This window comes from Pseudomonas sp. FW300-N2A2, from assembly GCF_017351735.1.
Lineage (GTDB): Bacteria > Pseudomonadota > Gammaproteobacteria > Pseudomonadales > Pseudomonadaceae > Aquipseudomonas > Aquipseudomonas migulae.
In genome coordinates, this window is sequence record NZ_JACNDU010000036.1 from 1 (window position 1) to 48,042 (window position 48,042).

General features: G+C 59.5%; 45 protein-coding genes and 1 pseudogene. 19 read left to right on the plus strand and 27 right to left on the minus strand.

What is annotated here, in order from left to right:
• Positions 1-125 precede the first annotated feature (125 nt).
• Together J4E42_RS26390 and J4E42_RS26395 are read left to right on the plus strand one after the other, a co-directional pair.
• A complete protein-coding gene (locus tag J4E42_RS26390; protein ID WP_207286521.1) occupies positions 126-815 on the plus strand; it encodes an energy-coupling factor ABC transporter permease in 690 nt (229 codons plus the stop codon).
• Between the two features lie 64 nt (positions 816-879).
• The gene (locus J4E42_RS26395; protein ID WP_008033212.1) at positions 880-1,095 is read left to right on the plus strand and encodes a hypothetical protein; all 216 of its coding nucleotides are present in this window, start codon (positions 880-882) and stop codon (positions 1,093-1,095) included.
• Positions 1,096-1,103: 8 nt separating this feature from the next.
• Here the strand turns inward: J4E42_RS26395 and yacG are convergent, their stop codons facing one another.
• Genes yacG through pilB form a run of 5 tightly spaced genes read right to left on the minus strand, consistent with a single transcriptional unit; the run spans position 1,104 to position 5,715 of the window.
• Complete coding sequence (gene yacG, locus J4E42_RS26400) at positions 1,104-1,304, minus strand: DNA gyrase inhibitor YacG (protein ID WP_008033210.1); 201 nt, start codon at positions 1,302-1,304, stop codon at positions 1,104-1,106.
• On the minus strand, positions 1,301-1,924 hold the full coding sequence (gene coaE / locus J4E42_RS26405; protein WP_008033209.1) for a dephospho-CoA kinase: 624 nt from the start codon (positions 1,922-1,924) through the stop codon (positions 1,301-1,303). The genes yacG and coaE overlap by 4 nt, the downstream gene beginning before the upstream one ends.
• The gene (locus J4E42_RS26410; RefSeq protein WP_207286522.1) at positions 1,921-2,793 is read right to left on the minus strand and encodes an A24 family peptidase; all 873 of its coding nucleotides are present in this window, start codon (positions 2,791-2,793) and stop codon (positions 1,921-1,923) included. Before J4E42_RS26410 ends, coaE begins: the two co-directional genes overlap by 4 nt.
• A 1-nt stretch (position 2,794) precedes the next feature.
• Entirely contained in the window at positions 2,795-4,012 is a 1,218-nt protein-coding gene (locus tag J4E42_RS26415; RefSeq protein WP_192227988.1) for a type II secretion system F family protein, read from the minus strand.
• A gap of 2 nt (positions 4,013-4,014) precedes the next feature.
• On the minus strand, positions 4,015-5,715 hold the full coding sequence (gene pilB, locus J4E42_RS26420) for a type IV-A pilus assembly ATPase PilB (RefSeq protein WP_207286523.1): 1,701 nt from the start codon (positions 5,713-5,715) through the stop codon (positions 4,015-4,017).
• A 225-nt stretch (positions 5,716-5,940) separates the two neighbouring features.
• Here pilB and J4E42_RS26425 point away from each other — a divergent pair, with 225 nt between their 5' ends.
• On the plus strand, positions 5,941-6,357 hold the full coding sequence (locus J4E42_RS26425; protein ID WP_008033203.1) for a pilin: 417 nt from the start codon (positions 5,941-5,943) through the stop codon (positions 6,355-6,357).
• Between the two features lie 328 nt (positions 6,358-6,685).
• On the plus strand, positions 6,686-7,039 hold the full coding sequence (locus J4E42_RS26430; RefSeq protein ID WP_008042835.1) for a BON domain-containing protein: 354 nt from the start codon (positions 6,686-6,688) through the stop codon (positions 7,037-7,039).
• Positions 7,040-7,308: 269 nt separating this feature from the next.
• Here J4E42_RS26430 and J4E42_RS26435 read toward each other — a convergent pair whose 3' ends face one another.
• The 16 genes from J4E42_RS26435 to dksA all read right to left on the minus strand — a co-directional run bounded on the left by J4E42_RS26435 (position 7,309) and on the right by dksA (position 28,219).
• Positions 7,309-7,605: a DUF2845 domain-containing protein gene (locus J4E42_RS26435; protein WP_192419982.1), complete on the minus strand. Its 297-nt coding sequence runs from the start codon at positions 7,603-7,605 to the stop codon at positions 7,309-7,311.
• Positions 7,605-10,541, minus strand: coding sequence for a DUF748 domain-containing protein (locus J4E42_RS26440; protein WP_207286524.1), 2,937 nt, complete (start codon positions 10,539-10,541; stop codon positions 7,605-7,607). Before J4E42_RS26440 ends, J4E42_RS26435 begins: the two co-directional genes overlap by 1 nt.
• Positions 10,542-10,646: 105 nt before the next feature.
• Positions 10,647-11,663, minus strand: a complete 1,017-nt coding sequence (locus tag J4E42_RS26445; protein ID WP_008033195.1) for a class I SAM-dependent rRNA methyltransferase — start codon at positions 11,661-11,663, stop codon at positions 10,647-10,649.
• 162 nt (positions 11,664-11,825) lie between these two features.
• Entirely contained in the window at positions 11,826-12,698 is an 873-nt protein-coding gene (locus tag J4E42_RS26450) for an oxygenase MpaB family protein (RefSeq protein WP_008042829.1), read from the minus strand.
• A gap of 155 nt (positions 12,699-12,853) precedes the next feature.
• On the minus strand, positions 12,854-14,791 hold the full coding sequence (gene acs, locus J4E42_RS26455) for an acetate--CoA ligase (RefSeq protein ID WP_008033192.1): 1,938 nt from the start codon (positions 14,789-14,791) through the stop codon (positions 12,854-12,856).
• 172 nt (positions 14,792-14,963) lie between these two features.
• On the minus strand, positions 14,964-16,628 hold the full coding sequence (pgi, locus tag J4E42_RS26460; protein ID WP_008033191.1) for a glucose-6-phosphate isomerase: 1,665 nt from the start codon (positions 16,626-16,628) through the stop codon (positions 14,964-14,966).
• Positions 16,629-16,848: 220 nt separating this feature from the next.
• The gene (gene panD / locus J4E42_RS26465; RefSeq protein ID WP_003228271.1) at positions 16,849-17,229 is read right to left on the minus strand and encodes an aspartate 1-decarboxylase; all 381 of its coding nucleotides are present in this window, start codon (positions 17,227-17,229) and stop codon (positions 16,849-16,851) included.
• A gap of 195 nt (positions 17,230-17,424) precedes the next feature.
• Positions 17,425-18,285 carry a pantoate--beta-alanine ligase gene (gene panC, locus J4E42_RS26470; protein ID WP_207286525.1) on the minus strand — a complete coding sequence of 287 codons (861 nt, stop codon included), beginning with the start codon at positions 18,283-18,285 and terminating at the stop codon, positions 17,425-17,427.
• A complete protein-coding gene (panB, locus tag J4E42_RS26475) occupies positions 18,282-19,082 on the minus strand; it encodes a 3-methyl-2-oxobutanoate hydroxymethyltransferase (RefSeq protein ID WP_008033189.1) in 801 nt (266 codons plus the stop codon). The genes panC and panB overlap by 4 nt, the downstream gene beginning before the upstream one ends.
• 367 nt (positions 19,083-19,449) lie before the next feature.
• Positions 19,450-19,935 (minus strand): 2-amino-4-hydroxy-6-hydroxymethyldihydropteridine diphosphokinase, encoded by a 486-nt coding sequence (gene folK, locus J4E42_RS26480; RefSeq protein WP_207286526.1) that lies wholly within the window; start codon positions 19,933-19,935, stop codon positions 19,450-19,452.
• Between the two features lie 2 nt (positions 19,936-19,937).
• Positions 19,938-21,338 carry a polynucleotide adenylyltransferase PcnB gene (locus J4E42_RS26485; RefSeq protein WP_008033187.1) on the minus strand — a complete coding sequence of 467 codons (1,401 nt, stop codon included), beginning with the start codon at positions 21,336-21,338 and terminating at the stop codon, positions 19,938-19,940.
• Between the two features lie 691 nt (positions 21,339-22,029).
• Positions 22,030-23,466, minus strand: coding sequence for a sigma-54 dependent transcriptional regulator (locus J4E42_RS26490; RefSeq protein ID WP_008036379.1), 1,437 nt, complete (start codon positions 23,464-23,466; stop codon positions 22,030-22,032).
• A gap of 22 nt (positions 23,467-23,488) precedes the next feature.
• The gene (locus J4E42_RS26495) at positions 23,489-26,443 is read right to left on the minus strand and encodes a sensor histidine kinase (RefSeq protein ID WP_008033180.1); all 2,955 of its coding nucleotides are present in this window, start codon (positions 26,441-26,443) and stop codon (positions 23,489-23,491) included.
• Positions 26,427-26,603 (minus strand): hypothetical protein, encoded by a 177-nt coding sequence (locus J4E42_RS26500; protein ID WP_003176118.1) that lies wholly within the window; start codon positions 26,601-26,603, stop codon positions 26,427-26,429. The genes J4E42_RS26495 and J4E42_RS26500 overlap by 17 nt, the downstream gene beginning before the upstream one ends.
• Positions 26,604-26,680: 77 nt before the next feature.
• On the minus strand, positions 26,681-27,574 hold the full coding sequence (gene gluQRS, locus J4E42_RS26505) for a tRNA glutamyl-Q(34) synthetase GluQRS (RefSeq protein WP_219740005.1): 894 nt from the start codon (positions 27,572-27,574) through the stop codon (positions 26,681-26,683).
• Between the two features lie 204 nt (positions 27,575-27,778).
• Positions 27,779-28,219 carry an RNA polymerase-binding protein DksA gene (gene dksA / locus J4E42_RS26510; RefSeq protein WP_007902025.1) on the minus strand — a complete coding sequence of 147 codons (441 nt, stop codon included), beginning with the start codon at positions 28,217-28,219 and terminating at the stop codon, positions 27,779-27,781.
• Positions 28,220-28,555: 336 nt separating this feature from the next.
• Here dksA and J4E42_RS26515 point away from each other — a divergent pair, with 336 nt between their 5' ends.
• Positions 28,556-29,728, plus strand: a complete 1,173-nt coding sequence (locus tag J4E42_RS26515; RefSeq protein ID WP_207286527.1) for a pyridoxal phosphate-dependent aminotransferase — start codon at positions 28,556-28,558, stop codon at positions 29,726-29,728.
• Positions 29,728-30,441, plus strand: coding sequence for a DNA/RNA nuclease SfsA (gene sfsA, locus J4E42_RS26520; protein ID WP_207286528.1), 714 nt, complete (start codon positions 29,728-29,730; stop codon positions 30,439-30,441). Before J4E42_RS26515 ends, sfsA begins: the two co-directional genes overlap by 1 nt.
• Here sfsA and J4E42_RS26525 read toward each other — a convergent pair.
• Positions 30,438-30,755 (minus strand): Rieske (2Fe-2S) protein, encoded by a 318-nt coding sequence (locus tag J4E42_RS26525; RefSeq protein WP_207286529.1) that lies wholly within the window; start codon positions 30,753-30,755, stop codon positions 30,438-30,440. The two genes, sfsA and J4E42_RS26525, sit on opposite strands and share 4 nt — an antisense overlap.
• Before the next feature lie 166 nt (positions 30,756-30,921).
• Here J4E42_RS26525 and J4E42_RS26530 point away from each other — a divergent pair, with 166 nt between their 5' ends.
• Genes J4E42_RS26530 through J4E42_RS26545 form a run of 4 tightly spaced genes read left to right on the plus strand, consistent with a single transcriptional unit; the run spans position 30,922 to position 34,475 of the window.
• On the plus strand, positions 30,922-31,794 hold the full coding sequence (locus J4E42_RS26530) for a hemin ABC transporter substrate-binding protein (RefSeq protein ID WP_207286530.1): 873 nt from the start codon (positions 30,922-30,924) through the stop codon (positions 31,792-31,794).
• Between the two features lie 50 nt (positions 31,795-31,844).
• Entirely contained in the window at positions 31,845-32,828 is a 984-nt protein-coding gene (locus J4E42_RS26535) for an iron ABC transporter permease (RefSeq protein ID WP_177318892.1), read from the plus strand.
• Positions 32,828-33,595: a heme ABC transporter ATP-binding protein gene (locus J4E42_RS26540; RefSeq protein WP_207286531.1), complete on the plus strand. Its 768-nt coding sequence runs from the start codon at positions 32,828-32,830 to the stop codon at positions 33,593-33,595. Before J4E42_RS26535 ends, J4E42_RS26540 begins: the two co-directional genes overlap by 1 nt.
• Positions 33,596-33,617: 22 nt before the next feature.
• Complete coding sequence (locus J4E42_RS26545) at positions 33,618-34,475, plus strand: ChaN family lipoprotein (protein ID WP_207286532.1); 858 nt, start codon at positions 33,618-33,620, stop codon at positions 34,473-34,475.
• A gap of 363 nt (positions 34,476-34,838) precedes the next feature.
• Here the strand turns inward: J4E42_RS26545 and J4E42_RS29575 are convergent.
• The 4 genes and pseudogenes from J4E42_RS29575 to J4E42_RS26560 all read right to left on the minus strand — a co-directional run.
• Positions 34,839-34,958 (minus strand): annotated as a pseudogene (locus J4E42_RS29575) (cAMP-binding protein); the annotation flags it as partial.
• A gap of 13 nt (positions 34,959-34,971) precedes the next feature.
• Entirely contained in the window at positions 34,972-35,244 is a 273-nt protein-coding gene (locus J4E42_RS26550) for a TfoX/Sxy family protein (RefSeq protein ID WP_007971093.1), read from the minus strand.
• 258 nt (positions 35,245-35,502) lie between these two features.
• The gene (locus tag J4E42_RS26555; protein WP_008033166.1) at positions 35,503-35,847 is read right to left on the minus strand and encodes a pentapeptide repeat-containing protein; all 345 of its coding nucleotides are present in this window, start codon (positions 35,845-35,847) and stop codon (positions 35,503-35,505) included.
• 91 nt (positions 35,848-35,938) lie between these two features.
• Positions 35,939-37,495, minus strand: coding sequence for a bifunctional aminoglycoside phosphotransferase/ATP-binding protein (locus tag J4E42_RS26560; RefSeq protein WP_207286533.1), 1,557 nt, complete (start codon positions 37,493-37,495; stop codon positions 35,939-35,941).
• A gap of 117 nt (positions 37,496-37,612) precedes the next feature.
• Between J4E42_RS26560 and mrcB the strand changes: the two genes are divergently transcribed.
• From mrcB to J4E42_RS26575, 3 genes are read left to right on the plus strand one after another with little or no spacing between them, the layout of a single operon-like run.
• The gene (gene mrcB / locus J4E42_RS26565; protein ID WP_192420004.1) at positions 37,613-39,937 is read left to right on the plus strand and encodes a penicillin-binding protein 1B; all 2,325 of its coding nucleotides are present in this window, start codon (positions 37,613-37,615) and stop codon (positions 39,935-39,937) included.
• 16 nt (positions 39,938-39,953) lie between these two features.
• Positions 39,954-40,688 (plus strand): tetratricopeptide repeat protein, encoded by a 735-nt coding sequence (locus tag J4E42_RS26570; RefSeq protein WP_008036407.1) that lies wholly within the window; start codon positions 39,954-39,956, stop codon positions 40,686-40,688.
• The gene (locus J4E42_RS26575) at positions 40,688-41,023 is read left to right on the plus strand and encodes a YqcC family protein (RefSeq protein ID WP_207286534.1); all 336 of its coding nucleotides are present in this window, start codon (positions 40,688-40,690) and stop codon (positions 41,021-41,023) included. Before J4E42_RS26570 ends, J4E42_RS26575 begins: the two co-directional genes overlap by 1 nt.
• Positions 41,024-41,145: 122 nt before the next feature.
• Here J4E42_RS26575 and J4E42_RS26580 read toward each other — a convergent pair whose 3' ends face one another.
• Positions 41,146-41,565, minus strand: a complete 420-nt coding sequence (locus J4E42_RS26580; protein ID WP_192227973.1) for a DUF4124 domain-containing protein — start codon at positions 41,563-41,565, stop codon at positions 41,146-41,148.
• 400 nt (positions 41,566-41,965) lie between these two features.
• On the opposite strand from J4E42_RS26580, the gene J4E42_RS26585 reads away from it, so the two are divergent.
• The 6 genes from J4E42_RS26585 to msrQ all read left to right on the plus strand — a co-directional run bounded on the left by J4E42_RS26585 (position 41,966) and on the right by msrQ (position 47,940).
• A complete protein-coding gene (locus J4E42_RS26585) occupies positions 41,966-43,690 on the plus strand; it encodes an acetolactate synthase 3 large subunit (RefSeq protein ID WP_008033158.1) in 1,725 nt (574 codons plus the stop codon).
• A gap of 2 nt (positions 43,691-43,692) precedes the next feature.
• Positions 43,693-44,184 (plus strand): acetolactate synthase small subunit, encoded by a 492-nt coding sequence (ilvN, locus tag J4E42_RS26590; protein WP_003205610.1) that lies wholly within the window; start codon positions 43,693-43,695, stop codon positions 44,182-44,184.
• Between the two features lie 48 nt (positions 44,185-44,232).
• A complete protein-coding gene (gene ilvC / locus J4E42_RS26595) occupies positions 44,233-45,249 on the plus strand; it encodes a ketol-acid reductoisomerase (protein ID WP_003228216.1) in 1,017 nt (338 codons plus the stop codon).
• Positions 45,250-45,393: 144 nt separating this feature from the next.
• Complete coding sequence (pssA, locus tag J4E42_RS26600) at positions 45,394-46,248, plus strand: CDP-diacylglycerol--serine O-phosphatidyltransferase (protein ID WP_008033154.1); 855 nt, start codon at positions 45,394-45,396, stop codon at positions 46,246-46,248.
• A 58-nt stretch (positions 46,249-46,306) separates the two neighbouring features.
• Positions 46,307-47,320 (plus strand): protein-methionine-sulfoxide reductase catalytic subunit MsrP, encoded by a 1,014-nt coding sequence (msrP, locus tag J4E42_RS26605; RefSeq protein ID WP_192227971.1) that lies wholly within the window; start codon positions 46,307-46,309, stop codon positions 47,318-47,320.
• Positions 47,320-47,940, plus strand: coding sequence for a protein-methionine-sulfoxide reductase heme-binding subunit MsrQ (gene msrQ, locus J4E42_RS26610; protein ID WP_207286535.1), 621 nt, complete (start codon positions 47,320-47,322; stop codon positions 47,938-47,940). The genes msrP and msrQ overlap by 1 nt, the downstream gene beginning before the upstream one ends.
• Positions 47,941-48,042: the final 102 nt, after the last annotated feature.

Genomic DNA, 48,042 nt, shown 5'->3' on the forward strand with positions numbered 1-48,042 from the left:
AATAGCCGCCATCACCGCAAAAACGGATATGCCCACCAACCAACGGCCAACCAAAGACCAACCAAACACCGGTGTAAACTGATACCCCACCCTATTCCGGCAAAGACAAGGGAGCCCACCCAGCCATGATCGGCGCCGAGCTGCTGTCCCCCGAAACCCTCACCGTCGGCTGGCTGATCTACGTCCCGGCCCTGATCTGGGCCATCGCACGTGCCCCGTGGGTCGAGCTGTTCAGCGACAGCCGCCGCCAGTATCTGTTGTTCGGCACCGTGTTCGCGCTATTCATGCTGTGGCTGGTACGCCGGGATTTCGACACCGGCGTGTCCTATCACTTCATCGGCATGACCGCCGTAACCCTGCTCCTGGACTGGCCCTTGGCGATCGTCGGCGGACTGGTCGCACAAGCAGGCCTGGTAATGCTCGGACGCCAGGACCTAGCCGCCGTCGGCGTGAACGGCGCCTTGTTGATTCTGCTGCCCGTGCTGGTCACCGAGTGCTGCGCAATCCTGGTCGAGCGCGCGCAGCCGCGTAATCCCTTCGTGTATATCTTCGTTTCCGGTTTCTTCGCAGCGGCGCTATCGGCCTTGCTGTGCCTGCTGCTGGCCCTGTGGCTGCTGTGGTTCAACGAGCTGTTCGTCATGCCTTACTGGCTGGAAGATTTTGTCGGTTACCTGTGGCTGATCATCTTTCCCGAAGCCTTCATCAACGGCATGGTCGTCAGCGCACTGGTGGTGTTCAGCCCCGAATGGCTGGAGACCTTCAACCGCACACGCTATCTTTCGGCACCCTGGAAGGACGACGATCCGAAATCTTGATCCACATCAAATCCAAAAAACGTCGACGAATCCATGCTCCGAAAAACCTTCAGGAGCATCGAAAATGAGTGTCTACGAATGGGCAAGGCAGGAGTTGCGCCACAGTCTGGATGCAGCGCAGGAAGTCGGGTTTGATCCGGGGTTGAGCCTGCGCGCCCTGCTCAGCGCGGTGGTGCAGCAGAGCAAGGCCGTGCGCAGTGTCGAGGATCTGGCCGATGAGTTGCAGTTTCTCGCCGAGAACCTCGATGACGGTCAGGACTACGGCTTCATGCGGCCCTGAACCGTCACTTAGTGACGCGGGTCGAAATCACCACTGAACAACTCGTCCTCGGCATCGGGTGCCACTGGAATCTTGTGCTCTTCCGATGCCCACGCCCCCAGGTCGATCAGTTTGCAGCGGTCCGAACAGAACGGCCGGAATGTGCTTTCCGGGGTCCATTCCACAGGGGCGCCGCAGGTTGGGCATTCGACGGTTGGGATCTGGCTCATGACTGGCCTCCACGCAATGTAAGGTAAAAGTGATGCAGGCGTTCGACCTCGCTGTGCAGCCAGGCGAGGTCGCGGTCGTTGACCACCACATCGTCGGCATGGCTCACGCGATCCTGGCGACTGGATTGCGCCTTGAGGATCGCCTGGACCTGTTGTTCGCTGGTCTGGTCACGCTGCAGGGTGCGTTCGATCTGTAGTTGTTCGGGCGCATCGATCACCAGCACTCGCTGGGTCATGGCGTACTGCCCGGACTCGATCAGCAACGGCGAAACCAGAATCGCGTAAGGCGATTGTGCCTTGCCCAGGTGATCGGCGATTTCCCTGGCGATCAGCGGATGCAAAAGCGCTTCGAGCCAGAGGCGTTGCTCAGGCACTTCGAAGATCAGTTTGCGCAACGCTGCGCGATCCAGTTGCCCGTCGGCTTGCAACACGCCGGGGCCAAAATGTTCGGCGATCTGTGCCAGCGCCGGGCGACCCGGCTCCACCACCCAGCGCGCCGCATGATCGGCATCGACCACGTGCACGCCCAGGTCGATGAAGTGCTGGGCGGCCGCGCTTTTGCCGCTGCCGATGCCGCCGGTCAGGCCGAGAATCCAGGGTTTATCCACAGGGGTATTCATTTCAAACCGACAAACTGCCAATAGAAGCCGGTTATTTGACCACCCCAGAGCAATGCAATCCAGCCGGCAATCGCCAGATAGGGACCGAAGGGGATCGGGGTCGAGGTTTTCGCATTGCGCAGGCTCAGCAAAATCATGCCGATAATCGCGCCCACCAGGGACGACAACAGAATGGTCAGCGGCAAAATCTGCCAGCCGCCCCAGGCGCCCAGCATGGCCAACAGCTTGAAATCGCCGTGGCCGATGCCTTCCTTGCCGGTGATCAGCTTGAACAGCCAGAACACCGACCACAGCGCCATGTAGCCCGCAATTGCACCCCACAGCGCCTCGTGCAACGGCACGAACAATCCGAAGCTGTTGACGACCAGTCCCAGCCACATCAGCGGTAGCACCAGCACATCCGGCAACAGTTGATGCTCGGCGTCGATCAGGCTCATGGCCAACAGGCCCCAGCTCAGGACCAGTACCATCCCGGCTTGCCAGCCGAAACCGAAGTGCCAGGCAATGAACGCCGACAGCAGGCCGCAGGCCAGTTCGGTCAAGGGGTAGCGTTTGCTGATGGGCGTTGCGCAGCTTGAGCATCGTCCACGTAAAAACACATAACTGAGCAGCGGGATGTTTTCCCAGGCGCGAATCCGGTGCCCACAATGCGGGCACTCGGAGTGGGGCAGCATCAGGTTGTAGGTCGCAGGCGGTGTTTCGCCAGGCAAACCGAGAATGTCCCGGGCCTGCAATTGCCACTCACGCTCGAGCATTTTCGGCAGGCGCCAGATCACCACATTGAGGAAGCTGCCGACCAGCAAGCCGACCAGCAGTGCAATGACGACAAACGCCAACGGGTACACGGTCAGGATTTCGTTCAAAGGCATGTCAGATCGCATTGCCGAGTTGGAAAATGGGCAGGTACATCGCAACCACCAGGCCGCCGACGATAACACCCAGCACCACCATGATGAATGGCTCCATCAGGCTGGTGAGATTGTCGACCATATTGTCGACTTCCGCCTCATAGAAACTGGCGACCTTGTCGAGCATGTCGTCCAGTGCGCCCGACTCTTCGCCAATGGCCGTCATCTGTATCGCCATGTTCGGAAAGACGCCGGCGGTGCGCATGGAGAAATTCAGCTGCATCCCCGTCGAAACGTCCTGCTTGATACGCAGCACCGCCCGCTTGAACACGATGTTGCCGGTCGCGCCCGCCACTGACTCCAGCGCCTCGACCAGCGGCACACCCGCGGCGAAGGTGGTCGACAGTGTACGGGCGTAACGGGCCACGGCGGACTTGTACATCAATGCGCCAATCAACGGCAGTTTCAGCAGCCAGGTGTCTGTCCGGTCCCGAAAGCCTTGCGATGTCTTGAAGGCGTGGCGCACACCGAATATCGCCGCGATCAGCACGCCAAGCATCAGCCACCACCAATCCTGCATGAACTGCGACAGGCCGATGACCATCACCGTGAACGCCGGCAGTTGCGCACCAAAGCCTTTGAACACCGACTCGAACTGCGGCACCACCTTGACCAGCAGAATCCCGGTGACGATGATCGCGACGAACACCACCGCCAGCGGATAAGTCATGGCTTTCTTGATCTTGGCCTTGAGGCTTTCGCTCTTTTCCTTGTAGGTCGCGACCCGCTCCAACAGGGTGTCCAGCGCGCCGGCCTGTTCGCCGGCATCCACCAGATTGCAGTAGAGCTCATCAAAATACTGCGGCTTTTTGCGCAGGGCTGCCGCGAAGCTGTTACCCGCCGCGACTTCCTGTTTCACCTCGTCCACCAGTTTGCGCATGGCCGGGTTTTCGAAGCCTTCGCCGATGATGTCGAACGATTGCAACAGCGGTACGCCGGCTTTCATCATGGTCGCCATCTGCCGGGTGAACAGGGCAATGTCATTCGCCTTGATGCGTTGGCCGAGGCTGAAAAACGAGGCGGATTTCTTGCGCACCTTGCCGGGGTTGATGCCTTGCTTGCGCAGTTGCGCCTTGATCAGCGCCGGGTTCTGAGCGCTGAGTTCGCCGGTTATTTTCGTACCTTTTTTGTCGGTGCCTTCCCAGGCGTACACACTGATTTTCGCTGCTTTGACCGCCATGTTCAGTCCTTGGTGACCCGGTTGATTTCTTCAAGGCTGGTGATGCCTTGCATGGCCTTGATCAGCCCGGAAGTACGCAGGTCGTTGAAGCCGTCCTTGCGCATCTGGATATCGATTTCCAGCGAATTGCCTTCGGCCATGATCAGCCGTTGCAGGCCTGCTGTGTTCTTCACCACTTCATAAATCCCCACGCGCCCCTTGTAGCCGCCGTTGCACTGATCGCAACCGACCGGCTCATAGATCGTGAATGCGCCAATCCGTTCCTCTGGGAAGCCTTCCTTGATCAATGCCTCGCGGGGAATATCGATGGGCTTCTTGCACTGGCTGCACAGTTTGCGCGCCAGGCGCTGGGCGATGATCAGGCTGACGGACGTCGCGATGTTGAACCCCTGAATGCCCATGTTGTGCAGACGGGTCAGGGTTTCAGCGGCGCTGTTGGTGTGCAGGGTCGACAGCACCAGGTGCCCGGTCTGGGCGGCCTTGATGGCAATTTCGGCGGTTTCCAGGTCGCGGATCTCGCCGACCATGATCACGTCCGGGTCCTGCCGCAAGAAGGAGCGTAGCGCCTGGGCAAAACCCAGACCTTGCTTGGCGTTGACGTTGACCTGGTTGATGCCTTCCATGTTGATCTCCACCGGGTCTTCGGCGGTGGAGATGTTGATGTCCACGGTGTTGAGTATGTTCAGGCCGGTGTAGAGCGACACGGTCTTGCCCGACCCCGTGGGGCCCGTCACCAGAATCATCCCTTGCGGCTGCTTCAGCGCGGCCATGTAGAGGTCTTTCTGGTCCGGCTCGTAGCCGAGGGCGTCGATGCCCATTTGCGCGCTGGATGGGTCGAGGATCCGGATCACCACTTTCTCGCCCCACAGGGTCGGCAGGGTGTTGACCCGGAAGTCGATGGACTTGCTCTTCGACAGGCGCATCTTGATCCGCCCGTCCTGGGGTTTGCGCCGCTCGGAGATGTCGAGGCTGGCCATGACTTTCAGGCGGGCGGCGATGCGGTTGGCCAGTTGAATCGGCGGCTTGGCGACTTCACGCAGCATGCCGTCGGTGCGCATCCGCACGCGGTAGGTTTTTTCATAGGGCTCGAAATGCAGGTCGGAAGAGCCGCTCCTGATCGCGTCCAGCAGCATCTTGTGAACGAAGCGCACCACCGGCGCGTCGTCGGCATCCTGTCCGGCGATGGCGTCCTGTTGGTGGTCATCGATCGACTCGATGTCCATGCCATCGAGGTCGATGTCGGCCATGTCTTCCAGTCCACTGGCATGGTTGTCGAAGAACTTCTCGATGGCATCGCTGAGCTTGTCGTCCTCCACCAGGATGGCTTCGGTGTTCAGCCCGGTGCTGAACTGGATGTCGTTGATGGCCTGGTGATTGGTCGGGTCGCTAACCCCCACGAACAACTTGTTGCCACGCCGCCAGAGGGGCAGGGCGTGGTGCTGGCGAACCAGTTTTTCGCTGACCAGGCCCTTGGGTTGGGTTTCCTTGTCCAGGCAGTTGAGGTCGAGCAGTGCCATGCCGAAATGCTCCGAGGCGATCTCGGCGACCTGGCGGCTTTTCACCAGTTTGTTCTGCACCAGATAACTGACCAGGGAGATTTTATGACGTTGGGCTTGCTGATACGCCTGTTGCGCGCTTTGGTCGGTGAGCAGCTCGGCAAGCACCAATTGCTTGGCCAGACCGCTAAGGGCGATGTCATTCATGGGGATACCGGACACAGACAGTTCATGACTTATAGCCTAGTCAACCGATGACGCCAAACCAGCGCTGCTCTGGTGACAAAAAGTGTCAGATAGTGCGGATCCTGAGGGTAGGACAAGGCCTTGCGTCGTTCTCGCGCCCCGCTAACAGGGGGCAACGGGCTTGGCATGGGCTGTGCTGAGACTGGTTCAGATCATGAGATTTCGACTCATGCATGGAGCTTGTCTATGAGTGCTCAGAAAGGTTTTACGCTTATCGAATTGTTGATCGTGGTGGCGATCATCGGGATTCTGGCGACGTTTGCGTTGCCGGCTTATTCGAAGTATCAGGCTCGGGCGAAAGTGACGGCGGGGTTGGCGGAAATTTCAGCATTGAAGGTTTCGTTTGAAGACCTGATGAATGCCGGCACTGCAGAACCCACCACACTGACGGGCGCCGGCACGACAACGCAGAACTGTGCAATTGCTGTCACCGGCACGGTTGCCTCAGGCGCTGGCACCATTGTCTGCACCCTGCAGAAAGCACCGGCCCCTGTGGCAGGTAAAACCATCACGCTGACTCGCAGTGCCACTGCAGGCTGGTCATGCGCGACCGGCGTGACAGCCGATTACGCACCGCCTGGTTGCACAGCCTCTGCAACTTAATGCTGAAAACGGATAGATAGAAGAATGCCCCATCGTCGGATGGGGCATTTTTTTGGGGGGAAAACTCCAAGCTCGCTGCGCTTCTTGGTGAGATTTGGAAAACCTCACAAATTCATGGCCTTAGGCCCACGTTAAAACCTGCAACTTGCATGTAGAGAATGTCGAAGTCATGCAATTTGCATGATTCCGAAAATCAGTCGATTTTTTAAGTTGTTGATTTATAAGAGGTTAATGACTGTTTCAAAGTTGGCACAGCGTTCGCACTATACCCAGTAACCCTGCTGACAAGACACGCAGCAGACTTTATGAAAAAACAGGAGTTACTCGTATGAAGAAGTTCGCTATCGCTGCCGCTACTGCTACCGCGCTGACCCTGACCATGGCCAACGTTGCATTCGCTCAAACCCAGGCTACCCAAGCCCCAATGGTGCTGGCTGCCGGTGAAGTGACCAAGGCTAAAGAAGCCACTTCCGATACCTGGATCACCACCAAAGTCAAAGCTGACCTGGTGACCGAAAAAGGCATTCCTGGTACCGATATCAAGGTTGAAACCAACAAAGGTGTTGTATCCCTGTCGTCCACCGTCGCGGTGACTGACGCTCAGAAAGCCACCGCCGTGGCCATCGCCAAGAAAATCAAAGGCGTCCAGGCGGTCTCCGCTGACGGCCTGAAAGCCGAGTAAGGCAAGACTTCTCGCCTGAACGGGAGAAGACGCGGTAGACGAGCCGAGTCATGCGTCTGCCGCAACTTGAGAGTTCATGCGACGGCTACAAGGAAGTGGCCATTACAGGCCCCTGACATTCGTGTCCGGGGCCTGTTCTATTCCGGGCCACCACAAAACCCATGTGGGAGCGAGCCTGCTCGCGATGAGGCCATAACATTCAACATCTTTGCTGACTGTTACACCGCTATCGCGAGCAGGCTCGCTCCCACATGGGTTATAGGGTGTATTCAGTTACCGCGCTTGCTGGTGATCTGCTTCAAGCGATTGCCTTCAAACCGCAGGTATTGATACATCCCGCCGTTGGGCCCGTAGGTCCATTCCTCGACCTGGAATTCTTCCCGACGGTTGGCGCTGCGCTTGTAGCCCAACAGGTCTCGACTGACCGGCTCTCCACACTTCTGCAGGACCTCGCTGGACCGGTCGCCGACGCTGACCAACTGGCTGCCGCAGCGCAGGGTATCGGCGGCCGAGGCCTGACTGGCAGCCATTGCCAGTGTCAGGCTGATCAGCAATCGCCTGATCATCACTCGGCATCCAGGTGCAACGGCGTTACCACCCGACCGTCACTTTCTGCTTCGCCGAGGCTGGCATCGATGAAGTACACGCGGTCATCGGCCAACTGCCCCTTGTCGACCAGATAGTCCTTGATGCTGCTGGCGCGATCCTGGCCCAGCTGGCGCAAGAGCACGTCGCTGGTGCTCCAGAACTTGATCACGTCTGCGCGCATTTTTGCGGTGCGTTCTTCCTTGCCCAGGTCCTTCCATTCGGCGGGTGGCTGGGTTTTCAGGCGGGTGCGGTAGATGCCTTCCAGCAGCGGGCCTTTCTCGCCGTCCGGTACTTGCAGCAATGAGGCCTGCGCCGGCACCTTGTCGCCGCGACGCTGGAGCATTTTGTAGTAGTTGTACTGGTATTCCCGTTCCAGGCGTTGCTCGGCGATCAGCGGGCCATCGCTGCTGGCGGCAGCGGTGCCTTCGATCTCCAGGCGCAGGGCCGGACGTTCCTTGAGTGCATTGGACAGTTTGACCAGCGAACCCTCGGCGTCCTTGCTCAGATCGCTCGAGCCCGGCGCGAACGACACCGTACCCAGGTCTTCCGAACCACCACTGACCAGCCCGCCAATCATTTTGAACGGTGCGGCGGCGGCTTTGACGATCAGGTTACGCAGGGTCTGCCAGACAATCGGCATGACGCTGAACTGCGGATTGTTGAGGTCGCCGCTCACTGGCAGCTCGATGGAAATCTTGCCGTCGACGTCCTTGAGCAGGGCAATCGCCAGTTTCAGCGGCAGGCTGACAGCGTCGGGGCTGTCGACCTTTTCACCCAGTTGCAATTGCTCGACCACCACTTTGTTTTCAGCCTTGAGCTGGCCTTTGGTAATCAGGTAATGCAGGTCGAGGTTGAGTCGGCCCTTGCGGATACGGTAGCCGGCGAACTTGCCGGAGTAGGGCGTCAGCGTGGTCAGTTCCACCCGTTTGAAACTGGTGGCGATGTCGAGGCTGGCCATCGGGTCGAACGGGTTGACCGAACCTTTGATGGTCACTGGCGCGTAGCGATCGACCTTGCCCTTGATGTCGACGGTCGCCGGTTTCGCCTGACGGCTGTCGATGGTGCCGATCTGGCCGTTGAGCTGTTGCACGGCGGTGGCGAAGTTCGGGGTCAGGCTGAAGTCGGCGAAGTTGGCCGAACCGTCATTGATGGCAATGCCACCGATGTGAATGCCCAGCGGTTTGTCCTTGCTGACGGGTTTGGCCGCAGCGGTTTTTGCGCCGGAATCGGGCGGTTGCGGGATCAGCAGGTCATCGATGTTGGTGGTGCGGTCATCGTTGATCATGAAACGCACGTAGGGCTGGAACAGGTTGACCTTGTCGATGGACAGGCTGTCGCCGTGCTGATAATTCAGGCCTTCGACCACCACCTGTTGCCACTTGAGAAAGTCGCGGGTTTTCAGGGTGTCGAGGGTGTGCAGCTGATCGATCTGCGCCCGTCCTGTGACGCTGAACGCCAACGGCTCGGTGCTTTTCAGGTTGACCGCCAGATCGCTGCCAAGCATGCCGCTGCGCAGTTCAAGGCGAATGAACGGGGTGATGTAGGACTGGGCGACCCGCAGGTCGATGTCCTTGGTCTGCACGTTCAATTTGGCGCTGACGGGAGCGAGATTGACCTCGCCCTCGGCGGTGATCTTGCCTTGTTTGCCCACGCCGGTGTCGAGCTTGAGGGTAAAAGGCGAGCCATTGAGGCTGTCGAAATTCTGCAGGTCCAGGTTCAGCGGGGTCAAATCCAGTGTCACGGCGGGTTGCGTTTTGCGGTCAGCCAGGTGCACCTGGTAATTGCGCAACTGCACATCTTTCAACAGCACTTGCCAAGGTTTGCTCGGCGGCGTCGGTTCTGGCTTTGGCGAGTCGGCGGCCGCTGGCGTGCTGGCCGGCTCGGCTTTGGCCTTGGCGGCGGCCTTGGACGGTTGGCTGGCGAACAGCTTCTGCCAGTCGAGTTGCCCGTCGGCTTCCAGTGCCGCCCAGGTTTCCAGTTTGTTGCTGCGGATCTTGCCGACGACAACTTGCTGCTTGGCCAGGTCGACCGTGGTTTCAGTCACGTCCAGGCGTTCGAGTTTCGCCAGTGGCCGCCCGTCCGGAGCCTTGATGGCGAAGGGCGCCACGCTCACTGCGACGTTGTTCAGCAGCAGCTCGGTTTCCTTGGACAGGTTGAGTTTGTAGTCGGTGCTCAGGTTCAACACGCCGTTTTCCAGCACCAGCGGCAGCGCGTCACGCACATAGGGCCAAAAGGTTTTCATCTGTCCGTCGGTGATTTTCAGCTTACCTTCGGAGGCGATCGGGATGAGGCTGAAGTTACCGGTCCAGTCGATCTGCCCACCGTTCGGGCCGATGGCCACAAGGGTCATGTCGGCATTGTCATCGGGCAGGGTGCTGAGGTTGTTCAGCTCGAAATCGAGTTTGTCGTAGAGGAACTCGATGGCTTCGCTGGGACGGTCATCCTTGAAATGCACGGCACCACCGGCCAGTTTGATCCGCTCTACGCGCAACGGAAACGGTTTGGCGTCCGGGTCGGCCGGCGTCGGCTCGCTCGCCGGCAGTTTGAACAGACCAAGCAAATTAAGTTTGCCGTCCTTGCCGAAAAGGATTTCGGTCTTCGGCTTGTCCAGTTCGATATCGGACAGGTGCAGCGCCTTGGTCCAGAGGCTGTCGATCTGCAGGTTGGCGTAAAGCCGTTCGAAACCGACCTGTTCCTTGCCCGGTTCGCCGATGATCAGGCCCCACAGGGTGACTTCCAGGCTGAACGGGTTGAGTTCGATTCGCTGAATAGTGGCGGGCGTCGTCGCGTAGTTGGCCAGTTGCTGGTTGGCCACCCGCAATGCGATGCCCGGTAAAATCAGAAACCCCAGCAGGCTGTAGAGGGCCAGAGCAGTCAACAAGGCGCCGATAGCGCGGATCAATCCTTTGGGCATGTGCGGCTTCATCTGTCTGAATCGGAGTGCCTTGGAGTATGGCACGCCAATCCGGTTCCGAAGTAATCGCTCAGCCCAGGATTTTTCAGATTTATCTCACGTGATTCAGAGCTGCAGGATCAGTGTTTTCAGCGGCGGCTGTTGATCCATGGACGGGAAATCGGCGCCCGGTTTCATCACCGTCCATTCGCGCACCGGGCGGCCGGCCTTCTCGGCGCAGCGCAAAACCTGTTCGCGCCAGTCGTCCATGCTGACTTTTGCCAGGTTGTTGCAGCAGATCAGCACGCCATTGTCGGCGGTGGTCAGCAGCGCGGGCTTGAGCAGGCTCTGGTAGTCGCGCAGCAGGTCGACGGTGCCGAAAGCGCTCTTGGCCCAGGCCGGAGGGTCCAGCAAAACCAGATCGTATTGACGTTGTTCCAGGCGTTGATAGCTCGGCAGTTTCTGCCCGCGACGCTGGCTGATGGGCAGGCCGGCGAGTTGGCGAATGGCCGGGAAATAATCGGACTGGATGAATTGCATGGTCGGCAATTGAGGATTGAGCAGACCGTTTTCGCGACCGACCGCCAGGTTGCCCTCGGCGAAGTCCAGGTTGCACACCTCGCTCGCGCCACCGGCCGCAGCGCTCAGGCCGACGCCGCAGGTGTAGGCAAACAGGTTCAGCACGCTTTTGTTCTTGCTGTGATCCTTGACCCAGCCGCGGGTGTTGCGCAGGTCGAGAAACAGCAGCGGATCCTGGCCGGCGTGGCGGCCGCGAACCCGGTAATTCAGGCCCCATTCGTGACCGACCAAGTCTTGCAGGGCGGCTTCGTCGGCGCGGTAGACCGTGTCTTCACGGTCGATGCGCGAGTTGCCCCGGGAGCGGTCGTTGTAGACCAGCAGGGTATCGAGGCCCAGATGTTGGTTGATCGTTTCATGTACTTGCAGCAGGGCGTCGCGCTCCAGCGCCTGATGAAAGCTCTGCACCAACAGCTGCGGGCCGTAGCGGTCGATGGTCAGGCCGCCGGCGCCTTCCTGGCTGCCGTGGAACAGGCGATAGCAATCGGTGCCTTGCTGATGCAGTTCGGCGAGCAGGTCCTGGCGATGTTCGAGGGCGGCGCACAGCGCCTGATTCAAGGAAGACATGCTGGGCGCCTTGCAGGGGAGGGAATTTTGCGCGGGAGTTTAACAGCTTGCGCGATGAAGAACCTGTAGGAGCGAGGCTTGCCCGCGAAGAACGATAACGCGGTGCGTCAGACTAACCGCAGTGTCTTCTTCGCGGGCAAGCCTCGCTCCTACAAATACGGATCAGGTTGGAAGTCCCATCCGTCGCTTCGCCCGATGCACCGAGCCGTTACGCACGGCCCAGCGCAGCATCGGTGCGCTGCGGTTGACGCTGGCGCGGATCAGTTTGCGTTGCAGGGCACTTTGGCGCACGCCGAGCATGTCGCTGGCCCAATCCGGCAGCAGGTCAATGCCTGCCTGCATCATCAACCCACCGAACGGCTTGGCCAGACGGCTCGGGGAGGGTGCGTTCAACAACAGTCGCAACACCTCGCGACTGCGCTCGTCGCACAGCAATTGCGGACGAATGCGCTCAAGGTATTCGGCCGTTTCCTGTCGCGAACGCGGTACGTCCCGCGCGCCCAGGCGTTCGGCGACCAAGGCGATTTCATCGTAGTAACGGTCCTGATCGGCCAGCGAAAGGTGTGGGTTGCGATAACGCAAATGCGCCGCGAGGAAGTTGCTGACTTCGGCCACGTGCACCCAGGTGAGCAGATCTGGATCACTGGCGGCGTAAGGCCGGCCATCCGGCGCGGTGCCGGTCACTTGCAGGTGGATGGTGCGGACTTTCTCGATCAGCCAGTCAGCATCTTTACGCGAGCCGAAGGTGGTGCCGGAAATGAACTGCCCGGTGCGGCGAAGGCGACCGAGCATGTCCTCGCGAAAATTCGAATGGTCCCAGACCCCGGCCAGCGCCAAGGGGTGCAGGGCTTGCAGCATCAACGCGCTGATGCCGCCGATGAGCATGCTGCTGAAGTCTCCGTGGACTTGCCAACTGACCGAATCAGGGCCGAACAGGCCGGGATCACCCTTGGGGTTTTCCAGGTCGAGCTTGCCGAGGGACAGGCCGGTGAGGCTCATGACCTGGGTTTCGATGCGGCTGCGGATGAATTCCATGGCGACTCATTGCTGAAAAAAAAGATCTGGCATCACACATTACCCCTGTAGGAGCCGGCTTGCCGGCGATAGCGGCCTATCAATCGACAAAAATGTTGAATGACACACTGCTATCGCCGGCAAGCCGGCTCCTACAAGGGCAAGGCGTGCACACGTTATTGGTTCAGGCGTTTATCCACCAGATCCTGAACCACGCTAGGGTCGGCCAACGTCGAGGTGTCGCCCAGGCTGTCCAGCTCATTGCAGGCGATCTTGCGCAGAATCCGTCGCATGATCTTGCCCGAACGGGTTTTCGGCAAGGCCGGTGCCCACTGGATCAGGTCCGGTTTGGCAAAGCTGCCGATTTCCTTGCTGACGTGGGCCAGCAATTCCTTCTTCAGTTCATCGGTGGGGTCGGTACCGTTCATGGGCGTGACAAAGGCATAGATGCCCTGGCCTTTGACGTCGTGAGGGTAACCGACCACCGCCGCTTCGGCGATGCTGTCGTGCAGCACCAGCGCGCTTTCCACTTCGGCGGTGCCGATGCGGTGGCCGGAAACGTTGATCACGTCGTCAATGCGCCCGGTGATCCAGTAGTCGCCGTCCTCATCGCGCCGCGCGCCGTCGCCGGTGAAATAGTAGCCAGGGTAGGGTTTGAAATAGGTGTCGACCATCCGTTGCGGATCGCCGTAGACGCTGCGGATCTGTGCCGGCCAGCTGGATTTGATCGCCAGCACGCCGCTGCCGGCGCCTTTGATTTCCTTGCCCACTTCGTCGAGCAACACCGGCTGCACACCGAACATCGGTTGCGTGGCGCAGCCGGGTTTGATCCGCTGCGCGCTCACCAGCGGGCTGAGCATGATGCCGCCGGTTTCGGTCTGCCACCAGGTGTCAACGATCGGGCAACGCTGTTCGCCGACGACGTTGAAATACCAATCCCACGCTTCCGGGTTGATCGGCTCACCGACGCTGCCGAGTAATCTGAGGCTCGCGCGGGACGTTTCCTTCAGCGGTTCGGGGCCTTCGCGCATCAGCGAGCGCAGGGCGGTGGGGGCGGTGTAGAAGATGTTCACGTGGTGCTTGTCGATCACCTGCCAGAAGCGCGAACTGCTCGGGTAGCTCGGCACGCCTTCGAAGATCAGCGTGGTCGCGCCGTTGGCCAGCGGGCCGTAGACGATGTAACTGTGGCCGGTGACCCAGCCGACATCGGCGGTGCACCAGAAGACTTCGTTGTCGCGGTAGTCGAGCACGTATTTGAAGGTCATCGCCGCTTGCAGCAGGTAACCGCCGGTGGTGTGCAACACGCCTTTGGGTTTGCCGGTGCTGCCGGAGGTGTAGAGGATGAACAGCGGGTCTTCGGCGTCCATGGGTTCCGGCGGGCAATTGTCGTCGACGTCGCGCAGGGCCTGGTGATACCAGAGGTCGCGGCCTTCGACCCAGTCGACATCGCCCTGGGTGCGCTCGACCACGATCACGGTGCTGACGTTCGGGCAACTTTTCAGCGCCTGGTCGACTTTCTGCTTGAGCTGTACGAATTTGCCGCCGCGCACGCCTTCATCGGCGGTGATCACGGTGCGGCAGTCGGCATCGAGAATGCGGTCGCGCACCGAGTCCGGGGAGAAACCGCCAAACACCACCGAATGCACCGCACCGATTCGCGTGCAGGCGAGCATGGCGTAGGCGGCTTCGGGGATCATCGGCATGTAAATGCACACACGGTCGCCTTTCTTCACGCCACGGCTTTTGAGCACATTGGCCAGGCGGCAGACGTTGTGATGCAGTTTTTTGTAAGTGATCTGGGCCGATTCGGCGGGGTCATCGCCTTCCCAGAGGATTGCGATCTGATCGCCGCGTTTTTCCAGGTGGCGGTCGATGCAGTTGTAGCTGACGTTTAATTTTCCGCCGGCAAACCAGCTGGCTTCGCCGGTTTTCAGGTCATAGCGCTGGACGGTTTTCCACGGTGTGCTCCAGTCGAGGAAGCGTGTGGCCTGTTCAGCCCAGAATTCACTGGGGTGCTCGATGGATTGACGGTACAGGCGCTTGTAGTCGTCTTGACTGAGGTGTGCGGCCCGGCGGACGGCATCGGCTTTGGGGAACGTGCTGATATCGAACATGACGGTTCCTTCTTCTTGTTTTTGCGACAAGAGGGGAGCTACGCGACCCTCGTAGGAGCCGGCTTGCTGGCGATAGCGGCGTATCAGTCGACAAAAATGTTGAATGACACACCGCTATCGCCAGCAAGCCGGCTCCTACAAGGTTAGTACCGTCTGTAGGAGTGGCGTCAGATTAACCGCGGTGACGACCGCGGAAGTAGTTGATCAGCCCTTGGGTAGAAGCATCGTCAGCCGGGGTTTCTTCGCTGCCGACCAGGCGGTTGTAGACGCCTTTGCCCAGCTCTTTGCCCAGCTCCACGCCCCACTGGTCGAAGGCGTTGATGCCCCAGATCACGCTTTGCACGAAGACTTTGTGTTCGTACATCGCCACCAGTGCGCCGAGACGACGCGGGCTGATGCGTTCGACCACCAGGGTGTTGCTCGGACGGTTGCCCGGGATCACCTTGTGCGGCGCGAGCTTCTGCACGTCGGCTTCGGCCATGCCTTTGTCACGCAGCTCGGATTCGGCCTCGGCGCGGGTCTTGCCGAGCATCAGTGCCTGGCTTTGCGACAGGCAGTTGGCGTACAGCCACTGGTGGTGATCGGACACCGGGTTGAAGCTGACGATCGGCACAATGAAGTCGGCCGGAATCAGTTGGGTCCCTTGGTGCAGCAACTGGTGATATGCGTGCTGACCGTTGCAGCCCACGCCACCCCAGATCACCGGACCGGTATCAGTGGACACCGGCGTGCCGTCCTGGCGCACGCTCTTGCCGTTGGATTCCATGTCCAGCTGTTGCAAGTGTTTGGTGATGTTGCGCAGGTAGTGGTCGTACGGCAGGATCGCGTGGCTCTGCGCGCCCCAGAAGTTGCCGTACCAGACACCGAGCAACGCCAGCAGCACCGGCATGTTCTGTTCGAATGGCGCGCTCTGGAAATGCTGGTCCATGGTGTAGGCACCGGACAGCAGTTCCTTGAAGTTCGACATGCCGATGGCCAGGGCAATCGGCAAACCGATGGCCGACCACAGCGAATAACGGCCGCCAACCCAATCCCACATCGGGAAGATGTTTTCTTCGCGGATACCGAACGCCACGGCGGCGGCATTGTTGCTCGAGACCGCGATGAAGTGACGATACAGCTCGGCTTCCGAACCACCCTGAGCCAGGTACCAGGCGCGAGCGGCCTGGGCGTTTTTCAGGGTTTCGAGGGTGTTGAAGGACTTCGACGAAACGATAAACAGCGTGGTCTCGGCGCGCAGCTTCATGGTCAGTTCATGAAGCTCGGTGCCGTCGATGTTCGCCAGGTAATGGCAGCGCACGCCTTTCTGGGCGTAGGACAGCAGGGCTTCGGAAACCAGCTCTGGGCCGAGGAACGAGCCACCGATGCCGATGTTCACCACGTCGGTGATCGGCTTCTCGGTGTAACCGCGCCACAGACCGTCGTGGATACGGCCCACGAGGTCGGTGATCTTGTTCAAGACCTTGTGTACTTCGGGCATCACGTTGACGCCGTTGACCGACAGCTTCTCGCCCACTGGGCGGCGCAGCGCGGTGTGCAGGGCCGGGCGTCCTTCGGAAGAGTTGACGATTTCGCCTTCGAACAGCGCCTTGATCGCGCCCTTGAGGTCAACTTCATTGGCCAGGCCCACCAGCAGATTGCGGGTCTCGGCGTTGATCAGGTTCTTCGAGTAGTCGAGAAACAGGCCGCAGCTGCTGAGGGTGAATTGGGTAAAGCGCTGCGGATCGGCATTGAAGGCTTCGCGCATGCTGAAATCCTGCATGGCTTGGCGGTGGTCATTCAGCGCCTGCCAGGCGGGCAGAGCGGTCACGTCTTGAGGAGTGCGGTAGTACGCCATCGCTGCGGGTTTCCTTTTTACTTGAACGGCCTTTTGAACACTAAAAATCCCGGAGCGCCGTGGGTGGGCGTCCGGTCAACTGCGTCGACACGATTTCATGGCACAGGGCGAATACAGTAAACCTCGCGCTGCGATCTGTCTTGACTTTGTCTGACCCGTTCCCGGTACTTTTTTGTACATGAAGCAGGGAACGGTCCGACAAACGGAAGAGAAGGTTCGGTCAGGCGACCTGAACCGGAATGGCATTGCTGGTGTGGCTCAGCTCGTTACCCGGTGCCATGTAGAGCATGCGCGGCTTGAAGTTGAGCAGCTCGGCTTCGCTGTAGTGAGCGTAAGCACAGATGATCACACGGTCACCGACCTTGGCCTTGTGGGCGGCGGCGCCATTGACCGAGATCATGCGCGAGCCTTCTTCGCCACGAATGGCGTAGGTGGTGAAGCGTTCGCCGTTGTCGACGTTGTAGATCTGGATCTGTTCGTATTCACGGATGCCGGACAAGTCCAGCCATTCGCCGTCAATGGCGCAAGAACCTTCGTAATCGAGTACTGCGTGGGTGACTTCGGCGCGATGCAGCTTGGCCTTGAGCATGATGGCGTGCATGAGTGTTTCCCAGGTCGGAATCGAACGGCGGGCAGTTTGCCCGAAGCGATTGTGGGCAGCAATACAGGGGCGAGGCAACGCAACTCCCTGTAGGAGCGAAGCTTGCTCGCGAAGGCGCCGTGTCAGTCGATGCAGATGTCGAATGACGCGATGCCTTCGCGAGCAAGCTTCGCTCCTACAGAGGGGTTGTGGTGTTCAGACGGGTGCGTCGAGGTTCAGGTGCAGGTTGTCGATCAACCGCGTGGTGCCGAGGAACGCCGCCACCAGAATCACCAGGTCCCGATCTTCCTCCGTCGCCGGGCGCAAGCTCAGCGCATGGCGGATTTCCAGGTAGTCGGTACGCAAACCCGCAGCTTCAAGCTGTTTGGTCTGTGCGGCGATCAACGCCGGATAATCGCGCTCACCCTGTTTAATGGCATCAGCAATCGAGGTCAGCGTGCGATATACAACCGGCGCCACGGCCCGCTGTTCTTCACTGAGAAAGCCGTTGCGCGATGACAATGCCAGCCCATCGGCCGCACGGACCGTCGGCTCGCCGATGATCTGGATCGGCATGTTCAGGTCATGCACCAGCGCGCGAATCACGGCCAGTTGCTGGAAATCTTTCTGGCCAAAGATCGCCAGGTCCGGCTGAACCATGTTGAACAGTTTGCTGACCACCGTCGCCACGCCTTCGAAATGCCCCGGACGGCTGGCGCCGCACAGGCCTTCGGACAGTTGTGGAACGCTGACGCGGGTCTGGCCGGTCATGCCGTCGGGGTACATTTCTTCTACGGCGGGCGCGAACAACAAGTGGCAACCGGCTTCGAGCAGTTGTTCCTGATCCGCTGCCAGGGTGCGCGGGTACTTGTCGAGGTCTTCGCCGGCGCCGAATTGCAGCGGGTTGACGAAAATACTCGCGACCACGAAGTCCGCCCGTTGGGAGGCCTTGGTAATCAGCGCAATATGACCGCTGTGCAGGTTGCCCATGGTCGGTACGAAGGCGATACGCTTGCCTTCACTGCGGGCGCGGGCCACGGCGGCCCGCAATTCGCGTACGGTTTTTACGGTGTTCATGCAGAGAATCCGTGTTCGATACCAGGGAAAGTCGCCGCTTTGACTTCAGTGACATAAGCGCTCAGGGCCGCGTGAATGCTGGTTTGGCCGTTCATGAAGTTCTTCACGAACTTTGGCACTCGGCCAGTGATCGACAGGCCAAGCATGTCGTGCAGCACCAGGACCTGGCCGTCGGTACCGCTGCCGGCGCCGATGCCGATCACCGGAATCCCCACTGCCTGGGTGATTTCCTGAGCCAGTTCACTCGGCACGCATTCGAGCAGCAGCATGGCGGCACCGGCCTGTTCCAAGGCGATGGCGTCGGCGCGCATCTGCCGTGCCTGGTTCTCGCTACGGCCCTGGACTTTGTAACCGCCCAGAATGTTCACCGATTGCGGCGTCAGGCCCATGTGCGCGCACACCGGGATGCCGCGCTCGGCCAGCAGACGGATCGAGTCCGCCAGCCACAGCGCACCTTCGACCTTGACCATGTGTGCACCGGCCTGCATTAACTGGGCGCTGTTGGTCATGGTTTGTTCGATAGTGGCGTAGGCCATGAAGGGCAGGTCGGCGAGGATAAACGCGTCGGTGTTACCGCGTTTGACGGCGGCGACGTGGTAAGCCATCTCGGCGGTGGTCACCGGCAGGGTGCTGTCGTGACCTTGCAGAACCATGCCGAGGGAGTCGCCCACCAGCAGCACTTCGACGCCGGCTTCATTGCAGGCGTGGGCGAAGGTCGCGTCATAGCAGGTCAGCATGGTGATTTTTTCACCTTTTTGCTTGAGACCTTGCAGAGTGGTCAGGGTGATGGCTGGCATGAAAAGTTCCTCATTCAGGCGCTGTGGAAACTACTGCGAGTAACGCGCGTGATTCTTCGTTAAATACAGGCGCACGGTCTGTTGTCGTGCTTTTAAGGCCTGGATTGCGCCCTTTAACGCCGTGTTGGCGGCAGCGGGACGCCTATAGTCGTGAGGAGAACTCGGGAAGTCAATTGCGTGTGTTACCGCATTGTTACGCGTGGGGTGTTACCGAAGTAACTGATGCGATTCAGCACCTGCAGATCTTATGCACAACACAAATCCCCTGTGGGAGCGAGCCTGCTCGCGATAGCGGTGTGTCATTCAGCATTGATGCCGACTGATCCACCGCTATCGCGAGCAGGCTCGCTCCCACAGGGGATGTGCGTTAATTCGGGGGGAGGCGTTCCAACCCGACGAACGGGCAGGCTGCGAGTAGTTCTTTCAGACTGCGGCCATCGGCCAACCGCAAATCCACTGGCGCCAACTCGGCCAGCGGATACAGAACGAACGCGCGTTCCTGCATATGGTAGTGGGGCACTTTGAGGCGTGGCTCGTCGATCAGCCGATCACCGAACAGCACGATGTCGAGGTCGAGCGTGCGTGGCCCCCAGCGCTCAAGACGCTCGCGGCCCTGTCCGTTCTCGATGGCTTGCAGCGCATCGAGCAATTCCAGCGGGGCAAGCGTGCTGTCGAGGGCGGCCACTGCGTTGGTGTAACGCGGTTGGCCAGGCAGCAGCGAATCGCTCTGATAAAACCCGGAAACCCCGACCAGTTCAGTCTGCGGCAACCGCGCCAGCGCTTCGACGGCGCTGCGCAATTGTTCGGCGGGGTCAGCCAGGTTGCTGCCCATGCCGATGTAGATGCGTTCCATGCTTACTCGCCCGTGGTGCTCGGTGCGCCGGCTGCACGTTTGCGCTTGGCACCGCCGCTGCGGCGACGTTTGCGTGGTGCGCCAGTGCCGTCTTCCTTGCCACTGAGGTCGCGGATCATGTCACGACGTTCGCTGTCGTTGGCGTCCTGATAATCCGTCCACCATTCGCCCAGGCCATCGGTCTGTTCGCCAGCGCTTTCGCGCAGCAGCAGGAAGTCGTAACCGGCGCGGAAACGCGGGTTGTCCAGCAGCAGGTCGGCGCGTTTGCCGCTGCGGCGCGGCAGGCGTTCCTGCATGTCCCAGATCTCGCGGATCGGCATGGTGAAGCGTTTTGGGATCGCGATCCGCTGGCACTGTTCGGCAATCAGCTCGTGCGCCGCTTCCTGCATCGCCGGAATCGGCGGCATGCCACGTTCCTGCAAGCGCAGCACGCGGGCGGGCAGGGCAGGCCAGAGCAGGGCCGCAAACAGGAACGCCGGGGTCACCGGTTTGTTCTGCTTGATGCGCAGGTCGGTGTTGATCAGCGCTTCGCTGATCAGGGTGTGGGTGTACGTCGGGTTGTATTCCAGCGCCTCGGCACTGGCCGGGAACAGCGGATCGAACAGCTGCAGGTCGACCAGCATCTCGAAGGTGTCCGCGGCGTGGCCGGAGAGGAACAGCTTGAGCACTTCTTCGAACAGACGGGCCGACGGGATCTCGCGCAGCATCGGTGCCAGGTCGCGGATCGGCAGGGCGCTGTGTTTTTCGATGCCGAAATTCAGCTTGGCGGCAAAACGCACGGCGCGCAGCATCCGCACCGGGTCTTCCTGGTAGCGTTGTTTCGGATCGCCGATCAGGCGGATCAGATGGTTGCGGATGTCGTGTACGCCGTTGGCGTAGTCGAGGATGCGCTCGCTGACCGGATCGTAATACAGGGCGTTGATGGTGAAGTCGCGGCGTTGCGCGTCTTCTTCCAGCGTGCCGTAGACGTTATCGCGCAGAATGCGCCCGCTCTCGTTGCGGGAAGACTGGTTGCTGTCTTCCTCTTCATCGTTTTGCGGGTGATTGGCGCGGAAGGTCGCGACTTCAATGATTTCGCGGCCAAAGTGGATATGCACCAGTTTGAAGCGGCGGCCGATGATCCGCGCATTGCGGAATTCGGCGCGCACCTGTTCAGGGGTGGCACTGGTGGCGACGTCAAAGTCTTTCGGTGTGATGCCGAGCATCATGTCACGCACACAACCGCCGACCAGGTAAGCCTGGTAACCGGCGTTCTGCAGGCGTTCGACGATATTCACCGCGTAACGGCTGAATTGTGCCTTTTGCAGCGAGTGTTGGCCGCTGTTAAGCACTTCAGGCGTGCTGCGGATGTGTTGCGTATGACGCTTGGGAGAACGGAATGACTGGAACAGCTTCTTCAGCATGGGATGCACTGTTTGAAGGAATGTTCGGCCAAAACGAAGAATGACCGCATGATGGGCGGGGATTCTAGCATTTAGTCGGGGGATGGTGTAGGAAGCTGCGCAAGCGCTTGAAGGGCGTGTCTGGCACGGGCGTAAACGCCAGAAACTACAAGGGGAGCCGAAGCTCCCCAAGAAGTAGTTGCATGTTCTATTTTTGTTATTGGTTTCGGGCTTCTTGTTTTTGTTGAGTGCCCGCGTCATGAAGTTTTCCTTCATGACCCTCCCAATCGGGAGCCAAGAGCAAACGGATTGCTTTGGTCGCTGTGCTGCAGTGATCTTGCGATCCAACCAGTTCAGGCTCTGTCTCAAGACAGTTTTTTGTTGTTCTCGGCCTGGTCGTGGGGCAAGCCCCAAATACAACGCCTCTCCAAAAGAATCAGTTAGCTACGCCTCATGCCGTCTTGTTTTTATTGTGCGTGAGTCGATACGTCTTATTTTTATTGTCTTGTACATTGCTTGTTATTGTTCTTGTACCAAACATATAGCAGGGTGCGTGCCAACTTTTGCGAAGCCTAGCAAAACAAGGGGTTACGTCACTTGATGGGCTTTTTTGAGGCCAAAAAAAACCGGGGCTTCGTTACCGTAAGCCCCGGTTTCTGTTACGTGAAAAAACTGGGGTAACAGTTTCTTCACACAATCATGTGTTACCCGCTCAGCTCTCGCTGGCCACCCCGGTCTTGCGCCGCGGAATGCCCAGGCGTTGGCGGCGTTCCCACAGGCATTTACGGCTGACGCCCAGTTTGCGTGCCAGCTCGGTTTCGGTCATGTGGTCCTGATGTTCGAGGACGAAGTGCTGGAAGTAGTCTTCCAGTGACAGGTCTTCGGTCGGCTCATGATTGTTGTTGCCGGCGCCGTTGCCCTGTTGCGGAGGCAGGCCGATGAACTCGTCGTCTTCCAGGTCGCTCAGCTCGATGTCGATGCCCAGCAGCTCGGCGGAAATTTCCGGGCTCTCGCACAGGATGACCGCGCGCTCGACCGCGTTTTCCAGTTCGCGCACGTTGCCCGGCCAGGAGTAATGACGAATCGCCTGTTCGGCGTCTGCGGCGAACTTCAGATCGGTGCGGTTGACCCGCGCGCTCTGCCGCGCCAGGAAGGCATTGGCGATTTCGTTGACGTCGGCACCGCGCTCACGCAGGGCCGGCAGTTTCAGGGCGATCACGTGGAGGCGGTAATACAAGTCTTCACGGAACTGGCCGATCTTCGCGAGGCTCTTGAGGTCCCGGTGAGTCGCGGCGATCAAGCGCACATCGACTTTCTGCGACTGGACCGAACCGACCCGGCGAATTTCGCCTTCCTGCAACACGCGCAGCAAGCGGGCCTGGGCTTCCAGTGGCAGTTCGCCGATTTCGTCGAGGAACAAGGTGCCGCCATCAGCCGCTTCCACCAGGCCTGCACGCCCGGCGCTGGCACCGGTGAACGCGCCTTTTTCGTGGCCGAACAGTTCGGACTCGATCAGGCTTTCCGGAATCGCCGCGCAGTTCACCGAAATCATCGGTGCCTTGGCGCGCCTGGACAGGTTGTGCAGGGCGCGGGCCACCAGTTCTTTACCGGTACCGGACTCGCCCTGGATCAGGACATTGGAATCGGTCGGCGCGACTTTGCGGATCTTGCTGTACAGATCCTGCATCGGCGGGCACGAACCGATGATGCCGATTTCGCCGTTGCTGTTGTCGACACCCGGTTTCGCCGCGCCATTGCCGGCTTTGCCGACGGCAGGTTCACCGCTGGCCTGTACCGATTGCCGGTCACGCAGGATGCGTGCGACGGCCTGGAGCATTTCGTCGTGGTCGAAAGGCTTGGCGATGTAATCCACCGCGCCCATCTTCATGGAGTCGACCGCCGAGCGCAGGCTGGCGTAGCTGGTCATGATCAGCACCGGCGTGCCCTGGCCGAGTTTGATCAACTCGGTGCCCGGCGCGCCAGGCAAACGCAGGTCGCTGACGATCAGGTCGAACGTGGGAATGGTGAAGCGTTCTTGTGCTTCCTGCACTGAACCGGCTTCGCTGACCTGGTACTGGTTACGTTCCAGCAGGCGGCGCAAGGCGGAGCGGATAATTGTTTCGTCTTCGACGATCAAAATGTGCGGCATTGATTCGATACTCTCGACGGTCTCAGTTCACAGCGGACGTCGCTTCGACATGACGCGGCAAGGTCACCCGGATACGGGTGCCGCGTTGGCTTTGAACATCAGCCGGGCTGTCGATGGTGATTTGTCCATAATGCTCTTCAACGATGGAATAGACCAGTGCAAGGCCCAGACCGGTGCCTTCGCCAGGATCCTTGGTGGTGAAGAAAGGTTCGAACAACCTATCCATGATGCTCGATGGAATACCGCTGCCTTCGTCTTCCACGATCAGGTCGACCGTGTGTTCGCCGGCTTCGCTTTTTACCCGCACCGCACTGCCGGGAGGCGAGGCGTCACGGGCGTTTGAGAGCAGGTTGATCAGTACTTGGGCGAGTCGCTGCGGATCGCCTTCGACCCAGTGATCGGGGTCGCACAGGTTGTAGAACTGCACTTCGAAATTGCGTCGGTTCAGGGCCAGCAAACCAATGGCGTCCTGGGCCACTTCGGCCAGACAGACGGGCTCGTCGTTGTGCTGATGACTGCCCGCGTGGGCGAAACTCATCAGCGACTGGACGATGCGCGATACGCGTTTGGTCTGTTCCAGAATCTGCCCGCTGATTTCCTTCAGCTCGCCATCGTCTTCGCGTTCTTCGCGCAGGTTCTGCGCCAGGCAAGCGATGCCGGTGATCGGGTTGCCGATTTCATGGGCCACGCCCGCAGCGAGGCGGCCGATACTGGCCAGGCGTTCGGAGTGCACCAGTTTGTCTTCGAGCATCTGCGTTTCGGTGAGGTCTTCCACCAGCAATACCAAACCACTGTTACCCGGCGCGAGCGGTTCGTCGATTGCCGCTTTGTGCAGGTTCAGCCAGCGGGTCTGGCCATCAAGGGCCAGATGTTGCTTGTGCAAATGCTCGTCCGGCAGATTGATGAAGCCTTGCAGCAGCTCTTTCCACGGATCGGCGATGGTGCTCAGGCGCGAACCGACCACACGCTGCGCGGCGATTCCGGTCAGCTCCTCCATGGCTTTGTTCCACATGAGGATTTCCTGATCCTTGGCCAGCGAGCAAACGCCCATCGGCAATTCCTGCAGGGTCTGGCGGTGGTAGCGGCGCAGGGCATCGAGTTCGGCAGCCAGGCCGGTCAGGCGCGAGTGGTAATCCTCGAGGCGGCTTTCGATGAAGTGAATGTCTTCGGTGACGTAGTTTTCGCCGCCGGCCTTATAAGGCAGGAAGGTCTCGACCATGTCCTGCGCCACGCTCGGGCCCATCAGGCCGGAGAGGTTGGCTTCGATCCGGTCGCGCAAGCGGCGCAAGGCGTAAGGCCGGCGCTCGTCGAACGGCAGGTAGAGATCGCGCAGCGCTTGTTCAACTTCTTTCTGCGCTGCCTTGGCGCCCAAGGGTTTGGCCAGTTGCGTGGCGAATTCCTGGGGAGAGGCGGCGTGCAACTCCCGACGTTGCGGGCGACGCACGTTGTCCACGGCGCAAGCTTCGGCGGCGCTGGCTTCTTCGGGGCTGGCGTTGGTGAACAGCGAAATCAGGGTGAACATCAGTACGTTGGCGGCCAGTGAGGCGATTGCGGCCATGTGCCAACTGGTGTCGTCCAGCACGTAGATCATGTTCAGCAGCGGAATGTAGAAGCCTTGCAGGTTGCCGACCAGTGGCAACAGCATGGTCACCAGCCACACCAGAATCCCTGCCAGCAAACCGGCGATGAAGCCACGGCGGTTGGCGGTCGGCCAGTACAGGACGGACAGCACGCCCGGCAGGAACTGCAACGTCGCCACAAACGCGACGATGCCGAGGTTGGCCAGGTCCTGCTCTGCGCCCAGCAGCAGATAGAAACCGTAACCGGCCATGATGATCGCGACGATCAGCGCCCGACGTGTCCATTTCAACCAGCGGTAGATGTTGCCTTCGGCCGGTGGCTGATAGAGCGGCAGCACCAGGTGGTTCAGCGCCATCCCGGACAGGGCCAGGGTGGTGACGATGATCAGCCCGCTGGCGGCCGATAGCCCGCCGACATACGCCAGCAGCGCCAAGGCTTTGCTGTTGGCGGCGATACCGATGCCCAGCGTGAAGTACTCAGGATTGGTCGTGGCCCCCAGTTTCAGGCCCGCCCAGAGAATCAGCGGCACCGCCAGGCTCATCAGCAGCAGGAACAACGGCAAGCCCCAACTCGCGCTGACCAGCGAGCGCGGGTTGAGGTTTTCGGTAAAGGTCATGTGGTACATGTGCGGCATCACAATCGCCGAGGCGAAGAACACCAGCAACAGCGTGCGCCACGGGCCTTCCTGCAAAGGCGTGTGCAGCGCGGCGAGGGCGGTCTGGTTTTGCAGCAGCCACAGTTCCAGCTGTTGCGGGCCGTCGAATACGCCGTACAGCGCATACAAACCAACGCCGCCAATGGCGATCAGCTTGATCACCGACTCGAAGGCAATGGCAAACACCAGGCCTTCGTGTTTCTCGCGGGTGGCGATGTGGCGCGAGCCGAAGAAAATCGTGAACAGCGTAATCAGCGCGCAAAAGCTCAGGGCCACGCGATGCTGCACCGGTTCGCGGGTGAGGATGCCGATGGAGTCCGCCACGGCCTGAATCTGCAGGGCCAGCAACGGCAGCACGCCGATCAGCATGAAGATCGTGGTCAGTGCGCCGGCCCAGGTACTGCGAAAGCGAAACGCGAACAGGTCGGCCAGCGACGACAGTTGATAGGTGCGAGTGATCTTCAGGATCGGATACAGCAACACCGGCGCGAGCAGAAATGCCCCGGAAACCCCAAGGTAGCTGGAGAGAAAGCCGTAGCCGTACTGATAGGCCAGGCCCACCGTGCCGTAAAACGCCCAGGCACTGGCGTAAACGCCCAGCGACAGGGTGTAAGTCAGGGGGTGGCGAATGATCGCCCGGGGGATCATGCCCCGTTCGCTGATCCAGGCGACGCCGAACAGCACCGCCAGGTACGCGGCGCTGATCAGGATCATCTGGGTCAGGCTAAAGCTCATCGGCATCTTTTTGGCTCTGCAGGATGAAGGTCACGACGATCAGAATCAGCCAGAGCAGATACGGGCGATACCAGGCGCCAGTGGCGTCGATCCACCAATCCATGATGGCCGGGGAAAACAGGTAAATCCCCACTACCAGGAGCAGGACCAAGCGATAGATGTACATCCCGGCCTCTCTTTTTTATGCGCGTGCCCGAAAACGTGCGGCGATGGTAACGGATGGGCGCGCCACAGCAAGTCTGATCACTGTAGTTGCGCTTCGGGCAGGTTGAGTGTGCGCGGGATCTTCAGCGCGTCCCAGTGGGTAATGCCCCAGTTCAGCACTTCCCGTGGTGTGGCGTACGCCAGCTCTGTGCCGGGATTTTGCCCAAGTGCGCGCAATGCGCGCAGCAACAACGGTGTTGCCTGGTCTTCGGTCAGCGGCGGCGAACGGTAGGACTTGCCGAGCTTGTTGCCGTCAGGCTGGGTAATCAACGGGATGTGCAGATAGCGCGGTTGCGAAAAGCCCAGCAGTTCTTGCAGATAGAGCTGGCGTGGCGTGGAGTCCAGCAGGTCGGCGCCACGGACGATGTCGGTGATGCCTTGCCAGGCATCATCGAGCACTACCGCCAGTTGATAGGCATAGAGCCCGTCGCGGCGGCGGATCACGAAATCGCCGACGTCCCGGCCCAAGTGTTGGCGGTACTCGCCCTGCACGCGGTCGATGAAGTGGTATTCCAGCTCAGGCACGCGCAAGCGAATGGCGGCATCTTCAGTGCCATGGCCTGCATTGCGACACAAACCCGGATAAATGCCGTGATACGGCTCCAGTTGTTTGCGCGAGCACGTGCAGGCGTAGGCCAGGCCGTGATTGAACAGGCGATTGAGCACTTCGGCGTAGGCATCGTGACGGTCGCTCTGTCGGACCATTTCGCCGTCCCATTCGAAACCGTAGCTTTCCAGTGCCTTGAGAATGGCCGCTTGGGCACCGGGTTCTTCCCGTGGCGGATCGAGGTCTTCCATGCGCATCAACCAGCGCCCGCCCACCGAGCGCGCGTCGAGGTACGAGGCCAGCGCTGCGACCAGCGAACCGAAATGCAGATGGCCGCTTGGCGTAGGGGCGAAGCGTCCGATATAGGCGGGGGCGATGGCGGTCATAAGGCGATTTCAGGCTGTCCAATCGTTTCGAGCATGGCTTGAAGCCGTCTTCGCGAGCAAGCTTCGCTCCTACAGGAGATTGCGCCGGCCTTTGTAGGAGCGAAGCTTGCTCGCGAAGGCGATTCCGAAGACGCAATAAACATCAGCAAATATCAGAAACAAAAACGGAGCGTTCGCACGCTCCGTTCTTCGTTCAAGTCGCAATTACTTGCCGACTTGCTTTTCCTTGATTTCCGCCAGGGTCTTGCAGTCAACGCACATGTCGGCGGTAGGGCGTGCTTCCAGTCGCTTGACGCCGATCTCGACGCCGCAGGACTCGCACCAGCCATATTCTTCGTCTTCGATCAATTGCAGCGTCTTGTCGATCTTCTTGATCAACTTGCGCTCGCGGTCACGGGCGCGCAATTCAAGGCTGAATTCTTCTTCCTGGCTGGCACGGTCTGCCGGGTCAGGGAAGTTGGCCGCCTCGTCTTTCATGTGATCAACCGTGCGGTCGACTTCCTGCATCAAGTCCTGTTTCCACTTGTTCAGGATCTTGGTGAAGTGAGCGCGCATGGGTTTGCCCATGTACTCCTCGCCCTTAACTTCTTTGTAGGGTTCGAAGCCGCTGATCGACTGATTTTGCTGCTTTGCTTGGGTGGGCATGAAATGGACCGCCTCTACTCTTGTAATCCATCTGCGCAGGATTGCTCCATCACCGACACCTGCCGGCCCTGCGGCTGCAAGCGGGCGAACTTACCAGATCAAATCGGGCCGCGCTACTCCCGGATGTCGAGGTAGTGGCCCGAAGGGCTTGCAAATGATTGCAAAGCCTTGACCGGTGGTGCTGAAGACCTGATCAATTAATGATTTTAGTCAAACCTTGCGCACTCGCATGGGTCGTTTGTGGCCAAGGTCTTAACGCGTCTGACCGCTTTAGGTTCTCGCTCGTTCCTGCGCTTGGGTAGAATCGGTTTTTTTTACCCTGTTGAAGGAAGGCTCATGGCTCAGTCCTACAGTGCCCGCAGTCGCGCGATCGAACCGTTCCATGTCATGGCGCTGCTGGCGCGGGCCAATGAACTGCAAGCTGCCGGCCACGATGTGATCCACCTGGAAATCGGCGAACCGGATTTCACCACCGCCGAGCCGATCATCCAGGCCGGCCAGGCCGCGCTGACGGCGGGGAAAACCCGCTACACCGCCGCCCGTGGCATTCCCGAGTTGCGTGAGGCCATTTCCAGCTTCTATCAGCAGCGTTACGGTTTGAACATCGATCCGCGGCGAATCCTCATCACCCCCGGCGGTTCCGGCGCGTTGCTGCTGGCCAGTGCGTTGCTGGTGGATCCGGGCAAACACTGGCTGCTGGCGGACCCGGGTTACCCCTGCAACCGGCATTTCCTGCGGTTGGTGGAAGGCGCGGCGCAGCTTGTTCCTGTCGGTCCGGAGGTGCGTTACCAACTGACACCGGACTTGATCGACCGTCATTGGGATCACGACAGCGTCGGCGCGCTGGTGGCGTCGCCGGCCAACCCGACCGGGACCCTCCTGACCCGCGATGAGCTGGCGGGCCTGTCGACCGCGATCAAGGCGCGGCATGGCCATCTGGTGGTGGACGAGATCTATCACGGCCTGACTTACGGCACTGATGCCACCAGCGTGCTGGAAGTCGATGACAGCGCCTTCGTACTGAATAGTTTTTCAAAGTATTTCGGCATGACCGGCTGGCGACTCGGTTGGCTGGTGGCGCCGGAAGCGGCGGTCGGCGAGCTGGAAAAACTCGCACAGAACCTCTACATCAGCGCCCCGAGCATGGCGCAGCATGCCGCACTGGCCTGTTTCGAGCCTGCGACCATCGCCATTCTTGAAGAGCGTCGCGCCGAGTTTGGTCGGCGCCGGGATTATCTGCTGCCCGCACTGCGGGAGTTGGGTTTCGGCATCGCTGTTGAACCCGAGGGTGCGTTCTATTTGTATGCCGATATCAGCAAGTTCGGCGGCGATGCCTTCGCGTTCTGCCGGCATTTCCTTGAAACCGAGCACGTGGCGATTACGCCGGGCCTCGACTTCGGGCGTTTTCAGGCCGGCCACCACGTGCGGTTTGCCTACACCCAAAGCCTTCCGCGTTTGCAGGAAGCGGTCGAACGCATCGCTCGCGGCTTGAAGAGCTGGCAAGGCTGATGCGGTTCAATCCTCCCCTCGAAGAAGGTCGACTGATCCGACGTTACAAGCGTTTTCTCGCCGATATCGAAACCGTTCATGGCGAGTTGCTGACAATTCACTGCCCGAACACCGGCTCGATGCTCAATTGTCAGGTGGAGGGCGGGCAGGTCTGGTTCAGTCGCTCCAATGATCCCAAGCGCAAATTACCCGGCACTTGGGAAATCGGCGAGACCCCTCAAGGTCGCTTGTTCTGCGTGAACACCGGGCGCGCCAACGGTTTGATTGAGGAAGCACTGCGGGGCGGCGTCATTACTGAGCTCAACGGCTTCACTGAACTGAAACGCGAAGTGGCCTACGGGCAGGAGAACAGTCGCATCGACTTTCGCCTCGATTACCCACGCGGGCCGGCGTATGTGGAAGTCAAAAGTGTGACGTTGGGCTTCGATGGCTCATCGGTGGCGGCGTTTCCCGATGCGGTCACCCAGCGTGGTGCCAAGCATTTGCGGGAACTGGCGCATCTGGCGCGGGACGGGATTCGTGCGGTGCAGTTGTATTGCGTGAACCTCACCGGCATCGATGCCGTGCGTCCTGCTGAGGAAATCGATTCGGCCTACGCGGCCGCTTTGCGAGAAGCGGTGGCGTGCGGTGTTGAAGTCCTGGCTTACGGCGTGCGGTTGACCCACGAGGAAATGCGGGTCGAGCGGCGTCTTGAGGTGTTGCTCAACGGTTAGAGGCTGACCCAGATTCCTTGAGCATCTTCGCGACTTTCAACAGTGGTCAGGGATTGTCCGGCGCACGGGCCGGCGACGCACTCGCCATCTTCGATCAGGAACAGTGCGCCGTGGGTGGCGCACTGGATCAGGCTGTTGCTGGGGTCGAGAAACCGGTCGGGTGTCCATTCCAGCCCGACGCCACGGTGCGGGCAACGGTTGTTATAGACGTAGACCTGACCGTTCCGGCGTACGGCGAAAAGCTTCTCGCCGTCGATCTCGAAACCGCGGCTGCTGGACTCGGCCAACTCAGCGCCTGCGCAAAGAAACTTCATGTCTATCCTCAAGTGCGGCGGCTCGTGACTGGATATGTCCGAGCTTGACGTTCAAATGCAAACAATTATCAAATGGCCGCTTCGCCCGTCGGGTGCAGGTGCCGGATGCCGAGGATACTTGGCCTGTCACTTCAATGCCTGGGAAAACCATTAAAGGAAGCTGTTTATGCGCCTGAGTACCCGCGTTGCTGCGCTCTGTGCCGGACTTCTCGTCAGCCACCACGTCGCAGCGGCCGAGTTGCCACAACGCTGGGTCAGTGCCGGTGGGGCCTTGTCGGAGTGGGTCAGCGCGCTCGGCGGTGAATCGAAACTGGTCGGTGTCGACACCACCAGCCAGCACCCGGAATCGCTCAAGGCGTTGCCGAGCATCGGTTATCAGCGGCAGCTGTCGGCGGAGGGCATCTTGAGCTTACGCCCGCAGATCCTGGTCGGCACCGAAGAAATGGGGCCGCCGCCGGTGATTTCGCAGATTCGCACGGCGGGGGTGCAAGTCGAGCTGTTCTCGGCTCAGCCTGATCTGCCGACGTTGCAGGCTAACTTGCAGCAGTTGGGCAAATTGCTCGGCGCCGAGGACAAGGCTGCGCAACTGTTCCAGGGCTATCAACAGCAGCTCGATCAGCAAAAGGTTCGGGTCACCAATGCGCAGCTGACGCAACCCTCACCGGGTGTGCTGGTGCTGCTCGGTCATGCGGGCGGCAAGCCTCTTATCGCAGGCAAGGACACCGCTGCTGATTGGCTGATCCAGAAGGCCGGTGGGCACAACCTGGCGACGCACACCGGTTACAAACCTTTTTCCAATGAATCCTTGATCAGCCTGGACCCCGAAGTGCTGGTGTTCGCCGACCGCGCATTGACCGGTGAAGCGGCGCGCGCAGCGCTGTTCAAGGAGAACCCGATTCTGTCTTCCACCCGCGCCGCCAAGGACGGACGAGTCATGGAACTCGATCCAACGCTGCTGGTGGGTGGGCTTGGCCCGCGATTGCCCGAGGCGTTGAAAAAGATCAGTGACGGTTTCTATCCCGGCACTGTTGCTCAATGACCGTCCTGGTAAAACCCCGGGCGTTGTTCATCGGCCTGAGCCTGCTGTGTTTGCTGGCGATCTGGCTGTCGTTGGCGCTCGGGCCGGTGAGCCTGCCGTTGCTCGATACCTTGCGCGCAGCGTTACGCATGATCGGCCTGCCCTTTGCGCCTGACGGACTGGAGCAGGCCGAGCTGATCCTCGGGCAGATTCGCCTGCCGCGTACCTTGTTGGGATTGGCGGTGGGTGGTGTGCTGGCGTTGTCGGGCGTGGCGATGCAGGGCTTGTTTCGCAACCCATTGGCCGATCCGGGGTTAGTGGGCGTTTCCGGTGGCGCGGCATTAGGCGCGGCCATTGCAATTGTCGGCGGCTCGGCGTTTGGTGGATTGCCGGAATTCCTCGGACCGTACCTTTTATCGCTGTGCGCGTTTCTCGGCGGGCTCGGCGTGACAGCGATGGTGTATCGACTGGGTCGGCGCAACGGCCAAACCGATGTCGCAACCATGCTGTTGGCGGGTCTCGCTTTGACGGCGCTGGCCGGCTCGATCGTGGGGCTGTTTACCTACCTGGCAGACGACACGACTTTGCGAACGCTGACCTTCTGGAATCTGGGCAGTCTGAACGGTGCCAGTTATTCGCGACTCTGGCCGTTACTGTTGATCAGTGCCGGCGTGGCGCTGTGGTTGCCGCGTCGCGCCAAGGCGTTGAATGCGTTGTTGCTGGGAGAGTCGGAGGCCGGGCACCTGGGCATCGACGTCGAAAAGCTCAAGCGTGAGTTGGTGTTTTGCACGGCGTTGGGTGTCGGCGCGGCGGTGGCAGCGGCGGGGATGATCGGCTTTGTCGGGCTGGTGGTGCCGCATCTGGTGCGTCTGCTGGCCGGTCCCGATCATCGGGTGTTGCTGCCGGCCTCGGTGCTGGCAGGCGCCAGTCTCCTGTTGTTCGCGGATCTGGTGGCGCGACTGGCCTTGGCGCCGGCGGAGTTGCCGATCGGAATCGTCACCGCGATGATCGGTGCGCCGGTCTTTCTTTATCTATTGCTGCGAGGGCGTGCCTGATGTTGCGAACGCAAAATCTGCACATCCGCCGAGGCCGCAAGATTGTCCTGATGGATATTACGCTTGAGCTCAAACCGGGAGAGGTCCTCGGCGTGCTGGGGCCTAACGGTGCGGGCAAAAGTACGTTGCTGGGTGCCTTGTGCGGCGAGTTGCAGGCTGATCACGCCAGCGTGTGGCTCGATGAGCGCGAGTTGCGTGACTGGACCGGCGCGCAACGAGCGCAACGCCTGGCGGTGTTGCCACAAGTCTCGACCTTGAACTTCGCCTTTCGCGTCGAGGAAGTCGTCGGCATGGGGCGCTTGCCGCACCAGACCGGCCGGGTCCGCGATGACGAAATCGTCGCCGCCGCATTGCAGGCCGCCGATGCCGGGCATTTGAGTGGTCGCAGCTATCTGGCGTTGTCCGGCGGCGAACGTCAGCGCGTGCATCTGGCGCGGGTGCTGGCGCAACTCTGGCCGGGCGAGGTGGGGCAAACGCTGTTGCTCGACGAGCCGACTTCGATGCTTGATCCGCTGCATCAACACACCACCTTGCAAGCGGTGCGCGAGTTCGCCGATCGCGGCGCGTCCGTGTTGGTGATCCTGCATGATCTGAACCTGGCGGCGCGCTATTGTGATCGCCTGTTACTGCTCGAAGGCGGGCGGCCGGTCGCGCTCGATACCCCGGAGCAAGTGTTGCGTCCGGAACCGCTCAAGGCGGTATTCGGGCTGGACGTCTTGGTGCAGCAGCACCCGGAGCGTGGGCATCCGCTGATCATCGCCCGCTGAGTCATTGATAGAGGGTGTGGGTATGCGTGTGATGGTGATTCTGGCGGTGCTGATGCTGAGTGCTTGTCAGCATGTTTCGACGCCGCCGGTCACCGGCGAGATTCGCGACTTGCGCAGTGGTCAGACGCTGACGGCGCAGGAACTGCTGGCGCGTCTGGCCAAGCCGTCGCGATTGATCGTGGGGGAGCAGCATGACAATCGCGATCACCATGAACTGCAACGCTGGTTATTGCAGGCGCTGGGAGAGCGGCGCCCGCAAGGCAGCCTGCTGCTGGAAATGCTCACGCCGGATCAACAGCTGCGCGTCGATGACGTTCGCCACGCCTCGACGCTGCCCTCGGACTTGCCTGGTGCATTAGCCTGGCAACCTGGCTGGGACTGGAATCTGTATGGGCCGATCATTCGTTTCACCCTGGCCCAACCTTATCCGCTGCTGGCCGCCAACCTGGACACTGTCGAGGTGCGTGCTTTTTACGCCCGGCCGCCGACATTAAGCGGCGTTCGCTCCAATGCCACGTCGGTCAAGGATGAGTTACTGGCACAGATCAGCGGTTCCCATTGCGGCCTGCTGCCCGAATCGCAAATGCCGGCGATGCTCGCCGTCCAGCAGCAACGTGACCGGCGCATGGCCGAGCGGCTGTTGGCTGCACCCACTCCTGCATTGCTGTTCGCCGGCGCTTACCACGCGCGAAAGGATGTCGGCGTGCCGATCCATGCGCTTGATCTGGGAACGCCCGAAGCGCCCGTGGTTTTAATGCTGGCGCAGCAGGGTGGTGAAGTCACGGCGGCGATGGCCGATTACGTCTGGTACACGCCTGCCATGCCGACGCCGGATTACTGTGCAGAGATGCGCAAGGGCCAGCCAGAATCAAAACCCTAAGCAACGGCAAAACCGATCCCTTGTAGGAGCCGGCTTGCCGGCGATGGCGATGTATCAGTCAACGCATTTAGTGACTGACCCACCGCTATCGCCGGCAAGCCGGCTCCTACAGGGGCTCTGTTTTGCCAGGGGACTTTTGCACAGGCAAAAAAAGACCCGGCAAGAGCCGGGTCAAATAACCGTGATTAGCCTGATGAGGAGATATCTGAGAGTCCGAACCAAGGGCTTTTCAAATATCGACCAGTCTCGCGACCAGTTGTGATAATCATAGCGATTCTCATTACCAAGTCAACCGCTGATTTTTCATTTCCTCGGAAATTGTCAGTTGCCTGGCGAGAAGCCCCGTAATCATTGGGCTTCAGACTATGTTCCTGATGAGCTCAACTGCGTGATCTGTTTGTTCAGCAGGTCAATGCGTCGGGCCATGCTCTCGATCAGGCTGTGGGCGATCTTCGGATTGCTTTGAGTGAGGCTGAGAAACTCTCCTTCGCTCCGTTCAATTCTTGTGGCGTGACGAGATTGCTTCCAGCTGTTTATTCAGGGCTTCCTTGCGCTCGGCGGGGATGTCGTTCCAATGCACATCCATCAGCGCGCCTTCGATCGCATATAACAACACCTTGGATGCCCGGAACCCGCGCGTGCGCACAGCCCGATAGGCATCCACCGCCCCCAGGCGACGCAAGTCCGAGGCGCTGTGGATGCCCACGGCATGCAGCCACTGCGCCGATGTCTTGCCAAGATTCTTCAGGTGCTGCAGTTCATCATTCATCAAGCCTCCTTGCGACGGCCGAACGGTGCGTGGGCAAGCTTCTGAGGAGTGTAGCCATCAGTAGGAAAAGCGTGATTGTTTGGTCGGTTTCGGAGCAAATGCTTCTAAGAAGCGACTCCGATGTGCAGCGTAAAAATACGCGAGCAAGGTAGGAAAAGGCGGAAGGGCGTCAAGTTTTCAAGCTGAAAACACCCACAGTCCAGCGCAAGGCGGGGGGCGCCAAGGCTGAGCACTGGACATGTCAGTTATCGGTCGTTTTTAACGGGTTCGATAACGCAGGCGTGTACCAAAATTCATCGACATCAGAATTTCATCGGCACTCAGCTCTCGTGGAAAGTAGGCGCCGGAGATCTGCGCGTGGGCCAGGCTTGCGCCTTCCAGGTTTGAGTTGCTGAAATCGATGCCGCGCAAGTCGGCAGAGCGGAAGTAAGCATCGGTAAAGTCGATGCCGTCGGCATTCAGTTCGCGCAGGTCCAGGCCTCGGAAGTCACCACCGACCATGTCGATAGGTCCGTCTTTTGGACGTTCGTTGTTGAAACCTGTGATGTCGTCTTTGTGCAGTAAGGCATAAAGCGGGGTGTCGAGAAGTTTCGGCTGGCTCATGTCACATCACCTGTTGGTTTTATGACGCCAGTATAGTGCCACTATTTGACAGCCGTGAAGCCAGCGAAGGCTCCACGGCTGAAATACTTTTTTACAGGCCCGGCAGGCGTTGGCGAATTTGCGCAACGACGGTGTCGAGGGTCCCGCTTTCATTGGTCTGCACGCGTTTGCTGCACAGAATCTCTTCTGGCGTCAGGGCTTCACGATTGGCTTGCTGCGCTTCGATAACGGCCAGATTGGCGTCGGATGGATCCTTTTTGTCTGCCTGGCGCAGGGCCAGCCAGCTTTCGATCACCGCTTGTGGCGCGTTGCAATCAAGGATCAGGAACGGCGCGCCGGTGGCTTCGGCAATTTTCGCCGCGCCGTCACGCTGGTCGCGCTTGAGGTAAGTGGCATCGACCACCACTGGGAAACCGGCGCGCAGGATGACCGCGGCGATTTCATGCAGGCGAGCGTAGGTTGCGGCGCTGGCGTCGGCGCTATAAATGCCGGCTTGCGGATCGTTGGCGACAGTTTGTTCGCCGAACAGGCGTTTGCGTTCGACATCGGAACGCAGGCGAATTGCGCCCAGCGCTTCCACCAGGCGCATGGCCACGTGGCTTTTGCCAACAGCGGAAACGCCGTGGGTGATGGCCATGAAGCGCGAAGGAATGGTGCTGTAGCTTTCCGCCAGGTTTGCATAGTTGCGGTACTGGCGCAGGGTCGTGGCGCGCTGCACCGGGTCGGCCTCGGCCGGCATGCTGAACAGGCTGACCTTGGCGCGAACCAGCGCACGGTAGGCTTTATAGAAGTTCAGCAGTTCCAGGCCCTGATAATCGCCGGTCAACTCCAGGTACTGGCTGATAAAGCGACGGGCCAGGCTCTTCAGGCCGCGGTCTTCAAGGTCCATCGCCAGGAAGCCGGTGTCGGCATAGACGTCGGTGAAGCGGAACGGCTCGTTGAATTCGATGCAGTCGAAGATCACGACCTTGCCATCGATCACGGTGGCGTTGCCCAGGTGGATATCACCGTGGCACTCGCGAATGAAACCCTTGGCCTTACGCTGGGCAAACAGTGGCTTGAGGCGTTCGAAGCTGCTTTCGGCCCAGGCTTGCAAGGCATCAAGTTGCAGCAGGTCCGCCTTGTCACTCAGGAACGGGCGGATCTGCTCGAAGTTCTGCCGCACTGGCGCCATGACGCTTTCCGGCGTGCCGGCTTCGTGTTCCGCAGGCACCTTTGGTGCGGTGAGGTGGAATTGCGCGATCTGTGCGGCCATCTCGTCGATGTGCGCGGTGGTCAATTCGCCGTTGGCTTGCAGCGTGCTGAGCAGTTGGCTTTGTGGGAACTGACGCATTTTCAGCGCGTATTCGATGACCGGACCGTCGCCGCCCAGTTGTGGCGCTTCGGCGCTGCCGGTAATCGGCAATACTTCGAGATACAAATCATTGGTCAGGCGCTGGTTCAGGCGCAGTTCTTCACCACAGAAATGCTCGCGGGCATCGAGGCTGGTGAAGTCGAGGAAGCCGAAATTGACGGGTTTCTTCACTTTATAAGCGAAAGCGCCTGTGAGAATGACCCAGGAGATGTGGGTTTCGATGAGCTGAAACCCGTCTACCGGGTGCGGGTAGAGGGCCGGGTTTTGCAGGGCGGCGATCAGGGACTGGCTCACAGGCGTTCCTTCAGAGTCTGGGAAAATTCACGGCCGCCATTATGGCCGCAAGTCCGCCCGACGCAAACCTCGGCGGGCTCCTGTTGAGTATGAATAAAGTGCGTATAATCCGGCGCCATGACTCGTACTCGATCCCCCCGTACCCCCAAAAAACCACCTTCCAGGGGCCTGCGCCCTTGGCTGGGCTGGGCCCTTAAACTCAGTCTGGTCGGCCTTGTGGTGCTCGCCGGGTTCGCGGTTTACCTCGACGCTATTGTCCAGGAGAAGTTCTCCGGCAAGCGCTGGACTATCCCGGCCAAGGTGTATGCGCGCCCGCTCGAGCTGTTCACCGGCCAGAAGCTGAGCAAGGAAGACTTCCTCACCGAACTCGACGCCCTGGGCTATCGCCGCGAAAGCGTGAGCAACGGCCCCGGCGCAGCAGCGGTCAACGGCAACACCGTTGACTTGAATACCCGTGGTTTCCAGTTCTATGAAGGCATGGAGAACGCCCAGCCCGTGCGCGTGCGATTCTCCGGCGACTACGTGGCCGAACTTTCAGCGACCAATGGTTCGAAGCTTTCTGTGGTGCGGCTGGAACCGCTGCTGATCGGCGGGATTTATCCGAAGAATCTCGAAGACCGCATTCTGATCAACATCGATCAGGTGCCGCCGTATCTGCTGGAAACCCTGGTCGCTGTAGAAGACCGGGACTTCTATAGCCACTGGGGCGTGTCGCCGAAGTCGATTGTCCGCGCCATCTGGGTCAACACCTCTGGCGGCAAGATGACCCAGGGCGGTAGTACCCTGACGCAACAGTTGGTCAAGAACTTCTACCTGACCAGCGAACGCAGCCTGAGCCGCAAACTCACCGAAGCCATGATGGCGATGCTGCTTGAGCTGCATTACGACAAACGGGAGATTCTTGAGGCCTACCTCAACGAAGTGTTCGTCGGTCAGGATGGCCAGCGCGCGGTGCACGGTTTCGGCCTCGCCAGCCAGTTCTTCTTCGGGCAGCCGTTGTCCGAACTGAAACTGCATCAAGTCGCGATGCTGGTGGGCATGGTCAAGGGACCGTCCTATTACAACCCGCGTCGCAATCCGGAGCGGGCGCTCGAGCGGCGCAACCTGGTGCTCGATGTGCTTGAGCAGCAAGGCGTCGCCACCGCCGAGCAGGTCGCTGCGGCGAAGAAAATGCCTTTGGGTGTGACGACGCGCGGCAAACTGGCCGACAGTTCGTTCCCTGGGTTTCTCGACCTGGTTAAACGTCAACTGCGCGAAGACTATCGCGACGAAGACTTGACCGAAGAAGGCCTGCGGATCTTCACCAGTTTCGATCCAATTTTGCAGATGAAAGCGGAAGCGTCGGTCAACGATACGTTCAAGCGCTTGTCCGGCCGTAAAGGTTCCGATGACGTTGAAGCCGCGATGGTCGTGACCAACCCGGAAACCGGTGAGGTCCAGGCCATGATCGGCAGTCGCCAGGCGAGCTTCGCCGGTTTCAACCGGGCGCTGGATGCTGTGCGACCGATCGGTTCGTTGATCAAGCCGGCGGTTTATCTGACAGCCCTTGAGAAACCTAGCCAGTACACGTTGACCAGTTGGCTGTCGGACGAATCCTTCTCGGTAAAAGGCGCGGACGGGCAGGTCTGGAAACCGCAAAACTATGATCGCCGCTCCCATGGCACTGTTTTCCTTTATCAGGGCCTGGCGCACTCCTACAACCTGTCGACCGCGCGTCTCGGGTTGGCGGTGGGCGTGCCGAATGTCTTGAAGACGCTGGCGCGCCTGGGGGTGAGTCGCGAGTTTCCGGCATTCCCGTCGATGCTGCTGGGTGCTGGCGGCATGACCCCGATCGAAGTGGCGACCATGTACCAGACCCTCGCCAACGGTGGCTTCAATACGCCGATGCGCGGGATTCGTAGCGTGCTGACGGCGGAAGGCGAGCCGCTCAAGCGGTATCCGTTCCAGATTCAGCAGCGTTTCGATCCGGCGTCCATTTACCTGATCCAGAGTGCCATGCAGCGGGTCATGCGCGAAGGCACCGGCAGTTCGGTTTACAACGTGTTACCGAAAACCCTGACGCTGGCGGGCAAGACCGGTACGAGTAACGATTCGCGAGACAGCTGGTTCGCCGGCTTCAGTCAGGATTTGCTGGCGGTGGTGTGGCTGGGACGTGATGACAACGGCAAGACCCCGTTTACCGGTGCCACTGGCGCGTTGCAGGTCTGGACCAGTTTCATGCGCAAGGCTGATCCGTTGCCGCTGGACATGCCGCAGCCGGATAATGTGGTTCAGGCCTGGGTCGATTCACATACCGGACAAGGCTCTGATGCCAACTGCCCAGGCGCCGTGCAGATGCCGTATATTCGCGGCAGCGAACCGCCTCCCGGCGCTGCTTGCGGTGGCGAAAGCCCTGTTAACGGTGAAACGGTGATGGATTGGGTCAAGGGCTGGATGAATTAAGCAAAGAGGGTTTCAAGTGAACAAATGGTTGATTCCAGCGGTTGCCGCCGTGGCTTTGCTCAGCGGTTGCTCCAGCGTACAGCGTGGTTCGATTCCGGTTGTGGATTCCGGCAGCGCCGTTTCCAACAGTGAACGTGTTTCGGCCAATGGCGGTTTTCGTCAAACGACGGTTAAACGTCCTGTGCAATCCCAGACCCAGGCGATTCCGCAAGGTGACACCGGCGTCGTGGTAATGGTGCCGGGTGGCGGTGCAGTTGCATCGGCACCGATCAGCACTTCGCCGATTACGCCAGGCCCGATCACTTCGGGTCCGATCGACACTTCGCCAGTCCAGTCGGCCCCGATCAATCAGGGCAGCTACAGCATGCCATCGACACCGAGCGGGATTCCTTCGTCGAGCGCCGGTGGCTTGTCAGCCGATGAACAACTGGACGGTCCGGTATTGGCGCTGCTGACCACTGCTCAGCAGCAACAGGCTGGCGGTGACCTCAACGGTGCTTCTTCCAGTCTGGAGCGCGCCCAGCGTGTTGCGCCGCGCGAGCCGCAAGTGCTTTATCGTCTGGCGCAGGTTCGCATGGCCCAAGGTGATGCGGCACAAGCCGAGCAGTTCGCTCGTCGTGGTCTGACCCTCGCCAATGGGCGTCCGGCACTTCAGGCCAGTCTGTGGGAATTGATCGGTCAGGCACGTGATAAGCAGGGTGATTCCGCTGGCGCTGCACTGGCCCGTCAGAAGGCCAAGGTTTCGCTGTGATGGACGCACGCTTTCCGAAAATTGCCGAGCAGCTGCTGTTGATCGAGCGCGAGTTGCGGGTTCAGGGGTGGTGGGACGATGTCTCGCCATCGGTTGAAGCGCTGTCCAGTGTCGAGCCGTTCTCGGTCGATACGCTGGATTTCGAGCAGTGGCTGCAATGGATTTTCCTGCCGCGCATGAAAGCGATCCTCGAGCAGGATTTGCCGTTGCCCAATGCCTCGGGCATTCAGGAGATGGCGGAAATGGTCTTCGCCAGCCGCAATGTCCAGGGCAAGGATCGGCAGTTGCAGGTTCTGCTCAAAGAGTTCGACCAACTGATCACCGCCTCCCGCTGACCCCGATTTCTTGTAGGAGCAGAGCTTGCTCGCGAAGGCGGCGTAACATTCAAAAGATATGTTGAATGTTACGCCGCCTTCGTCGGAACGCCGCCCGGAGCAAGCTCTGCTCCTACAGGTATCTACTGGCAGTTTTCAGCGATCTGTCTTTGTGCTTCAGCAGTTCGATCCTGACGTTGCTCGTCGGTCAGGCGGCGCATCTCACCCTCGACATCCTCCCGTATCCGCGGATTGTTCTGCAGTTGAGCCAGGTTCGTCCGCGCCTGCTCGCAGAATACCTTTAGCTGCGCTTGCTGCTCGGCGACCTGTTTTTTAACGGTCTTATCGATGGCCTGTTGATCGCCAATGGCGTTACTGCGGGGCAGCGTAGCCGGCTTGTTCGCAGAGGAGGGCGTGACAACGGTCGTGGCTTGCCGGCCCTGGGGCGGTTGCGCATCGAAGTGGGTAACGCCTTGTTCATCGACCCACGTGTAAATCTGAGCGGCCATGCACAAAGGGCTGATGGCGATCAGCAGGCTGGCGGTCAGGAAAAACGTTCGCATGCCATTTCCTTGTATTGGGTTGCGCAATTGAAGCTAACACAGTTGCTGTTTAGCGGTTTTTTCTTGCTTTCTCATGTGCTTACTTCAATAAAGCACATTGACGACTTGACTTGCAGGGGACGAAACAGAAGAATCCAAAGTCCGCTGTAGAGGGACTGCCAGAAGCAGACCCACTCGGCAGATCATGAGGCGCACATCCGCGCCGACCTGTTACACCCGCAACGCGTTACCTCGCGCTGGGTGGGAAAGCCCCGCAACACTTGGGACGATCCCAATACTTGCTCAGTCAGTGCTGACGTAGTCGGCGACCACCGTCGCTCATGCTCTGCCGAGAAGTAAACCTATTAAGACCCGTCCTCTTGTATGTGGGCGGTATTCTGGCGTTTTAGAGGTGAACAACGTGGAGCTTTTATCTGGCGGTGAGATGCTCGTCCGCTTTTTGCGTGACGAAGGCGTCAAGTACATCTACGGGTACCCGGGTGGTGCTCTTCTTCATGTTTACGATGCCCTGTTCAAAGAACCGGAAGTGACCCACATCCTGGTTCGTCACGAGCAGGCTGCGACCCATATGGCTGACGGCTACGCTCGTGCCACCGGTAAAGCCGGTGTGGTACTGGTGACCTCCGGCCCGGGCGCAACCAACGCCATTACCGGTATTGCCACGGCCTACATGGACTCCATTCCGATGGTGGTCATTTCCGGCCAGGTGCCTAGCAACATGGTTGGCACCGATGCGTTCCAGGAAACCGACATGATCGGTATCTCCCGGCCGATCGTGAAGCACAGCTTCATGATCAAGCACGCGTCGGAAATCCCGGAAGTCATGAAGAAAGCGTTCTACCTGGCGCAATCCGGTCGTCCTGGTCCGGTCGTTGTCGATATCCCGAAAGACATGACCAACCCGGCCGAGAAGTTCGAATACATCTTCCCGAAAAAAGCCAAGCTGCGTTCCTACAGCCCGGCCGTTCGCGGTCACTCCGGACAAATCCGCAAGGCAGCCGAAATGCTCCTGGCGGCCAAGCGCCCTGTGATGTACGCAGGCGGCGGTGTGATTCTCGGTGGCGGCTCCGCGCCGCTGACCGAGTTGGCGAAGATGCTCAACCTGCCAGTGACCAATACCCTGATGGGTCTGGGTGCCTACCCTGGCACCGACCGTCAGTTCATCGGCATGCTCGGCATGCACGGCAGCTACACCGCCAACCTGGCGATGCACCATGCTGACGTGATCCTCGCAGTCGGCGCACGCTTCGACGATCGTGTCATCAACGGCGCGTCGAAGTTCTGCCCGAATGCCAAGATCATTCACATCGACATCGACCCGGCTTCGATCTCCAAGACCATCAAGGCCGACGTGCCGATCGTTGGTCCGGTGGAAAGCGTCCTGACCGAAATGGTCGCGATCCTCAAGGAAATCGGCGAGACCCCGAACAAGGAGTCCGTTGCCAGTTGGTGGAAGCAAGTTGATGAGTGGCGCGGTGATCGCGGCCTGTTCCCTTACGACAAGGGCGACGGCAGTGTCATCAAGCCGCAGACCGTGATCGAAACCCTGTGCGAAGTGACCAAGGGCGATGCCTTTGTTGCCTCCGACGTGGGTCAGCACCAAATGTTCGCGGCGCAGTACTACAAGTTCAACAAGCCGAACCGCTGGATCAACTCCGGTGGCCTGGGCACCATGGGCTTCGGTTTCCCGGCGGCCATGGGTATCAAGTTGAGCTTTCCGGATGCCGACGTCGCCTGCGTAACGGGCGAGGGCAGTATCCAGATGAACATTCAGGAACTGTCCACCTGTCTGCAATATGGTTTGCCGGTCAAAATCGTCATCCTGAACAACGGCGTTCTGGGTATGGTTCGTCAGTGGCAGGACATGAGCTACGGTAGCCGTCACTCGCACTCCTACATGGAATCGTTGCCTGACTTCGTCAAGCTGGCAGAGGCCTATGGCCATGTCGGCGTGCGCATCACCGACTCGAAAGACTTGAAGTCGAAGATGGAAGAAGCATTCGCCATGAAGGATCGCCTGGTGGTCATCGATATTGCAGTCGACACCAGCGAGCACGTCTATCCAATGCAGATCAAAGACGGCTCCATGCGCGATATGTGGCTGAGCAAGACGGAGCGTACTTAATCATGCGGCACATTATTTCCTTGCTTCTGGAAAACGAACCCGGTGCTCTGTCGCGTGTAGTCGGCCTGTTCTCGCAGCGCAACTACAACATCGAAAGCCTGACCGTGGCGCCAACCGAAGACCCGACTTTGTCGCGTCTGACGCTGACCACCGTGGGTCACGATGAGATCATCGAGCAGATCACCAAGAACCTGAACAAGCTGATCGAAGTGGTCAAACTGGTCGACCTGTCGGAAAGTGCTCACATCGAGCGCGAACTGATGCTGGTCAAGGTCAAGGCTACCGGCGCCCAGCGCGCCGAGATCAAGCGCACCACCGATATTTACCGTGGGCAGATCGTTGATGTCAGCGCTAGCGTGTATACCGTTCAATTGACCGGTACCAGCGACAAGCTCGACAGCTTCATTCAGTCCATCGGCACCGCGTCGATCCTGGAAACCGTCCGCAGCGGCGTAACCGGTATTGCTCGCGGCGACAAAGTACTCAGCATCTAAACCAAATTAGCGAATGGCCTGAACGGCCTGGATATATAGGGGAAATTCATGAAAGTTTTCTACGATAAAGACTGCGACCTGTCGATCATCCAGGGCAAGAAAGTTGCCATCATCGGTTACGGTTCCCAAGGCCACGCTCAAGCGTGCAACCTGAAAGACTCCGGCGTTGACGTCACTGTTGGCCTGCGTAAAGGTTCGGCGACCGTTGCCAAAGCCGAAGCTCACGGCCTGAAAGTGACCGACGTTGCTTCCGCTGTTGCGGCTGCCGACCTGGTCATGATCCTGACCCCGGACGAGTTCCAGTCCTCCCTGTACAAAAACGAAATCGAGCCGAACATCAAGAAAGGCGCCACCCTGGCCTTCTCCCACGGCTTCGCGATCCACTACAACCAGGTTGTTCCGCGCGCTGACCTCGACGTGATCATGATCGCGCCGAAAGCACCGGGCCACACCGTGCGTTCCGAGTTCGTCAAAGGCGGCGGTATCCCTGACCTGATCGCTATCTATCAGGATGCTTCCGGCAACGCCAAAAACGTTGCACTGTCCTACGCTGCCGGCGTTGGTGGCGGTCGTACCGGTATCATCGAAACCACTTTCAAGGACGAGACCGAAACCGACCTGTTCGGCGAACAAGCCGTTCTGTGCGGTGGTACCGTTGAACTGGTCAAAGCCGGTTTCGAAACCCTGGTTGAAGCTGGCTACGCGCCAGAAATGGCCTACTTCGAATGCCTGCACGAACTGAAACTGATCGTTGACCTCATGTACGAAGGCGGTATCGCCAACATGAACTACTCGATCTCCAACAACGCTGAATACGGCGAGTACGTGACTGGTCCGGAAGTGATCAACGCCGAATCCCGTCAGGCCATGCGCAACGCCCTGAAACGTATTCAGGACGGCGAATACGCCAAGATGTTCATCAGCGAAGGCGCAACCGGCTATCCTTCGATGACCGCCAAGCGTCGTAACAACGCCGCTCACGGTATCGAAATCATCGGCGAGCAACTGCGCTCCATGATGCCGTGGATCGGTGCCAACAAGATCGTCGACAAAGCCAAAAACTAAGTCGCACACTTGTACGGAAAACGCGGCCTAGGCCGCGTTTTTTCGTTTAGGAGGCCGGTTCTGGTATAAAGCTGCATCGTTTGTGGCCGAACCGTCGTCCCAGACACCTGTCGAAACTTTCCACCCCGTTGCAAGGTAATGTCCATGAGCGAACGTCCCGAAGAGCCAAACCAGGCTTCTGACGCCGAAAGCCTGCTGCCCATCGATGAACACGTCGAAGAAGGGCATGACGCTGAAGGCCGTAAAGTCCGGCATCGTGGTATCTATCTTCTGCCGAATCTGTTCACCACTGCGAACCTGTTCGCAGGGTTCTATTCCATCATCAATTCAATGAGTGCCCAGAGTGCCTTGAGTGCAGGTGATGCGATTGGCGCGAGCAAGTATTTTGCGTTTGCCGCGATCGCCATTTTTGTCGCCATGGTGCTCGACGGTCTCGACGGTCGCGTTGCCCGTATGACCAACACCCAGAGTGCCTTCGGTGCCGAGTACGACTCGCTGTCCGATATGGTCGCCTTCGGTGTCGCGCCGGCACTGCTGGCATTTGGCTGGGCCTTGGGCGATATGGGCAAGGTCGGCTGGATGGTCGCCTTTATTTATGTCGCCGGCGCTGCGTTGCGCCTGGCACGTTTCAACACCCAGGTGGGCACCGCCGACAAGCGCTACTTCATCGGCCTGGCCAGTCCGGCTGCGGCGGGTGTGGTTGCGGGTATTGTCTGGGCGTTCAGCGATTACGGCATTCAGGGTTCCAAGATGTCTTTCCTGGTAGCGCTGATGGTTGCGGCCGCCGGCATGCTGATGGTCAGCAACATCAAGTACAACAGCTTCAAGGAGCTGGACCTGAAAGGGCGCGTACCTTTCGTGGCGATCCTGGCCGTGGTGCTGGTGTTTGCCGTCGTGTTCAGTGATCCGCCGCGCATCCTGCTGCTGGTTTTCCTCGCCTATGCAGCGTCTGGCCCGGTTCAATACCTGTTACGTCTTCGTCGGCACAAAAGCGTGTAATTTCCCTCATACTCCGCAGTCTATTGGTGCATCTGTCCTCCAATGCTGCGGAGTTGCCATGCTGATCAAAGTCCCCAAGTCGTCCGACTGCCATGAGTCGGATGTCACGCCTGAATCCCTCTATCTATCTCGTCGTAATGTATTGGGCGCCGCCGTTGCCGGCTTGGCTGTGAGCAGCTTGCCGCGTTGGGCCAGTGCTGACGATGCCGCGCGATACGCGGATGTCGAGGCGGGCAACGCGCCATCCTGGTTTGCCGAAAAACTCCCTTCTACCAAGTGGGGCGCGGTCACCGTCAAGGATGAGGCGATCACGCCGTTCAAGGACGCGACCCACTACAACAACTTCTATGAGTTCGGTACCGACAAGGGTGATCCGGCCGCCAACGCCGGTTCTCTGAAAACCGAACCGTGGAGCGTGGTGGTGGACGGGGAGGTGGGTAAGCCGGGGCGATATGCGCTGGAGGACTTCATGAAGCCTTATCAGCTGGAGGAGCGTATCTATCGTCTTCGCTGTGTAGAGGCCTGGTCGATGGTCATTCCATGGATCGGATTTCCCATCTCTGCGTTGCTCAATGTTGTTGAGCCAACCTCCAAGGCAAAATTCATTCGCTTCGAAACGCTGCAGGACCCTAAGACCATGCCAGGGCAGCGCTCTGGTTTTGCCCTGATCGACTGGCCCTATGTAGAAGGGCTGCGTCTGGACGAGGCGATGAATCCGTTGGCGATTCTTGCAGTGGGCATGTACGGGCGTGAGTTGCCTAACCAGAACGGCGCGCCTCTGCGCCTGGTGGTGCCGTGGAAGTACGGCTTCAAGAGCGTCAAATCCATCGTGCGGATCAGTCTGGTCAGCGAGCAACCGAAAACCACCTGGCAAAGCATTGCTGCGGACGAGTACGGCTTCTATGCCAACGTAAATCCGACAGTCGATCATCCGCGCTGGACGCAGGCTCGGGAGCGTCGTTTACCGAGCGGTCTGTTCAAGCCCAATGTGCGTGACACGCAGATGTTCAACGGCTATTCGGACGAAGTTGCTTCTCTATATACAGGGCTCGATCTGCGGAAGAACTACTGATGCGATATCCGTTCTGGCGAGTGAGTGTCTTCATCGCTGCTGCGGTGTGGCCGCTGCTTTGGCTCTATCAGGCTTGGGCGGATGTGCTGGGGCCGGATCCGGGCAAGGTGCTGGTTGATCGGTTGGGGTTGGGGACGCTTGTACTGCTGCTTATTACATTGAGTTTCACGCCGTTGCTGAAGCTCACCGGTTGGGCGGGGTGGATTGCTGTCCGACGGCAGCTGGGTTTGTGGTGCTTCGCTTATGTAGTTCTCCATCTGAGTGGCTATATAGCGTTCATTCTTGGCTTTGATTGGTCGCAGCTGGGGGGCGAGTTACGCAAGCGGCCATACATTATTGTCGGTGTGCTGGGGTTCCTTTGTTTGCTGGCGTTGGCGATAACCTCCAACCGCTACAGTCAACGTCGGCTGGGGGCTGGCTGGAAGAAGCTGCATCGACTGGCTTATGGTGTTCTCGGTCTTGGCTTGCTGCATATGTTGTGGATCGTGCGTGCCGATCTGAAGGAGTGGGCGGTCTATGCCTCTATAGGCGCACTGCTATTGGTGTTGCGGTTACCGCCTGTCGCTCGTCGAATTCCGCGTTTAATAGCTAAAAAGACACCTTCTGAAAGAAAAGCATAATTAGGTGTTGACGGCAGATTCTGGAAGTCTATAATTCGCCCCACTTCCGGCGCAGTCGAAACGGAAAACTCCTTGGTAAACAAAGAGTTGCGCAGTTTTCGG

Bases quoted from the DNA above. Each gene is read 5' to 3' on its own strand.
- J4E42_RS26390 (WP_207286521.1), top strand. From the start codon at position 126: ATGATCGGCGCCGAGCTGCTGTCCCCCGAAACCCTCACCGTCGGCTGG.
- J4E42_RS26395 (WP_008033212.1), top strand. From the start codon at position 880: ATGAGTGTCTACGAATGGGCAAGGCAGGAGTTGCGCCACAGTCTGGAT.
- yacG (WP_008033210.1), bottom strand. From the start codon at position 1,304: ATGAGCCAGATCCCAACCGTCGAATGCCCAACCTGCGGCGCCCCTGTG.
- coaE (WP_008033209.1), bottom strand. From the start codon at position 1,924: ATGAATACCCCTGTGGATAAACCCTGGATTCTCGGCCTGACCGGCGGC.
- J4E42_RS26410 (WP_207286522.1), bottom strand. From the start codon at position 2,793: ATGCCTTTGAACGAAATCCTGACCGTGTACCCGTTGGCGTTTGTCGTC.
- J4E42_RS26415 (WP_192227988.1), bottom strand. From the start codon at position 4,012: ATGGCGGTCAAAGCAGCGAAAATCAGTGTGTACGCCTGGGAAGGCACC.
- pilB (WP_207286523.1), bottom strand. From the start codon at position 5,715: ATGAATGACATCGCCCTTAGCGGTCTGGCCAAGCAATTGGTGCTTGCC.
- J4E42_RS26425 (WP_008033203.1), top strand. From the start codon at position 5,941: ATGAGTGCTCAGAAAGGTTTTACGCTTATCGAATTGTTGATCGTGGTG.
- J4E42_RS26430 (WP_008042835.1), top strand. From the start codon at position 6,686: ATGAAGAAGTTCGCTATCGCTGCCGCTACTGCTACCGCGCTGACCCTG.
- J4E42_RS26435 (WP_192419982.1), bottom strand. From the start codon at position 7,605: ATGATCAGGCGATTGCTGATCAGCCTGACACTGGCAATGGCTGCCAGT.
- J4E42_RS26440 (WP_207286524.1), bottom strand. From the start codon at position 10,541: ATGCCCAAAGGATTGATCCGCGCTATCGGCGCCTTGTTGACTGCTCTG.
- J4E42_RS26445 (WP_008033195.1), bottom strand. From the start codon at position 11,663: ATGTCTTCCTTGAATCAGGCGCTGTGCGCCGCCCTCGAACATCGCCAG.
- J4E42_RS26450 (WP_008042829.1), bottom strand. From the start codon at position 12,698: ATGGAATTCATCCGCAGCCGCATCGAAACCCAGGTCATGAGCCTCACC.
- acs (WP_008033192.1), bottom strand. From the start codon at position 14,791: ATGTTCGATATCAGCACGTTCCCCAAAGCCGATGCCGTCCGCCGGGCC.
- pgi (WP_008033191.1), bottom strand. From the start codon at position 16,628: ATGGCGTACTACCGCACTCCTCAAGACGTGACCGCTCTGCCCGCCTGG.
- panD (WP_003228271.1), bottom strand. From the start codon at position 17,229: ATGCACGCCATCATGCTCAAGGCCAAGCTGCATCGCGCCGAAGTCACC.
- panC (WP_207286525.1), bottom strand. From the start codon at position 18,285: ATGAACACCGTAAAAACCGTACGCGAATTGCGGGCCGCCGTGGCCCGC.
- panB (WP_008033189.1), bottom strand. From the start codon at position 19,082: ATGCCAGCCATCACCCTGACCACTCTGCAAGGTCTCAAGCAAAAAGGT.
- folK (WP_207286526.1), bottom strand. From the start codon at position 19,935: ATGGAACGCATCTACATCGGCATGGGCAGCAACCTGGCTGACCCCGCC.
- J4E42_RS26485 (WP_008033187.1), bottom strand. From the start codon at position 21,338: ATGCTGAAGAAGCTGTTCCAGTCATTCCGTTCTCCCAAGCGTCATACG.
- J4E42_RS26490 (WP_008036379.1), bottom strand. From the start codon at position 23,466: ATGCCGCACATTTTGATCGTCGAAGACGAAACAATTATCCGCTCCGCC.
- J4E42_RS26495 (WP_008033180.1), bottom strand. From the start codon at position 26,443: ATGCCGATGAGCTTTAGCCTGACCCAGATGATCCTGATCAGCGCCGCG.
- J4E42_RS26500 (WP_003176118.1), bottom strand. From the start codon at position 26,603: ATGTACATCTATCGCTTGGTCCTGCTCCTGGTAGTGGGGATTTACCTG.
- gluQRS (WP_219740005.1), bottom strand. From the start codon at position 27,574: ATGACCGCCATCGCCCCCGCCTATATCGGACGCTTCGCCCCTACGCCA.
- dksA (WP_007902025.1), bottom strand. From the start codon at position 28,219: ATGCCCACCCAAGCAAAGCAGCAAAATCAGTCGATCAGCGGCTTCGAA.
- J4E42_RS26515 (WP_207286527.1), top strand. From the start codon at position 28,556: ATGGCTCAGTCCTACAGTGCCCGCAGTCGCGCGATCGAACCGTTCCAT.
- sfsA (WP_207286528.1), top strand. From the start codon at position 29,728: ATGCGGTTCAATCCTCCCCTCGAAGAAGGTCGACTGATCCGACGTTAC.
- J4E42_RS26525 (WP_207286529.1), bottom strand. From the start codon at position 30,755: ATGAAGTTTCTTTGCGCAGGCGCTGAGTTGGCCGAGTCCAGCAGCCGC.
- J4E42_RS26530 (WP_207286530.1), top strand. From the start codon at position 30,922: ATGCGCCTGAGTACCCGCGTTGCTGCGCTCTGTGCCGGACTTCTCGTC.
- J4E42_RS26540 (WP_207286531.1), top strand. From the start codon at position 32,828: ATGTTGCGAACGCAAAATCTGCACATCCGCCGAGGCCGCAAGATTGTC.
- J4E42_RS26545 (WP_207286532.1), top strand. From the start codon at position 33,618: ATGCGTGTGATGGTGATTCTGGCGGTGCTGATGCTGAGTGCTTGTCAG.
- J4E42_RS26550 (WP_007971093.1), bottom strand. From the start codon at position 35,244: ATGAATGATGAACTGCAGCACCTGAAGAATCTTGGCAAGACATCGGCG.
- J4E42_RS26555 (WP_008033166.1), bottom strand. From the start codon at position 35,847: ATGAGCCAGCCGAAACTTCTCGACACCCCGCTTTATGCCTTACTGCAC.
- mrcB (WP_192420004.1), top strand. From the start codon at position 37,613: ATGACTCGTACTCGATCCCCCCGTACCCCCAAAAAACCACCTTCCAGG.
- J4E42_RS26575 (WP_207286534.1), top strand. From the start codon at position 40,688: ATGGACGCACGCTTTCCGAAAATTGCCGAGCAGCTGCTGTTGATCGAG.
- J4E42_RS26580 (WP_192227973.1), bottom strand. From the start codon at position 41,565: ATGCGAACGTTTTTCCTGACCGCCAGCCTGCTGATCGCCATCAGCCCT.
- ilvN (WP_003205610.1), top strand. From the start codon at position 43,693: ATGCGGCACATTATTTCCTTGCTTCTGGAAAACGAACCCGGTGCTCTG.
- ilvC (WP_003228216.1), top strand. From the start codon at position 44,233: ATGAAAGTTTTCTACGATAAAGACTGCGACCTGTCGATCATCCAGGGC.
- pssA (WP_008033154.1), top strand. From the start codon at position 45,394: ATGAGCGAACGTCCCGAAGAGCCAAACCAGGCTTCTGACGCCGAAAGC.
- msrP (WP_192227971.1), top strand. From the start codon at position 46,307: ATGCTGATCAAAGTCCCCAAGTCGTCCGACTGCCATGAGTCGGATGTC.
- msrQ (WP_207286535.1), top strand. From the start codon at position 47,320: ATGCGATATCCGTTCTGGCGAGTGAGTGTCTTCATCGCTGCTGCGGTG.